Annotated in this window: 22 protein-coding genes and 1 tRNA gene; 15 read left to right on the top strand and 8 right to left on the bottom strand. The window is 68.3% G+C overall.

Annotated elements, in window-relative coordinates:
- Positions 1–492: 492 nt before the first annotated feature.
- The 3 genes from QSJ19_RS24425 to QSJ19_RS24435 all read right to left on the bottom strand — a co-directional run bounded on the left by QSJ19_RS24425 (position 493) and on the right by QSJ19_RS24435 (position 2,129).
- Positions 493–566 (bottom strand) — tRNA-Leu (locus QSJ19_RS24425).
- 199 nt (positions 567–765) lie between these two features.
- Entirely contained in the window at positions 766–1,458 is a 693-nt protein-coding gene (locus QSJ19_RS24430; protein WP_286323643.1) for an MspA family porin, read from the bottom strand.
- An 11-nt stretch (positions 1,459–1,469) separates the two neighbouring features.
- Positions 1,470–2,129: an MspA family porin gene (locus QSJ19_RS24435; RefSeq protein ID WP_286323644.1), complete on the bottom strand. Its 660-nt coding sequence runs from the start codon at positions 2,127–2,129 to the stop codon at positions 1,470–1,472.
- Positions 2,130–2,526: 397 nt separating this feature from the next.
- Between QSJ19_RS24435 and QSJ19_RS24440 the strand changes: the two genes are divergently transcribed.
- On the top strand, positions 2,527–3,273 hold the full coding sequence (locus tag QSJ19_RS24440; protein WP_286323645.1) for a hypothetical protein: 747 nt from the start codon (positions 2,527–2,529) through the stop codon (positions 3,271–3,273).
- Between the two features lie 30 nt (positions 3,274–3,303).
- On the opposite strand, the gene QSJ19_RS24445 is transcribed toward QSJ19_RS24440, so the two are convergent.
- On the bottom strand, positions 3,304–5,298 hold the full coding sequence (locus QSJ19_RS24445; RefSeq protein ID WP_286323646.1) for a sigma factor-like helix-turn-helix DNA-binding protein: 1,995 nt from the start codon (positions 5,296–5,298) through the stop codon (positions 3,304–3,306).
- 80 nt (positions 5,299–5,378) lie between these two features.
- Positions 5,379–6,494 (bottom strand): isochorismate synthase, encoded by a 1,116-nt coding sequence (locus tag QSJ19_RS24450; RefSeq protein ID WP_286323647.1) that lies wholly within the window; start codon positions 6,492–6,494, stop codon positions 5,379–5,381.
- 100 nt (positions 6,495–6,594) lie between these two features.
- Here QSJ19_RS24450 and panD point away from each other — a divergent pair, with 100 nt between their 5' ends.
- The 10 genes from panD to QSJ19_RS24500 all read left to right on the top strand — a co-directional run bounded on the left by panD (position 6,595) and on the right by QSJ19_RS24500 (position 33,264).
- Entirely contained in the window at positions 6,595–7,002 is a 408-nt protein-coding gene (gene panD / locus QSJ19_RS24455) for an aspartate 1-decarboxylase (RefSeq protein ID WP_187584569.1), read from the top strand.
- A 23-nt stretch (positions 7,003–7,025) separates the two neighbouring features.
- The gene (locus QSJ19_RS24460; protein WP_286323648.1) at positions 7,026–17,015 is read left to right on the top strand and encodes a non-ribosomal peptide synthetase; all 9,990 of its coding nucleotides are present in this window, start codon (positions 7,026–7,028) and stop codon (positions 17,013–17,015) included.
- An 86-nt stretch (positions 17,016–17,101) separates the two neighbouring features.
- A complete protein-coding gene (locus tag QSJ19_RS24465) occupies positions 17,102–18,124 on the top strand; it encodes an ABC transporter substrate-binding protein (protein ID WP_286323649.1) in 1,023 nt (340 codons plus the stop codon).
- A gap of 88 nt (positions 18,125–18,212) precedes the next feature.
- Positions 18,213–19,916, top strand: a complete 1,704-nt coding sequence (locus QSJ19_RS24470; RefSeq protein ID WP_286323650.1) for an ABC transporter ATP-binding protein — start codon at positions 18,213–18,215, stop codon at positions 19,914–19,916.
- A gap of 131 nt (positions 19,917–20,047) precedes the next feature.
- Positions 20,048–21,751, top strand: a complete 1,704-nt coding sequence (locus QSJ19_RS24475) for an ABC transporter ATP-binding protein (protein WP_286323651.1) — start codon at positions 20,048–20,050, stop codon at positions 21,749–21,751.
- Positions 21,748–22,596: a siderophore-interacting protein gene (locus QSJ19_RS24480; protein ID WP_286323652.1), complete on the top strand. Its 849-nt coding sequence runs from the start codon at positions 21,748–21,750 to the stop codon at positions 22,594–22,596. Before QSJ19_RS24475 ends, QSJ19_RS24480 begins: the two co-directional genes overlap by 4 nt.
- A 3-nt stretch (positions 22,597–22,599) precedes the next feature.
- Positions 22,600–23,691 (top strand): FecCD family ABC transporter permease, encoded by a 1,092-nt coding sequence (locus tag QSJ19_RS24485; RefSeq protein WP_286323653.1) that lies wholly within the window; start codon positions 22,600–22,602, stop codon positions 23,689–23,691.
- Complete coding sequence (locus tag QSJ19_RS24490; protein WP_286323654.1) at positions 23,688–24,767, top strand: FecCD family ABC transporter permease; 1,080 nt, start codon at positions 23,688–23,690, stop codon at positions 24,765–24,767. Before QSJ19_RS24485 ends, QSJ19_RS24490 begins: the two co-directional genes overlap by 4 nt.
- Complete coding sequence (locus tag QSJ19_RS24495; protein ID WP_286323655.1) at positions 24,764–25,582, top strand: ABC transporter ATP-binding protein; 819 nt, start codon at positions 24,764–24,766, stop codon at positions 25,580–25,582. The genes QSJ19_RS24490 and QSJ19_RS24495 overlap by 4 nt, the downstream gene beginning before the upstream one ends.
- Positions 25,582–33,264, top strand: a complete 7,683-nt coding sequence (locus tag QSJ19_RS24500; RefSeq protein ID WP_286323656.1) for a non-ribosomal peptide synthetase — start codon at positions 25,582–25,584, stop codon at positions 33,262–33,264. The genes QSJ19_RS24495 and QSJ19_RS24500 overlap by 1 nt, the downstream gene beginning before the upstream one ends.
- Before the next feature lie 31 nt (positions 33,265–33,295).
- Here QSJ19_RS24500 and QSJ19_RS24505 read toward each other — a convergent pair whose 3' ends face one another.
- Genes QSJ19_RS24505 through QSJ19_RS24515 form a run of 3 tightly spaced genes read right to left on the bottom strand, consistent with a single transcriptional unit; the run spans position 33,296 to position 37,099 of the window.
- The gene (locus QSJ19_RS24505) at positions 33,296–34,837 is read right to left on the bottom strand and encodes a phospholipase C (protein WP_286323657.1); all 1,542 of its coding nucleotides are present in this window, start codon (positions 34,835–34,837) and stop codon (positions 33,296–33,298) included.
- A 19-nt stretch (positions 34,838–34,856) separates the two neighbouring features.
- Positions 34,857–35,981 carry an Rv3169 family protein gene (locus QSJ19_RS24510; protein WP_286323658.1) on the bottom strand — a complete coding sequence of 375 codons (1,125 nt, stop codon included), beginning with the start codon at positions 35,979–35,981 and terminating at the stop codon, positions 34,857–34,859.
- Positions 35,981–37,099 carry a phosphotransferase family protein gene (locus QSJ19_RS24515; protein ID WP_286323659.1) on the bottom strand — a complete coding sequence of 373 codons (1,119 nt, stop codon included), beginning with the start codon at positions 37,097–37,099 and terminating at the stop codon, positions 35,981–35,983. Before QSJ19_RS24515 ends, QSJ19_RS24510 begins: the two co-directional genes overlap by 1 nt.
- 186 nt (positions 37,100–37,285) lie before the next feature.
- On the opposite strand from QSJ19_RS24515, the gene QSJ19_RS24520 reads away from it, so the two are divergent.
- The 4 genes from QSJ19_RS24520 to QSJ19_RS24535 all read left to right on the top strand — a co-directional run bounded on the left by QSJ19_RS24520 (position 37,286) and on the right by QSJ19_RS24535 (position 42,473).
- Complete coding sequence (locus tag QSJ19_RS24520; protein ID WP_286323660.1) at positions 37,286–38,476, top strand: oxygenase MpaB family protein; 1,191 nt, start codon at positions 37,286–37,288, stop codon at positions 38,474–38,476.
- A gap of 43 nt (positions 38,477–38,519) precedes the next feature.
- On the top strand, positions 38,520–40,826 hold the full coding sequence (locus QSJ19_RS24525) for an MMPL family transporter (protein WP_286323661.1): 2,307 nt from the start codon (positions 38,520–38,522) through the stop codon (positions 40,824–40,826).
- Positions 40,792–41,466: a TetR/AcrR family transcriptional regulator gene (locus QSJ19_RS24530; RefSeq protein WP_286323662.1), complete on the top strand. Its 675-nt coding sequence runs from the start codon at positions 40,792–40,794 to the stop codon at positions 41,464–41,466. Before QSJ19_RS24525 ends, QSJ19_RS24530 begins: the two co-directional genes overlap by 35 nt.
- Positions 41,467–41,600: 134 nt before the next feature.
- Entirely contained in the window at positions 41,601–42,473 is an 873-nt protein-coding gene (locus QSJ19_RS24535; RefSeq protein WP_286323663.1) for a Bax inhibitor-1/YccA family protein, read from the top strand.
- Positions 42,474–42,478: the final 5 nt, after the last annotated feature.

Here is a 42,478-nt window from a genome sequence, read left to right on the forward strand (position 1 = left end):
CTCACCGACCTCGACACCACGCCGCAGTCCGGGCACCGCGACGCCGCAGAGTCGGCGGTCACCACCTCCACCACCCGAGTCCAGACCTGCCGCCACACCGCAGCGACCTCGAGTCCTTCCAAACCCAACAACAACGACGACGCACCATCCAGATTTCCGGAGACCTGGGGCGTCTCACATCATCGACACGCCGGCCCGCTGACCAGGCATTGCCCGCTCGACCTCGAAGAGCCGGAATATCTCCATGCCTGCTGGCAGATGGTCCATTCGCAGGATCGCCCTGTATCACGGTGGCGCGTTCGTCGGTCGGGTCGGTGTACGTCGAACTGACGAACACCTGATATCGCTTCTCATCCGCCACTCACCAAGTGGTGTCAGCTGGGTCTGACGAACCGGGGTGTTGCTGTGCCGATTGGGTAGCACGGGGTGGCATCTCAGCCGTTCGGACGACGTGCTGGCAGAGGAAACGCCTGCTGAACAGGCATTTCACGGTGCCCCCAGTCGGACTCGAACCGACACTGGGCGGATTTTAAGTCCGCTGCCTCTGCCAATTGGGCTATAGGGGCGCGGTCAACAGCATGCCATGCGCACCGCAGGCGGCCGACGGGCGCCGAGGACCGGCCCGACACGGACACCGGGGCCCTGCGCTGTCCGCGCAGGGCCCCGGGCCTGTGAGAAGGTCAACCACATGGGGGACAGTCGATCCGCATGGGGAACTACCCCCGCGGATGTCAGCCGCCCATGTGCATGCGACAGGAGCGTCGATCAGCCCAGGCTGAACGGCTTTCCGTACAGCCAGACGACCTGTGTGGTGTGTTCGGTCTGGATCTGCACCTTGGCGTAGGACCGCGCCTGGGCGTAGCCCGCGCATCCGTTGATCATCATCGTTTCGTTGGTGTACGCCACGGCGCCCTCGCCGCCACGGAACTTCACCGCCGATTCATGTGCCCGCGAACCGAATGCATCCGCGTACTCGATGTCGTTGATGACGTAGTTGGCGGCCTGGCCCGGGCCCAGGGTGACGGCGGCGCCGGTCTGGGCGGTCCCGGTGATGGCGACCTCCTGGCCGGGGGAGCCGGCTCCGGGCTTCGCTGTCGACGTCGTGGACGATTTGCCGCCCAGGGTCAGCTGGCAGCCGACGACGTATCCCGAGCCGATACCGAACTTGGCCTTCTTGTCCGACGTCGTGACGTCGTACCGGCCGGAGACCCAGGCGTTGCGGTGCAGCGGAGTGCCGCCGAGCGACGGGTTGATCCGCGCGCGCTCGTTGGTGCGCTTGATGGTGATCGTCGACCCGTCGGCGAGCTTCTTGGTCACGGTCTGGTCGGGCAACCGCACGAAGGTGTCGGCGTGGGCGACGCCCTGATCCATCAGCGGGATCGCGGCCAGCACGCCGATCGTCAGCGCGCCGGCACGGCATACGTTACGCGAGAACCGGGTTCGGAGAATGTTGTTCATGTCGACCTCTGTCATCCGATGGAGAAGGGCTTGCCGTACAGGTTCACCTTCTGGTGCAGCTTGCCCGTCGTCTCGACGGTGCTGAAGGCGCGTGCCTGTGCGTAGCCGCCGCAGTTCTGGATGGCCAGCTGTGCGCGGTCGTAGCCGATGTTGTATGTGCCCGGCTTCTCGATGTCCTTGCGCGAGAGCTGCACGAACACAACCTGTCCCGCGGCGAGCGGAACCGAGAGGCTCGCCGTCGCCGACGGTGTCGCCGACAACGTGGCCGACAGGTCACCCGACAGCCCCTTGATGTCGACCTGGCAGCCGACGATGTAGCCCGTGGACAGGGTTGCCGCCGCACCGTTGGTCATGGTGCCGTTGCTCCCCGGCAGCTCGGACTCGCCGGCCGGGCCCGCGCTCGGACCTGCCTTGGCGGGCTTGAGCTTCGGCGCCTTGAGAGTGACGTTGCCGCTCACCCAGGCGGTGCGCGACGCGGGGTTCCCGGCCATCGACGCCGAAACCTGCGCGCTCTCCCCGCTGCGGCTGAGCGTGATGCCCTCCCCGTGGGCGGTACCTCCGGGTAGCCGGACGAAGGCGTCCGCTCCGGCCGAGCCGACTCCCGCAACCGCGGCCCCGATCGCGGCCGCGGTCACGCCCGCAACCCGAAAGGTCCTGTGTCTGTTCGTCATCCACTCCTCCTCGTTTCCGCGGCACCGAGCTTCCCGGGTCCCGACCTTGCCCGGAGCAGGAGTGATCGATGACGAGCCGGGCGCTCTGCCCTCAAGTATGAGTACCGTATGAGTAATAATCAGGAAAGTCTAATGTGGTGGCAATCACGCTTGAACGACTACGTCGGCCTCGTTTGTCACAGGAGGGGCCGCTACGAACGAGCGGTCCGTCGACCAACCGTCCCCCGGTGGGGTTGCGTCGGGATAGTGAGCTTAGGTAAAGATAGCCTTAGTAAACCGAGCGACACCCGCCGCGGTCAGGGGACCGGGGCGAAAATCGACGAGACGGACACCACCACCGCGGTGGTGTGAACGCGACGGGATGACAGTGACGCAGCTGGTAACACCATGCTCCTTGTTGAGCGACGCGCAGGACTGCTACGGATGCAGTCCCGCGGTGGCGATCGACGGTGACGCCGTCGACTTCGAACGGTTCGCCGAATGTGTCGAGTTCCTCGCCTACGACCTGATGGCGTGCGGTGTGACGAGGGGACGGCGGATCGGGCTCGGCATCCGATCGGGTTGGGTGTTCGTGCTGACCTGGCACGCCCTGGTCGCTATCGATACAGTCGTGGTCCCGGTCGACCTCTGCGACAGTTCCTCGATCGGGCGGGCCCGTGAGCTCGACCTCGACTTCCTGCTTGCCCACGAGGACCACAACGACATTCTCGAGGACGCGATCGACGGCCTGATCGACGACGAGACGTCGATCCCAGTCTTCCGGGTCGCCGACGAGTTCGCACTCGTCGACGTCAGTTCGCCGGAACCGGTGTCCTCCGGGGTGGTGGCGCCGGACGCCGACGGCTGCGGAGGCCTGGTGTCCGATCTGGACACGGGTCGCGTCGAGACGACCGAGCACCTGCTGGCCGAGGCGGACCGGCTCGGTCGCCGACTCGATCTGTGGCCTGGTGTGTCGGTGCAGCTCGGTGGTGCGCTCAACACACGCCGGACGATGCTGCTGATCATCGCGTGCGCGGCACGAGGCGCGTGCGCGTGTGTCGACGCGACGCCACCGATGGACCACGGTGCACAGGGACTGGAGATGGTCCCGGTGATCGATCGGCCGGGATGGCAGTTCGATGGCCCGCTGCTGTCGGTCGGCTGAGACCCGGGATTCCGGGTCTGGTTCAGGGGCTCAGGCGACCGCCGCGTCGACGAGATCGGCCAGCTCGGTCTCCTTGCGGCGACGGAGCGTCGCGACGATCTCTGCCGCATCCGCATCGGTGGGCAGCCACAGGGATTCGCGTAAGACGTCGAGCAGTGCACTGCGTGCGAGGCGAGACCGCCGGGGCCGTCCCAGGCGTGCCAGGATCTGCGCGGTCGGTGATCCGGTCGCCCGGACATCGGCGGGACGCACATCGAACGTCGTGTCGGTGAAGTCGAGGAAAACCGGATCCCCTTCGGCCAGATCGAGTTCGGTGAGGAACCGTTTGATGGTCCCCGACCGTGCCTGCACCGACACCCACATGAACGACTGCGGCCCGTGGCGCGTGGTCAGCTGGACGGGGGTACCGGGCGCGATGCCGACGATGCCGGCCAGCGCGGAGGGCACGTTGAACGCCGAACCCTTGAGGTGGGCCGCGGTCACCGTCGTGGACCAGTGGACGGTCTCGCCGTCCCGGTAGAGCCCGCGGGTGCGGGTGGGCGACTTCCGCGGCGTGAAGGGGCGGGTGCGCCGTGTCACGACGTCGTCGGTGGTGACGAAATCGCCTGCGCTGGCGTAGGCGCGGACGCTCGCCTCGGTGACGTCGTACGCGCTGGTGATCTCCTCGATGATGTCGGGGAGCCGCGCGCAACCACCGGCTTCGGTAAGGATGCGATCGATCTGGACGTGCACGGGTACGTAGGCGGCCAGACCCCAGCGGCGCAGCCCGTAGCTGCTGCGGTCCGTCTTGACGATCCTGTCGTCGGAGACCAGCGCGTTGCGCACCGACGACGGAGCACGCGGAAAATCGGTGAGGCCACCGATGATCTCGTCGAAGGTGCACGGGGTACCCGTCATCGACAGGAAGCCGGCGACCAGATCACCCGTCGACGCGGTCGAAGAGATCACGTGGTCGCCGAGAAACGAGTACCCGCTGCGCCGCAGCCATTGTCGTGCGGCTCCGACGGGCAGTCCCAGTCCGTCGGCCACCGAGGGGAGTGCGGCGACGTCCTCCGGACTCGCCACCGAGTCGACGGCGGCCTGGGTGATGGCGGCCGCATCCTTGAGCGAGCTCCGCACGATCCACTCGTCGACGGTGATCAGGTCCGGTGTGCCGATCGTCAGCAGATGCCAGATCGGAGTACCGAGTGAGGAGACCACCACTGCGAGAACAGGGAATTCCGCGGTGAGCGAATCGATGTCGACAACGGGATCGGCACGCCGCAGGACCTCGGCCTCGACGTCGCGCAGGCCGGGTGTGGAGTCGACCAACTCGCGCAGGCCACGCCGGAGATTCCGGTCGATCTGAGTGACCCGTTCGCGTGAGGTGCCCAGCATTCCGGCGAGTTCGGACTGCGTACGAGGGCGGGTCGCCAGGACGCGGTCGAACAGCACGAGCCGGTCGCGTTCGGTCAGTCCGGCGACGAACGAGCGTATGTCGTCCTCGTCGAACGGTTCTGGGCGTACCGTCTCGTCCGGGGTGTGCTCGCGGACGACCCCGGATCTCGCGACGAGCCGTGCGATCAGGTTGACGACGGTCACCGGACCGACCCCGGGGAAATGCAGCAGGTCCGCGACGGACAGTGTCATCAGTTCGGCGATGGTGACGACGCGTTCGGTCGCGAGCGCGTCGCGCGTCGAGCGTGGCAACGGAAGCGGCTCGGATCCTGCTTGCACGGCGGGGAAATCGTCGGTGAGCCGTCGTGCGGAGCGGTCCGCGACGTAACGTTCGGCGATGCGGTGGCAGAAGCGTTCCTGGTTGACGTCGGTCAGCGTCTCCGCCGGAGAGCTGCGTATCCATGCATTGACGACGATCTCGTCGTCGGCGAGGATTCCCGGACCGCGTCGATACTCGGACAGCCACGGCAGCAACTCGATCCAGGGCTGTTCGGACAGGTGCTGCCCGCGAAGCCGTTCGGCGAGCTCGCGGTCGTCGGGGACCATGGCGTCGTCGGAGGTCAGAACCTCGGACGAGGACGATGACATCGGTGGTGGCTTCCCTGACTGTTGAACACGACGATTCCAGAATAGCCTATCGCTGAACGCCCGCAGTTGCGATGAGTCGCTTATCCGGCGATGTCCAGTGCGGACAGAACGGTGCGGAACTTGGCCGAGGTTTCGGCGAGTTCGGCGGCGGGGTCGGACTCGGCAACGATTCCGCCGCCGGCCCAGGTGACGAGTTCGCGGCCGTCGGGCGCGAGGTCGGCGCATCGGATGCTCACCATCCACTCGCCGTCGCCGTTCGTGTCGCACCAGCCCACGGCGCCGGCATAGAACCCGCGGCCCCCCTCCACCGCCAGGATGTGATCGCGCGCCGCCGGGGTCGGCGTCCCGCAGATGGCGGGCGTCGGATGCGCCGCGGCCGCGAGGTCGAGGACGGTGGTCGCCGGATCCGCGACGTGCCCGCTGATCGCGGTGCCGAGATGCCACATCGTCGGCGTCGAGGTGAGTGACGGTTCGGCGGGGACCTCGAGATCCGCGCACAGGGGAGCCAGTGCCGCCGCCAGCGCATCGACCACGTAACCGTGTTCGCGACGGTCCTTGGCCGACGATGCGAGACGCCGCCCGTTCTCGGCGTCGGTGAGCGGATCGAGATCGCGCGGCAGGGAACCGGCGAGGGGATGGCAACTCACCACATCGCCCTGTTTGCGGACCAGGACCTCGGGACTCGAGCCGATGAGGTGGCGACCCTCGAACGATGGTCCGGCCGGCGAGAGGTCGGTGGCGAACGCGTTGCCGTCGTGGTCTCGGGCGCTGAGTCGTGCGGCAAAGTCCCATGGCGACAATGGTTCCGCCGATCGCACGTCCAGTCGGCGGGCCAACACGATCTTGGCGACGCCGTTGGCCGGATCGGCGATCGCGCGGACCGCGTCCTCGACGCGGCGGACATGTTGATCGGGTTCGGGGTGGAACGCGGTGACCTGCGCGCCGACCGTGACGTCGGGTGCGTCGTGGCGCCATCGTCCGGGGCGTCGGGTCAGTTCGACCGGGGCCGTGAGTGCGCACGGCTCGCGCGGGTCGAAGGGCAGCGCACCGACGATTCCCGGGATCCCGCCGGAACCGAGGTACTCGCGTGCGTCGTCGAGGCGATCGAATCGACTGCGGATTCCGGTGGCGATCACGTGTTCCTCCGGCCGGGACAGGAGGAACACCGGGTCGTGACGCGTCGCATGCTCACTCATGCCTTGAAATCTACCAAGTGTGGTTGTTCTACGATAGGCTTTGTTGCTTGTGAGTGGCGGCACCCCGAACCGCCCGAATCGACCGATACAGGGAGCTGAGATGCTGCGCACCGTTGTCAACGGAAAGATCCACCGAGCCACCGTGACCCAGGCCGACCTGCATTACGTCGGATCCATCACGATCGACGAGAACCTGATGCGAGCCGCCGATCTGGTGGAGGGCGAGCAGGTCCAGGTCGTCGACATCACCAACGGCGCCCGACTCGAGACCTATGTCATCACCGGTCCCGCCGACAGCGGCGTGATCTGCATCAACGGTGCGGCCGCGCACCTGGTCAACCCCGACGACCTGGTCATCATCATGTCGTTCCTGCAGCTCGACGAGACCGAACTCATCGCGCATCAGCCCAAGGTCGTGCACGTGAACGGCGACAACGCCATCGTCGCCCTGGGCAACGATCCGGCTCAGCCCGTGCCGGGAGCCACCGACCAGATGGCGTCGCGCTGAGCACATCGGCCACATCCACGGTGATGACATCCACGACACTCTCGACCGCTCGCCGCATCCGCGCCACCGACGCGCAGGCCGCGATGTGGTTCGGTCACCAGATGGTCGGCGACTCGGCCACATTCGTCGTCGCGCAGTCATGGGAACTGCGCGGAGCAATCGACGTCGACCTCCTGCGGGAGTCGTTGTCGGTGGCGCTGACCGAGGCCGAGGGCCTCTCGGTGACGTTCGGCGTGGACGCCGATGCCGTCACCCAGGAGTTGTCGGCCCGTGATGTCGGTGACGTCGGGTGTATATGGGTCATCGATGTCGCCGACCGGGCCGCCGCCACCGAGTGGATGGAGTGTGAGCGTCGTCGCCCGATCGACCCTGCGACCGGGCCTTGCTGCGCTGCAGCCATTCTGGACGTCGATCCCGATCACACCATCGTGTTCCTGCGTGCCCACCACATCGTCGCCGACGCCTACGGTCTGACCCTGCTGGGCAGACGCGCGGCGCAGGTGTACACGGCGCGGGTGGCGGGCGAGTCCGAGCCGGATCGCTGGTTCGGGTCCCTCGCCGGCGTCGTCGACGAGGACGAGACCTACCGGGCCTCACCGCGGTATCAGGCCGATGTCGAGTTCTGGGGGGCCCGCGCGCACGCGCCCGCCGACGTCGCATCGCTGAGCCCACACCCCGGCGCCGGAGCGGTCGCACGAACGGTGCGCTCGCACGCGGTGACCGTGGGCCCGGAGATCTCCGCCGCGGTGGCAGCCCGCGCGGCCGACAGTGGAACGACGTGGAGCGATGTGCTCACCGCCCTGATCGGGTCGTGGGTGGCATCGCGACGTTCGTCATCGGCGCAGACCCCGGTCACCGTCGGCTTCCCGATCATGAACCGATTCGGTTCTGCCGCACTGACCGTGCCCATGACCGCGGTCAACGTCGTGCCGATCCGACTGGGCCTCGGCGCAAGCACCACACCGCTGGCCGCCCTCGATGTGGTCCGTGACGCCATCGGAGAGGTCCGCAGCCACACGACCCTGCGTGGCGAGGACATCGCGCGGCTCGGTGAGAGTCTACGGCCGGCGGTGTGGATCAACATCAAGCCATTCGGTGACGAACTGCGCTTCGCTGACGTCACGGCAACCATCGGATCGTTGGCACGCGGGCCGGTGCAGGAGCTGACCGTCACCGGACGCCGTGTCACCGCCGACGGCGCCATCGAGCTGCAGTTCGATGCGGACGCCGACCGTTACGACGACGCGGAGCTCACGAGCCTGGTCGACAGCCTTGCTCATTTCATCTCCGTCGCAACGGAACCCGATCGCTGGCAGCGACCGATCGCCGCTCTGCCCGCCGCTCTGCCCGACGACGGAATCCATCGTGGAGGCCGCCACGACGACGCCGGGCCGCAGATCGACAACGGGCACCGAACGCTCGACGACCTGATCCTCACCGGGCGACGCCCGACCCTGCTCACTGCGAACCGCGCGATCCCCGCCGCCGAACTCGACGCCCGGGTGGCGCGACTGGCCCGGCTTCTCATCGATCGAGGCATCGGACCTGACGATCATGTGGTGGTCCTCCCGCCCCGGACCGACGATCTCGCCGTCGCCGTCCTCGCCGTGCTGGCGGCCGGAGGCGTGTGTGCACCCGTCGATCCGACCGCGCCCGACGCGCGACTGCGGACGATGCTCGAGGTCGCCGCTCCTCGGCTCGTCCTGACCTCGGCCGCGATCGCGGCCCGATCGATCGTCGCCGACGCCGTCCCGGTCGTCGCGTTCGACGACGACGACATCGCCGCGGAACTCACCGGTTTGCCCTCCGGCCGGGTGACCGACAGCGACCGGCGTGCCCGGCTGCGGTCGGGCCACGCCGCAGTCGCCATCTTCACCTCGGGCTCCACCGGGTACCCCAAGCTGGTCGCTGTGCCCCACTCGGCACTCACGAACCGACTGGTGTGGGCCGACCGGGAGTGGGACACAACGCTGTCCAGCGATGCCGAATGCGACGTCGCACCGCCCGACACCCGGATCGCCAAGTCCTCCATCGGATTCATCGACGGCATCACCGAACTCCTCGGCGCACTGCTCGCCGGTGCGCGCATCGTGATCGCCACCGATGACGAGATCGGCGACCCGTCACGACTGGCGGATCTCGCCGACGCATACGCCGCCACCGCACTCACAGCGGTCCCGTCCGTGGCCGCCGAGATGCTCGACGACCTGACCGGTCCCGGTCCCGATTCCGCTGCCGGCAGTACCGATCCGGAGGCCGGGGCCACCCCGCGCCTGCACACGATCCGGCGCTGGACCCTCAGCGGTGAGGACCTGCCCGCGCGTGTCGTCGAACGGGTGCGCGCGCTCGGGCCGTCGGCCATCATCAACTCGTACGGCTCCACCGAGGTCACCGGTGACGCCACCTACGCCGACCTCTCCGATCCCGCCTCGACGGTGAGCATCGGCACTCCGGTGGCCAACAGTGCGATTCGCGTGCTCGATCCGTGGATGCGGCCCGTCGACGACGGCGAGCCGGGCGAACTCCACATCGCGGGCGCGCAACTGGCTCGCGGGTATGTCGGCCGTGCCGATGAGACCGCGGCACGTTTTGTCGCCGACCCCTGGGCACAGCAGCCCGGCGACCGGCTCTACCGCACCGGTGACCGCGTGGTGCGCCGCGACGGCCGACTCGTCTACCTCGGCCGCACCGATCATCAGATCTCGTTGCGCGGCTTGCGGATCGACCCGGGCGAGATCGAGAGCGTGCTCGCAGGACTGGCCGGGGTCGCCGCCGTCGCCGTCGCCGCACGTGAACTCCTCGACGGCGAACCGATTCTGGTGGCGTACGTGACCCCCGCCGACACCGAACGGCCGCCGAGTCCCGGCGATCTGCGCGCGCACGCCGCCGAGCTCCTGCCGCGGCATCTCGTCCCGGCCGTCGTCGTTCTGCTCGACCGGCTGCCGGCGACACACAACGGCAAGCTTGACCGGACGGCATTGCCCGCGCCGGACGCCACGGACCACCTTTCCGATGACCAGGTCGACGACGACGTCCGACGTCTCTGTGACGCCTACGCCGACATCCTCGGCATTCCCGCCGTCGGACCGCACGACAGCTTCTTCGCCCTCGGCGGACATTCGCTGTCCGCGAACCGTCTCGTCGCCCGACTGGCCGCCCTCGGGATCCCGGCGACCATCCGGCAGATCTTCGACCATCCCGAGCCGATCGTCCTCGCCCGGGTCCTGGACGCGCCCTCGGCCACCGATCCGGCTCCGACCGCGATGGGCGACCTGGCCGACATCGAGGTGGGAGCCTGCGAGCCGGCGTCCTATGGGCAGCAGGCGCTCTGGCTGACCGAACAGATGGCCGACGACCGTTCCGCCTACCGCGTCGGCGCCGTCTTCGATGTCGACGGCACGATCGACGAGACGGCCCTGCGGCAGGCCGTGCGTGACCTGCTCGACCGGCACCCGGTGCTGCGCACCGTCTACCGATGGGACGGTACACAACTACAGCAACAGATCCTCGACGCCGCCGACGTCGACCACACGGACGTGTTCCGCGTGCAGACACCCCTCGGCGCTCCCGGACCGGACGGCGGCGTGGCCCGGTCCGTCCGCGAGTTCCTCACCGCACCGATGGATCTGTCCACCGACACGTCGCTGCGAGTGTTGCTCGTACGCAGCGGGTCCGGCGACATGCTCGTCGTCTCCGGACATCACATCGCGACCGATGAGGGCTCCTTCCCACTGGTCGTCGACGGGCTCGTCGACGCCTACCGTGCGCGTGCGGTAGGACGGGCCCCGGCATGGGCCGCGGGTGCGGTCACCTACACCCAGTTCGCACGTCGCCAGCGGGAGCTACTCGGTGAGCGGTCCGATCCGACCTCGCTGATCTCGCGCGATCTCGAGTTCTGGCGCAACCGCTTTGCCAATCGGCCGTCGGTGATCGAGCTGCCGCATACGACACCTCCCACGCCGGGCCGGACCTACTCGGTGGCCAGCCGACGCGTGCGGATACCGTCATCGATCGCCGGTGGACTCCGCGCATGGGGCAACGAACACACGGCGAGCCCGCTGATGGTGACCGAGCTGCTCGTCGCCATCGCACTGAAGGCGTACGGCGCCGGCGACGTCGTACCGCTCGGAAGCCCGGCGACACTCCGCGACGACGAGCGCCTCGCGCAGGTCGTCGGATTCTTCGTCAACACACTCGTCTTCACGGTCGATCTGTCGGATGCCATCGACGCCACCGACGCCTTGACGCGTGTCCGCGACGACAACCTCGAGGCGCTGACACATCGGGCCACCCCGTTCGAAACGGTCGTCGACACAGTGAGCGGCCCCGACGACATCGCGCGGAGAAGCGGGCGAAGCCCCCTGTTCCAGGTGATGGTGGCCTACCGTGACGCCGGTTCGCGCCGGGAGTTCGACGCCTGCCCGGTCATCCTGCGCCGTGTCGACCGGGCGGACCTCCTGGAGCGCGTCGGGATGATCCCGGATTCGGACACCGCGAAGTTCGAGCTGGTCTTCGGCGTCGAGGAGACCGCGGACGGGGAGTGGCTCCTCGGCGTCGACTACGCACGCGAACTGTTCGACTCCGCCACGATGGACGGACTCATGGAGACCGCGGCCGCGATCGGGGCGGCCATCGCGGTGGACCCGTCGACCACGGTCGCCGATCTCGCGGCGCTGTCGACGCGCGCGCTGACCGATACCGCCGAGCCGGTCGACGTCATCGCCGAGGCCGACCGCGAGGCCGGTGCGGATCTCGGCGCACAGATCGGCGAGATCCGGCTGCCCATCGACGAACCCGTACCCGTGTGGGCGATGCGCCGGGCATACCTGGCCTGTGCGCCCATCATCTTCGCCGCCGCGGACGCCGGCATGGCCGACACGCCCGCCCGGCGACAGGACCCGTTGGCGCCCGCACATGCCGAGCATGCCATGGCCGTCGCCGGCGGCTTCACCATCGCCGACGGCGACAGATCTGGTGACAGTCTGTGGCGCAAGGACATCGGGGTCGATTGCGTCGTCGACGCGAGCGGAATGGTCAGTGCCGGACGACTGTCGATGCGCTACGGCGACCCCGTCATGGTCGACACCACCGCACAGGTGCTCATGACGATCGCGACCGACCTGCAGATTGGCCAGGAAAGCACCCCGCCGCATCCGGCGCTGCCCGAGCCCTGCGAAGTGGCGCGCCCGTGGACCGAGATCGCCGACGACGATGCGCTCCTCGACGAGGACTTCTGGGTCGAGTTCATCGAGGACACCGCGGACGCGGACACCTTCCGTCTGCCCGGTGCGGATCCTTCCGGCGACACGACGGTCACGCGCACGGCCGAGGTGAGATGCCCCGTCCGCGAACGCTCGTCGGTGGACACGCTGCTGACGGCGCTCGCTGCGATGCTCGGAGATCAGGCGGGATTCGACGGGACGGACACGATCGTCATCGATCTCGAGACCTCGGCACGTGACACCGGCGTCGCCTGTGCGCCGGGCCGCCTGGTGCACAGATGCCCGATCGCGATCCCGACCGACCTCGACATCGGCGACCCGGATTCCGCGCACCGAGCGATCAGTGAACTCCGCGTATCTCCCGAACAGGCTCGGCAGTATCAGGTGCTGCGACACGAGATCGTGCACACCCGCGACATGTTCGACGAGACCGACGACGCCGAGATACTACTGCAGGTGTTCGACACCGACGTCGAGTGCGCCTCGGGCAGCACCGAACTCGGCCGGTACCGACTGGTCGTGACCGCGCACATCGGTGCGGACGACGACGGCGTGCGGCCGGTACGACTCTCGGCCACCTGCCCCGAGGGGATCGCGACGGCCTCGGTGGACCTCTCGGTCATGACCGAGACCCTGGCCCGGCTCGGCGTGGACACCGACGCCCGATTCCGCGCGCTGGTGCGCCAGGGTGCGGCGAACGCGATGACGTCGGCTCATCCCGCCCCGCTCGTCGAACTGCCCCCTGCCCACGCACACCGGATGATCGATCTGTTCGGGCAACCCGACGACGTGCTGCCGGTGACGCCGCTACAGGAAGGGCTGCTGTTCCACCTGCGGATGTCGGCGGAACAGGGTGTGCCGGATCTGTATGCCTCTCAGGCGAAGCTGCACCTGCGCGGTCCGGTCGACGTGGAGCGCATGAGGTCTGCCGTCGGGGAGTTGCTGCGCCGCCGCCCCAACCTGCGTGCCGGATTCCTGACCCACGCCGATGCCAGCGTCGCGGTGATCCCGCGGACAGCGGAGGTGCCGCTGCGGGTCGAGAACGCGACGGGCGACGATGTCGTGGCGATCCTGCGCGAGGAGCGGGCCCGCCCCTTCTCGGCGGAACGTCCACCGCTGATCCGGTTCCTGCTGGTCGAGGAGGACCGCGACTCCTGGGTCCTCGCGATCACCTTCGAGCACATCCTGATCGACGGCTGGTCCTACCAGTTGGTCCTGGGCGAGTTGCTGGCCCTCTACGACGACCCGACCGGCGCGGCCCTGGCGGCCCCGACCCCGTATCGCGACTACTGCACCTGGCTGTCGGCGCAAGACGTGCCGGCGGCGACGGCCGCCTGGGGGCGGTATCTGTCCGGGCTCACCGAACCGACGCTGTTGCGGCCGGACGCCGTCGACCGCGAGGCCGACCCGTCGGAGGCACGTGATCACCATCGCGATCTCTCCCGCGAGACGACCGACCGCGTGCGCGCCCTGGCACGCACGACCGGCACGACCGTGAGTACCGTGCTGCACGCGGCGTGGGGAATCACCCTGGCCCGCCTCACCGGATCGTCTGATGTGGTCTTCGGGACGACCGTCAGCGGGCGGCCTCCGGAGCTGCCGGGGTCGGAGGGGATCGTCGGACTCCTGTTCAACACGGTGCCCGTCCGGGTCGAGATGAACCCGTGGGAGAGCGTCACCGACCTGCTGGCCCGACAGCAGCACGCCCAGATCGACGTCGTCGACGCGCCCTTCCTCAGTCTGGTCGACATCACCCGCGAAACCGGGCTGCACCAGCTGTTCGACACGCTGTTCATCACCCAGAACCATCCCGCGACGGACACCGATCGCGGCTACGGACCCGATCCCGTCCAGGTGACCGACACCGTCCTCGACGACTCCACCCACTATCCCGTTTCCTTCGCGGCACATCCCGGCGAGACGATCCACCTGCGCTGCGCCTATCGCGCGGATCTGCTCGACGAGACCGAGATCGTCACCCTCACTGATCGGTTCGTGTCGGTTCTGCGGGAGATGGCGGCCGAACCGACGGCGAGTGTCGGTTCTCTCGACGTCATCACCGCGGCCGAGCGTGGTCAGGTCCTCACCACCTGGAACGACACCGCCCGAGAGGTCGCCGACGTCACCGTCGCCCACCTGTTCGACCAGCAGGTGGCCCGCACCCCCGAGGCGGTGGCGGTGGTGGCAGGCGAACGCCGCATGTCCTTCGCCGATCTCGGATCCGAGGTCAATGCCATGGCGCGGCTGCTGATCTCGAGAGGGGTGGGCGTGGAGAGCCGGGTGGCACTTCTGCTCCCGCGGGACGAGCGCATGGTCGTGTCGATGTTCGCGGTGTTCGCCGCCGGCGCTGCCTACGTGCCGGTCGATCCGGATCATCCGGTCGACCGGATCGCGTACATGCTCGATGTCGCCGAACCGGCTGTCGTGCTGACCACGTCGTCGCTGCGGCCGCTGCTCGACGAGACCGTGGTCGACGTGATCGAACTGGACGGCGACACCGAACGCGCCGCCCTGACCGCGATCTCCGACGGACCGCTGACTGCCGGCGAACGCGGCACGGTCCGTGCCGACAACCTGGCGTACGTCATCTTCACCTCGGGTTCCACCGGCCGTCCGAAGGGCGTGGCCGTCGGCTACCGCGGATTGACGAACATGTATGTCAACCATCAGGAGAAGATCTTCGATCGCGTCGTCGCCCACCAGGACGGTCGACGGCTCGCGATCGCGCACACGACGTCGTTCTCGTTCGACGCCTCCTGGGAACAGCTGTTCTGGCTGCTCACCGGGCATCACACGCACATCATCGACGAGGAGATGCGCAAGGAACCGCTCGATCTGCTCACCCACTACGACACGACCTCGATGGATGGATTCGATGCGACTCCGTCCTACATCGACGTACTCGTGGAGAACGGACTCCTGGATCGCGAGCGCCCGGCCGGATTGTCCACGGCCACCGACGGTACCGGCGTCGTGTTCGTGTCCCTGGGTGGCGAGGCCGTACCGGAAGCGTTGTGGCAGAAGCTGCGCGATGCACCCGGAGTCGAGTCCTACAACCTCTACGGGCCCACCGAGTACACCATCAACGCGCTCGGTGCCGACCTGGCCGACAGCCCGTTCCCGACTCTCGGCCAGCCGATCGCGAACACCCGGGCATACGTGCTCGATCGCGGGTTGCGGCCGGTGCCGCCGGGGGTGGTCGGCGAACTGTACCTCGCCGGTGCGGGCATCGCCCGTGGTTACCTCGGCCAATCGGCCAAGACCGCAGAGCGTTTCGTCGCCTGCCCGTGGGGACGGGAAGAACAGGACGGCGCCGGAGAGCGGATGTATCGCACCGGTGACCTGGTCCGCTGGAACGATCAGGGCGCCCTGGACTACCTTGGACGCAGCGACGATCAGGTCAAGATCCACGGGTACCGGATCGAACCCGGTGAGATCGCCGACGCGCTGGCGACACATCCGGGTGTCGCCCGTGCAGCGGTCGTCGCACGCACTGGGAGCACCGGGCAGGCACAGCTGCACGCATATGTCGTCCCGTCCGATCCGGCGTCGGGCACCGAAGCGGAGGACCTACGTTCTCACCTCCGGGACCGGTTGCCCGACTACATGATCCCGGCGGGGCTGGGTGAGGTGGTGTCCATCCCGCTCACGGTGAACGGGAAGGTCGACACCCGAGCACTCCCACCTCTCGATCTCGCCGACGAGCACCACGACCCGCCGGCCACCGACACCGAGCGGCAGATCGCCGACCTGGTCGCGGGTCTGGTGGGTCTCGAATCCGTGTCGGTCAGCTCCTCGGTGCGCGACGCCGGCGGCAATTCGTTGGTCGTGATGCGGCTCGTGTCGCGGCTGGCCGAGATCGACGGCGGAGAACGGATAACGGTCCGGGACCTGTTGTCCGGGGCCACCCTGCGGCAGATCGCCGAACGTATCGACGGCGGCGCACACAGGACGGCCGTGGATTCGTCGTCGGCCGACGGCCATCCGCTCGTCGTCGAGTTCGCCCCGTCGCGCAACGGTCGGGTACTGGTCTGTCCGCCAGAGGGATTCGGACTGGTGATCCCGTACGCATCGCTGTTGCCGCATCTTCCGGACGGATGGGGTCTGATCGCCCTGCGTGATCCGGCCCAGGCGGATACACCTGTTCCGTACCGCGACATCGCGGAGATGGCGTCGCAGTACGCCGACGCGCTCGAGGCCATCGGGGTCACCGGTCCGTCCGGCCCAGACCTGCTCGGCTGGTCCTACGGCGGCCACCTCGCCTTCGCGCTCGCGAAGGAACTCGCCGAGCGGGATCGCGCGGTGTCGTCGCTGACGATCGTCGACGCATATCCGGCGACTCCGCGTGCCGACGGTCCGATGACACCGGACGAGGCGGTCACCGAGACACTGCGCGGGATGCGCTCTGCGACCGGCGCATCCACCGACATCGGAGGCGCCGAACTGGTTCGGCGCATGCTGGGTCTGTCCGGGGGTCCGGCAGACGGCCGTGCCCTGGTGGGTGGGAATGACCCGGACGGTGACGAACACAATGAGATGTTCGACGCATACGCCCGATGTGAGCAGATGCTGTCGCACGGTACGGTCGGCGTGGTCGGGGTACCGGCGGTTCTCATCGCATCGACGACCTCCCGTACGACGGATCTGCCGTCGATCTCGCAGGCGTGGAGGGGCCACCTGCGTGACATTCGGAGCGTCGGCGAGTATCCGATCCCGCACGCCAGACTGCTCGACGGAGCGTCGGTGCGCGATTGGGTGTCGATCGTCGACGAGGTGTGGCGCCGCCCATGAGGACGCCCCCCGTGGCCAGGCGCCACGAGACGTTGCCCGACCGGAACACCGTCGGGCACCTGAAAAAGAGATGGAGAATCCAGAACATGCGACGAAATCTACGAGTGGTGGTGGCCGCCGGTGTCGCGGTCGCGGCGCTGGTCGCCTCCGGATGTTCGTCCGGCGGATCGGACGATGCGGGCAGTTCGGCCGACCAGGGCGCGACCCGGACATTCACCGCTGCCAACGGGACCTTCGAGATCCCGGCGAAACCCACGCGCATCGTCGCCCTGTCCCGGGTGATCCCGTCACTGTTCACCGCGGACGCCGCCGTCGTCGGCGCCACATCGGGCTACGACACGAGCACCATCGTCGACGACGACGCGATTTCCCGGTACAAGGAGGTGGCCACACTGTCGACCGGCTCGGCGAAGACGAATGCCGGTGGCGGTACGCAACTCTCCTACGAGCAGATCGCCGCGCTGAAACCCGATCTCATCATCTCGGGATTCCCCCAGAAGGCGTACAAAGCGTCGATCAGCGACGAACAACTGCAGGCGATCGCCCCGACGTTGAGCCTGGGGCCCGCCACGCCGACCGAATGGCGCGAAGTGGGGGAGAAGGCCGCCGACGCCGCCGGCAAGACCGACGAGTTCGACCAGCAGAAGGCCGAGTACACCAAGCTCGCCGACGAACTGAAGTCGAAGTACGCCGGAACCGTCGCGGGGAAGAAGTTCGCCGCGTTCTCCGTCTTCAACTCGACGCAGGCCGACTCGTATCAGCGTGAGTTCGACGACTCGTTCACCACCAACGTCGCCAACGACATCGGGATCGCCTTCCCCGGCGGCACGCCGACGAAGACCTCCGAGATCGTGTCGATCGAGCGGTTGTCGGACATGGCCGACGCCGATGTGATCGTCTACCAGGTGAATCCGGACGGCTCTCTGAAGTATCCGCGGATGCAGGAAGTGCTCGACTCCGAGGCGTGGAAGAACCTGCCCGCGGTGAAGGCCGGGCGTGTGGTACCCGTGGCGTATGCGTCATCGGAGACCTACGCAGGTGCCATCAAGAGTCTGCAATCGCTGTCGGCAGGCCTCGACAAGCTGCCTGCGGCCACCACGGGGAGCTGACACCTGATTGTCTGACCACACACGTCCCTCGATCCCGGAGAAGCCCGCGAGGAACGAGCGGGCGCCACGAAGGGCGCCCGCCGGGCTGATGCGCATCATCCGCCCGGTTCGGGTGCAGGTGGTGACGTCGATCCTGCTGCAGATGGTCTGCGCGGTCATGGTCGTCGGGGCGTATGTCGCGATCGTCGCCGCAGTGCGGCGGCCGGTGGACACGGGCGAGACCTCGTGGACGCCGGCCGTCGTCGCAGCGCTGCTGTTGCTGGGCGTCCCGCTGGTCCATGCCTGCTCGTACGCGGCGAGCTTCGGGGCGAGCCGCCGGATCGAACAGCGTCTGCGTACCGAGGTGACCGATCATGTGTCGCGGATTCCGCTGGGCTGGTTCAGCACTGGATCAGCGGTCACGAGGCTGCGCAAGACCGTCACTTCGGACATCAGTGCGGTGACCGGGATGATCGGGGAGGCCCTGCCCAACACGGCGCGATACAGCACCGTCACCGTCGTCGCGTTCGGCTACCTGTTCACGGTCTCGTGGATTCTCGCCGCCGCCGTCGCCGTGCCCGTGGTCATCGCGTCGGCCGTCGAATGGCGGCGCATGGGAATGACATCCGACGCCGATCGCCGCCACGAGGAGACGACCGCGGCTCTGTCCGCGCGCACGACCGAACTGACCCAGGGCATCGGCGTCGCGAAGATCTACGGGATGGCCGACCGCGAGAACAACCGATTCCGCACGGCGGCTGACGCCTACGCCGACAGCTACCTCCGTCGGGAGATCGACCAACAGCGCCGGGGACGCGTGACGTCGGCGCTGGCGTCGTGGATGTCGATCCTGTCGATCGTCGTCGTCGGTGGCACCGCGCTCGTGGCGGCCGATCTCATCGACCCAGTGGACGTGGTCGCGTTCCTGATGCTGTCGTGGATCGTCTCGCGTGGGGTGTGGGCACTGCCGATGGCGATGATGACGTGGCGCAGGGCCAGGTCCGTGCTGGTCGGTGTCGATGCGATCCTCGGCATCCCACCACTGCCCACTCCCGCTGAAGTGTCCCCGATTCCGGCGGCGCCCATCGCGGTGACCTTCGAGCAGGTCGAATTCGGCTACACACCAGACGATCCGGTGCTGCAGGACATCTCGATTCGCCTGGCACCAGGGACGACGACGGCACTCGTCGGCGCCTCCGGGTCGGGCAAGTCGACACTGGCGCGCCTCATCCCGCGATTCTGGGATGTCGATGCCGGAACGATCCGGGTCAACGGAACGGATGTCCGCGACCTCGAACCCACGAGCCTCTACCGGTTGGTCTCCTTCGTCTTCCAGGACGTCACCCTCATGCGATCCTCGGTCGCCGACAACATCCGGCTCGCCCGCCCCGACGCCGACGACGCCATCGTCGAGGCGGCGGCGCGGGCCGCCCGGATCCATGACCGGATCCAGCACCTCCCCCGGGGATACGACTCCGTGGTCGGGGTCGACGCGCACTTCTCCGGCGGTGAGGCCCAACGCATCTCGATCGCCCGGGCACTCGTCGCCGACACGCCTGTCGTCGTCCTCGACGAGGCTACCTCTGCGGCCGACCCGGAGTCCGAGGCCGCCGTCGGGCATGCACTGAGCCGTTTGATGGAGGGACGGACGGTCCTCACGATCGCTCATCGGCTCGCCACCATCGCCGCCGCACACCAGATCGTGGTGCTCGAACGCGGGCGCATCGCCGAGATCGGCACTCACGACGAGCTGACCCTCGCCAACGGTCACTATGCCCGGATGTGGCGGGCGGATCGGATGGCGTTGCGATGACGGATCGTTCACGGGCGACCCTTCGTGACGCTCGCACGCTCGCTCCTCAGGGTCCGGGGGACGCTCGCACGCTCGCCGGCGGTCTGTTCCCTGAGGAGCGAGGCGATAGCCGAGCATCACGAAGGGGCGGCATGCTCGCCGGTCTGCGACGGGTGGCCGGACAGGATGCCACCCGGCGATTGACACGAGCGCTCGGCGTCGTGGCCGCGGCCGCCGTGCTCGAGGCAGCCTGCCTCGCGTTGCTGGTGCCGCTGATGGCCGACCTGTTCACCGACCGCTTTCCGCGTGCCTGGTGGTGGGCCGGTCTGTTCGTCGTCGTCGGCGGCATCGCACTCGTGCTGGAGCGCTGGGCGATCCGCGCACAGCGCTCGGTGACGACCGTGGTGGTCGCGACCCTGCACCACCGCGTCGGTGACCACGTGATGACGCTGCCGCTGGGATGGTTCACACCGGCACAGCAGGATTCGTTGAACCGATTGCTCAACGACGCAACACAGTCGTTGGCGGTCATGCTCAACGCCATCGTCACGCTGAACATCCGAGCGGTTGCGACTGCGGGCACGCTCTGGGTGGTGATCGCGGTGGTCGATCTCCCGACGGCGCTGGTGGTGGCACTCGCCTTGGGCGTGCTGGCCGTCGTCTACCGTCTGGCGACGCGACTGAACCGCCAGGGCAACATCACACGCGTGGCCGCCACGCAGGAGATCGGTGCACAGGTCCTCGAATTCGCCCAGAAGCAGGCTGTTCTCCGGGCACACGGCCGTCTCGGCGAAGCCGGGACCGACCTGCGGGCCGCGCTGGACCAGGTCCGTCGCGCCGCGTCGTCGTACTTCCGCGGTGCGATCGTCGGCGTCACCGCATTTTCGGTCGGGACGGCTCTGCTCATCGCGGCCGTCCTGTGCAGTGCATGGTGGCGCCTGCAGGACGGCGTCATCTCGCCGGCGGTGGCGATCTCACTGGTCGTCCTGGCCACGCTCATCGTCGACGCCGTCGCCGCGCTCGGCCGGACGGGAAGCGTCATCTGGGCAGCGGAACAGACGGTGCGGGAGATCGGCGAGATCCTCGGCACGCCGTCACTGACGGAACCGGATCACTCGGCCCGGATCGCCGACGCGGGCATCGAGTTCCGTGACGTGCGATTCGGCTACGAAGCGGACGCGCCCATCGTCGACGGTGTCTCGTTCCGGATTCCGTCCGGCGGCGTGTGCGCCGTCGTCGGCCCGTCGGGGACGGGCAAGACGACCCTCGTCCGGCTGGCCGCCCGGTTCTGGGATGTCGACGCGGGAAGAATCCTGCTGGGCGGTGCAGATGTCCGCGATCTACGCACCGCCGACCTGATGCGGCAGGTGGCGGTCGTCTTCCAGGACTCGTACCTGTTCGATGGCACGATCCGCGACAACGTCACCATGGGGCGGCCCGATGCCGGACCCGACGAGCTCGATCGCGCCGCCGCACTCGCACGCCTGGACGAGATCGTGGAGCGGCTGCCCGCCGGATGGCATACCCAGGTCGGGGACCGTGGTACCGCACTGTCCGGCGGTGAACGCCAACGGGTCTCGATCGCGCGGGCCCTGCTGAAGGATGCGCCGGTCGTGCTGCTCGACGAGGCCACCTCCGCGCTGGATCCCGAGAACGAGGCCGCGGTCCGCCAAGCGCTCGGACATCTCGGCGAGGGACGCACCCGACTGATCATCGCGCACCGGCTGCAGACCGTGCGGGCGGCGGATCAGGTCGTGTTCCTCGACGGCTCCGGTGGACCGGTGACCGTGGGGACACACGACGAACTGATGGACGGCAACACCCGATACGCCCACTTCTGGAAGGAGATGAGATGAGCACAGCCCGGCTCGCCCCTCACCACACCGACGTCAACCTGGTGATGTACGACCTCACGCCACGATTCCTGGAGGTGATCCGGTCGGACTCGTTGACGCCGCAGATGCAGCGCCTGACGTTCCGGTGCACCGATCCGGACGGGTTCCACTTCGTGCCGATGGCTCCCGACGAACACGTCAAACTGTTCTTCCCACAGCCCGAGACCGAGGAGATCGTGATGCCCGGAATCGGTCCGAACGGGATCGTGCCGCCGGCAGACGGAGCGCGTCCGGTGTACCGCGACTACACCGTTCGTGCCTTCGACGCCGAACGGGCCGAGCTCGTCATCGATTTCGTCCTGCACACCCACGGGGTGGGTGGATCGTGGGCGGCGGCGGCCGACGTGGGGGAGCGCCTCGGCATGCTCGGCCCGCGCGGTTCCCACATCTATCCGACCGGCTACGACTGGTATCTGCTCGCGGCGGACGAGACCGCGCTCCCCGCGATCGGCCGCTGGTTCGAGGAACTTCCCGGCGACAAGGAGATCGTGGCGTTCATCGAGGTGTCGGGACCGGAGAACGAGGTCCGTCTCCCGGCCCGTCCGGGAGCCCGGGTCACCTGGCTGCACCGCGGAGACACCGAACCCGGCAACAGCCCACTGCTGCAGGAGGCCATCCGCGATGTCGACTTCCCGGCGGGCGACTACTTCGCCTGGATCGCGGGCGAGGCGAACACGCTGAAACCGATACGCCGGTACCTCCGGCGTGACCTCGGTGTCCCCAAGCATCGCGTCAAGGTCGACGGGTACTGGCGCAACGGGACCGTCAATCTCGATCACCACGATCCCGGCGACGACGAAGACTGACCTATGCCACAGGACAATCGGCTCGAGCCGCAGACGGACGAAGAACGCATCGCGACGTCACTGCCGCCGGCTCGAGCGGCGCAGTACACGGTGAGCGCGTCGAACTCACGTCGCGTCATCGGTGCGGTCGCCGGCGTCGTCCTGCTCGTGGTCGTCTGCGCACTCAGCGTCGCGATCGGTGCCAAGACGATCCCACTCGGTACCGTCGTCGACGCCGTTTTCTCCAACGCCCACACCGACGACGCGATCATCATCCGTGAACTGCGCATTCCCCGAACGATTCTCGGCTTGATCGTCGGAATGGCACTGGGTGTGGGCGGTGCGCTCATCCAGGGGATGACCCGGAACCCGTTGGCCGACCCCGGACTGCTCGGTGTCAACGCCGGCTCGGCGTTCTTCGTGGCGGTGGCCGTCGGACTGCTCGGGCTGACCGGGATCTGGTCGTATGTCTGGTTCGCATTCGCCGGCGCCGCGGTCGTGTCCGTGGCGGTGTACCTGCTCGGGTCGATGGGCCGCGCCGCGCCGTCGCCGATCCGGCTGACGCTGGCCGGGGTCGCGGTGAGTGCTCTGCTGACCGGTGTCACCACCGGCCTGACGCTCCTCGATCCCGAGGCCTTCGACCAGATGCGTTACTGGCGAGCCGGATCCATCGCCGGTCGCGACATGTCCGTCACGGCGGCGGTCGCGCCGTTCATCGTCGTCGGTCTCGCGTTGGCGGTGGCCGCCGCCAGATCGCTCAACGCGCTCGCCCTCGGCGACGACACCGCGCGGTCGTTGGGCGCGAACGTCGGCCGCACGCGGGTCGTGGGCACTGTGGCGGTCACGTTGCTGTGTGGCGCAGCCACCGCGGCAGCCGGGCCCATCTCCTTCGTGGGATTGATGATCCCGCACATCGCACGCTGGATAGTCGGGCCCGATCAGCGGTGGATCGTCGCCTACAGCGTGCTCGGCGGGGCGATCCTCGTGTTGCTCGCCGACGTCGTCGGCCGCGTGATCATCCGGCCGGGAGAAATGCAGGTGGGCGTGGTCACCGCGTTCATCGGTGCCCCTGTCCTGATCCTGTTGGTGCGCCGCGCGAAGGCGAGTGGCCTATGACCCGCACACTCACCCGGGAGACCACGGCGATCGACTTCGGCCGTTCGGTCGTCGTCCTGCGCGGACCGCACGGATCGCCGTCGCTGCGGATCGGCGTCCGATCCGTCACCGTCATCGTGGCGCTCACGGTCGCCGCCCTGATCGTCGCCGTCGTCGCACTCGGCACCGGGGACTATCCGATCGCCCCGATCCGGGTGCTCGAGACGCTGGTCGGCGGCGGAACACGATTCGAGACCCTGGTGATCACCGAATGGCGGTTGCCGCGGGTGGCCTGTGCTCTCGTGCTGGGCGCCGTGCTCGGGGTCAGCGGGGCGATCTTCCAGTCGCTCACCCACAATGCACTGGGCAGCCCCGACATCATCGGGTTCAACACCGGCGCCTACTCCGGTGCGCTGGTGACGATCCTGATCATCGGCACCGATCACCAGTACGGGACGGCGCTGGGAGCGTTGCTCGGGGGGATCGCGACCGCGCTCGCCGTCTACGTGTTCGCGTTCAAACGAGGCGTCCAGGGGTTCCGGCTGATCATCGTCGGCATCGCGCTGAGCGCCATGCTCGCCTCGCTCAACACGTGGCTCATCCTCAAGGCCGACCTCGATGACGCGCTGTCGGCGGCCACCTGGGGCGCGGGCACTCTCAACGGCATCACCTGGGCGGATGCCACACCCGCGCTGGTGGTCTCGGCGATTCTGGTGCCGTTCATCATGATCGCCGCCTACATCGGGCCGGTGATGGAGATGGGCGACGACACGGCTCGGGCGTTCGGAGTGCGGGTGGAACCCACGAGGCTGTTCGTGATCGTGCTCGGCGTCGCGCTGACGGCGATCGCGACCTCGGTCGCCGGCCCCATCGCCTTTGTGTCCCTGGCCGCACCGCAGCTCGCCCGGCGCCTCACCCGGAGCGCGGGTGTGGCGCTCGCGCCCGCCGCGGCGATGGGTGCGCTGCTCCTCGTCGGCAGCGACTACGTCGCCCAGCACGCCTTCGCGCCCACCCAACTGCCCGTCGGTGTCGTCACGGCATCGGTCGGCGGCGTCTATCTGGTCTGGCTCTTGGCACAGGAGGCTCGACGACAATGACCACGAACCATGTTCCGGTGCCTGCCGACGAGAGCCGGCTGCGGGCCCAGGACATCACCATCGGCTACGACGAGCGCGTCATCAGTGAGTCGCTGTCCATCGACATCCCGGACGGGGCGTTCACCGTCATCGTCGGGCCGAACGCCTGCGGCAAATCGACACTGCTGCGCGCGCTCTCGCGACTGCTCAGGCCGACATCGGGATCGGTGATCCTCGACGGCAGATCGATCAGCGCATACCCCGCCAAGGAGGTCGCCCGCCGTCTGGGGCTGCTCCCGCAGACGTCGGTGGCACCCGAGGGCATCCGCGTCGCCGAACTCGTCGCGCGAGGACGATTCCCCCGGCAGTCGATGTTCCGACAGTGGACCGCCGACGACGAGTCCGCAGTCCAGGAGGCGATGGCCGCCACCGGGATCACCGACCTCTCGGCACGGTTGGTGGACGAACTGAGCGGCGGCCAGCGCCAACGGGTCTGGGTGGCGATGGTCCTCGCCCAGGAGACCCCGCTCGTCCTGCTCGACGAACCCACCACGTTTCTCGACATCGCCTATCAGATCGAACTGCTGGATCTGTGCCACGAACTCAATCGAGAACGCGGCCGCACCATGGTCGCCGTCCTGCATGACCTCAATCACGCCTTCCGGTACGCCGATCACCTCGTCGCGATGAAGGAAGGGCGAATCGTCGCCCAAGGGCGGCCGGCCGACATCGTCGACGCCAACCTCATCGACGAGGTCTTCGGCCTGCGCTGCCGGATCATCGACGACCCGGAATCCCACACACCGCTGGTGATTCCGCGACTGAGAGGAACCTGATGACCGAACAGACCGTCACCGCGATCGGCGTCACCGGCGCACAGGCGGGAGTCTGGTACGGCCAGCAGCTGATCGGGCCGTCGTCGACATTCGTCGTCGGGCAGACCTGGGAACCCCACGAACCGGTCCACCTGCGTTCGCTCGTCGACGCGATCTCCGCCACGATCGGCGAGGCGCCAGGGCTGTCGTGCGCGTTCGGCACCGAGGACGGTGAGGTCGTCGCCCGGCCGCACGCACACCGGGTGGACGATGTCGCCGTGGTCGATCTCTCCGGAGACGACGATCCAGCTGCGGCCGCCACCCGATGGATGCGGGAGCGTGCGCGCACACAGCTCGACCCCGCCACCGACCCCTGCTTCGAGGCGACCGTGCTCCGGCTGGACAGGGAGTCCGTGCAGTCGCCGGGCCACGCCAGCGTCATCGTGTGTGTGCGTGCGCATCACATCGTCGCGGACGTGTTCGCCCTCGGCCTGCTCGGACGGCGCGCCGGCGAACTGTATGCCGCAGCGCGAACAGGCTTCCCGGCGCGTGACGCGTGGTTCGATCCACTGACCGCTGTGCTCGATGCCGAATGTCAGTACCGCGCATCGGGGGATCGTGGTCGCGACGAGGAATTCTGGCGCGACGAGTTGACCACCGTCGGCGACGTCACCGGCCTGCGGCCGGCCGTCGGGGGCGACCGTCGGGCGAGCGGGGTCCTCTCGGATCAGGTCATGATCGACGGTGCCACCGCCGATCTGCTTGCCGAGCTCGGCGCACGGCACGGGGGTTCGTGGGGAGACGCGGTCACCGGAATCCTCGCCGCACATATCGCCGGACGTGCGGGATCGGCAGGTGCCGTGCTGGGCTACCCGATGATGAATCGGCTCGGCACACCGGCATTCGCGGTCCCGACGATGGTCGTCAATGTCGTGCCCCTCGCTCTCTCGGTCGACGGGTGGTCGACGGTCGATGAGGTGACGTCGGCGGCAATGACCGGGATCCGGCGCATCCGTCCGCACGCCTGGTTTCGTGGCGAGGAGATCGCGCGTCTCGGAGACGGCGGGCTGCCGCCGATCTGGCTGAACGTCAAGGCCATCGACGATCATCTGAGCTTCGGCGGCGTGGACGTGACTGTGCACTCGCTGGCCCGCGGGCCCGTGGAGGAACTGACGATCACCGTACGACGGTCCGTCACGGGTGACATAGAACTGCAGCTCGACGCCGACGACTCGCGATACGACAGACGACGACTCGCCGAGCTTGCCGAGGATCTCGCCGATATCCTCTGTCGCGCAGCGCAACCCGATGCATGGGTGCGACCGGTCGGGCGAACCGCGCTCGGTGCGTCCTCCGACCGTCACGTCCAGACCGATCCCGGGTCATCGACCTCGACGTTCGCGGATCTGCTGGCGGAGGGCATCGGTGAGCGTGCGAGCTCGGACCAGGACGGGATCGCCGTCGTCGCCGGTGGGGTGGAGGTCAGCCGGGCAGACCTGGATCGACGTGTCCGGCAGCTCGCCGGGAGGCTCGTCGCCGACGGTGTGATGCCCGACGACCGGGTGGCCGTACTCCTGCCGCGCGATGAGTCCGCCGTCGTCGCGCTCGCCGCAGTCGCCGTAGCCGGCGGCGTGGTCGTCCCGATCGATCCCGACTACCCCGCGGATCGTCTGCGCCACATCCTCACCGACAGCCGGCCGACGGTGATCCTTACCCGCCGCGACGTGGCACTGCCGGAGACTTCGGCGACCATCGTGCACCTCGATGACGGTGCGACGTGGACGGCTGCGGGGTCACGCGGGTCCGAACCGCCGCACATGGGCGCATGTCGGACTCCGACGCGGCCGGATCACCTGTCCTGCATCGCCTACACCTCGGGCTCGACCGGTGTGCCAAAGGGTGTGATGGTCACCCAGGCCGGTTTGGTGAATCGGCTGGCCTGGGCGGCACGCGATTGGCTGCACGACGACGTGACGCGCGGACCGTCCGATCGGATCACCCTGTGGAAGAGCCCGGCCGGCTTCATCGACGGGATCACCGAGGTGTTCGGGGCGCTCGTCCGCGGCGACCGGATCGTCGTCGCCGGCGGCGATGCCGCGAGGGACCCGAGAGCTCTGGTCCGCCTGCTCGATCGCCACCGCGTCTCGCATCTCACGGCTGTCCCGTCGCTCCTCCGCGAGCTGGTGGGTGATTCGGTGGCGCCGATCTCGACAGTCGCCCTGTGGGTCTCGAGCGGTGAACCGTTGCCGGCAGCCGTCGTCCGTCAGGTGCGGCGGTTCGATCCGACTGCGCGGCTGATCAATTCGTACGGTTCCACGGAGGTCACCGGCGACGCGACCTATGGCGACGTCCACGCCGACGACGATGTGACCATCGGGTCCGCGGTCCCCGGATGCAGGGTGACGATCCTGGACTCGTGGCTGCGTCCGGTGCCTGTCGGCGACGTCGGCGAACTCTACGTCGGGGGTATCCAACTCGCGCGCGGCTATCATGGGCGGCCCGAGTGGACCGCCGACCGCTTCGTCGCGGATCCGGCCGCAGATGGTGCCCGGATGTATCGCACGGGCGATCGTGCGGTCCGGGATGGCGACGGTCGTATCCGGGTCATCGGACGTGCCGACGACCAAGTCAAGATCCGTGGAGTCCGGGTCGAACCGGCCGAGGTGGAACGTGCTGTCGCGCAGGCGCCCGGGGTGGACGAGGCCGTCGTGGTGGTCGCCCGCGACGCGCACGATGATCCGTCACTGATCGCGTACGTGACCGCGGACTCACCGATCGACATCGCCATGGTGCGTGCTCACGTCGCGGGCACCCTGCCCTCGCAGATGGTACCGGCAGACATCGTGGAGGTCGCCGCCATCCCGCGATCGGCGCACGGGAAGATCGATCGGCGAGCACTGCCCACGATCCACAGTCGGCCCGACGACGACGCGACGCCGCCCGCGACACCGACCGAAGAGGCGGTGGCCGAGGCATTCTCGACAGTCCTGCGCCGGGGTGGCCGATCGCGGACCGATGACTTCTTCGCTCTCGGTGGACATTCACTGCTCGTGACGCGGTTGCTCAACAGGCTCGGCGAGCAGTTCGGTGTGAACCTCGAGATGCGCGACGTCTTCGACCGCCCGACCGTCGCCGAGATCGCCGACATGGTCGACCGGCGCCGAGACGATGGCACGCACGCCGCGAGCGTCCTCCCCCGGATCGACGACGTCGGGCCGCGCCCCACGGTCACGGGACTGTCGGCGGCGCAGGAGCGGCTGTGGTTCCTGTTCCGCCTCGAAGGTCGCACCGCGGCGTACAACATCCCGATCGTGCTACGGATACCAGAGGAACCCGATCTCGCGGCGCTCGACGCCGCCCTGTACGACGTGATCGAACGTCACGAGACCTTGCGGACCGTGATCGCCGAGGACGACGGCGGCGTCGCCTGGCAGCACGTCCTGCCGATGGACGAGGTGCGCTGGACCGCAACGGTGATGGATGTCGATGCCGAGGGCACGGACGACGCGGTCCGCTCGGTCGCGGCGCACCGCTTCGATCTCGCCACGGAGATACCGTTCCGCGCCGTCGTCATCCGCGGGCGTGCCGGTGCCGGCCGGGGTACGGAAGCGACCGGATCCGCCTGCTCGATCGTGCTTCTCGTCCACCACATCGCCGGCGACGAATGGTCGTCGCCGATCCTGGTCGATGACCTGTCGCGCGCGTACCTCGCGCGCATCGCCGGTGCCCGGGTGTCTCCGTTCACCGCCGCACCGTTGCCGGTGTCCTATCGCGATCACACCCACTGGCAGCATGTGGTGCGCGATCACCCGCGGCGCCGGGACGGCATCGAGCGGTGGCGCCGTCGACTGCACGGTGCGCCCGAGGAACTCGCGTTGCCCTACGACCGTCCGCGGCCGTCGATCACCAGCTACCGGGGTGACCGGGTCGCCTTTCGGCTCGACCCGGTGATCGCGGACCGGCTGCGCAGGACCGCTCGCGATCGTCGGGTGTCGATGTTCATGCTCATCCATGCGGCCGTCGCCCTGATGCTGTCGGAGGACGGTGCGGGCGACGACATCGTCGTCGGCACACCGGTCGCCGGTCGTGACGACGCCGCCGCTCATGGGCTGGTGGGGTTCTTCGTCAACATGGTCGTGTTGCGTACCGACCTCGGTGGTGATCCCACGGTCGGCGAACTCATCGACCGGATCAGAGCCGACGATCTGGATGCGATGTCGCTGTCGGATGTGCCGTTCGAGGCGGTCGTCGACGCCGTGTCCCCGGAGCGGGCCATGGGCCGGCATCCGTTGTTCGGCGTCATGGTGCAGTTCCGCGCGGACTGGGCGATTCCCGATTTCGCCGGACTGCCCACCGAGGTCACCCCGATCGACCCCGGTACCGCCAAGTTCGACCTGACCGTCGATGTGACCGAGCATTCCGGCTCCGGCGCCATCGACGTCCGATTCGACTATGCGACCGACCTGTTCGACAGGACGACGGGCGAGATGCTGGCGCGGCACCTCGATCGGGCGCTGGAGCTCCTGGGGTCCGCGCCGGACCTGCGTCTCTCGCAGGCCGGGCTTCTCGATGACGACGAGCGCGCCGCGGTGCTGCATGAGTGGGCGCTGCCGTCGTCGGTGCCGGCGCACTGGGGCGGCACGGAGCGGTCGCCGCGGCGGGTCACCGTCGACGATCGGCTCCGAACGGCCGCCACCCGGTACGCGAGACTGCACGCGATCCGCTTCGGGGACACCGTGATCGATCACGCGGGCCTGGACCGGGCAGCTTCCTCGGTGGCGAGCACACTGCGGCAAGCGGGTGTCGTCGGCGGTGACCGGGTCGCGGTGCTCGTGTCACGTAGCGAGCTGCTCCCGATCGCGATCGCCGGAGTGCTGCGTTCCGGCGCCACGTGCGTGCCGGTCGACGCGACGCACCCGGACGACCGCATCGAGTACATCCTGCGTGACTCCGGTGCCGTGGTGGTGCTGACGGATGGACCGACCCGCATCCCGGTCCCTGAGGAGCGAGCTCGCGAGCGTCACGAAGGGCCCCGCACGATCCACCTCGACCGCGACATCCTCAAACCGTCCGGCCCCGAGACCCCCGACCCCGAGAACCCGCCGCCGCCCATCGATCCCGCGTCGTCCGCGATGCTGCTCTACACGTCTGGTTCGACGGGGGAACCGAAGGGTGTGGTGTTGCCGCACGCGGCGCTCGCGCATCGAATCGGGCTCGCGGAGAGCGACTTCGGGATCGGACCGAACTCGGTCGGGATCTCCAAGTCCGCCATCGGCTTCGTCGACGCGTCGACGGAACTGTTCGGTGTGCTGTGCGCCGGTGGGTCGGTCGTGGTCGCCGACGACACGACGGCCCGTGATCCGTCCGCTCTCGCCGCAATGATCCGCGCGCAGCAGGTCACCGAACTCGTCACCGTCCCGACGATGGCACGGGTCATCGCCGACGCGGGCACGCTCCCTTCGCTACGCCGATGGGTCTGCTCGGGTGAGGCGTTGACCGCTGACACCGCACGTCGGATGGCCGCCTGCGCACCCGACGCGACGATCGTGAACCTGTACGGCAGCACCGAGATCACCGGTGATGTGACTGTGCACGAGGTCGATGGGCCCCGCGATGTCGACGCCGGGGTGCCGATCGGACGTCCTCTGCCCGGATCGTCGGTCTACGTGCTCGATCACCGGCTGCGCCCGGCCGCGCCGGGGGTCAGGGGCGAACTCTACGTCGGCGGAGCACATCTCGCCGACGGCTATCACGGCCGGAGCCGGGAGACCGCCACGCGGTTCGTCGCGCACCCCTTCGCCGCCACACCGGGCGAGCGGCTCTACCGCACAGGTGATCTGGCGAGATGGGACCGCACGGGAGCGCTGCATGTGCTGGGCCGCTCCGACGATCAGGTCACCATCCGTGGCGTGCGCATCGAGCCGGGCGAGGTCGTCGGGACGCTCGAGTCCCTGCCGGACGTCGACGGTGCCCTTGTGATCTCCACGAGCTCGGCGCTCACCGGCGCGTCAATGCTGGTCGCCTATGTTGTTCTGCGCCAGACGAATCCGGGATCGAATCGAGTCGACGGGCAGGCACTGCGGGCGCAGCTGATCGACCGGCTCCCGGAGAGCATGATCCCGGCCGCGGTGATGATCGTCGACCGGTTCCCGATGACCCCCAACGGGAAGATCGATCGCCGCGCCCTGCCTGCTCCGGAGGTCGACACGGCGACGCGGCACCGCGAACCGAGCACCGACCGAGAGGGGATTCTGCGCGAGATCGTCGCCCGCGAACTCGGTCTCGGGCCGGACCGCATCGGCGACGTGGGGATCGACGACGACTTCTTCGCCCTCGGTGGCGACAGTATCGCGTCGTTGCGGGTGGTCGCGGCGGCGGTGCGGGCGGGGATCGCGGTGACCTCACGGCAGATGCTGGAACTGCGAACGGTGGCTGCGCTCGCCGCGGCGGCCGGCGAGGTCGTCGACAGCGGAGAGGGGAGCGCGGTCGTGGACGACGGATCGCCGTCCACGACCGCCAATGATTCCCCGATCCCTGTGCCGCCGAACGCCGTAGTACAACGTCTGCGTGCTTTGGGCCGCGCCGTGGATGACTGTGTGGTGACCGCCGCCGTCAACATCGACACACCACCCGATGGTGGTGCGGTGGCTCAGGCGGTCGATGCCGCGATCCGACGCCACGATGCCTTGCGGCTGCGGGTCACCCCGAAGAACAAATTGGTCTGGGTCACCGAGGTGATGCCGGTGGATTCCGTTGTCGTCGAACACCCGTCGGGCCCACCGCCGGAGTCGGTCGCCGAGGCGGCCGGACGCGCCGTCGGGCGGGTACGCATCACCGAGGGCGCACCCCTCGCCGTCGAGACGGTGGCAGGCGAGCGGCCCGCGCTCGTCGCGGCGGCCCATCAGGTGGCTGCCGACCGCGACTCCCTGCACGTCGTTTTGACCGAGATCGTCGACGTCCTCGAGGGCAGGATTCCCACGGCACCCGCCGCATCGATCGTCGATATCACCACCGCTCTCGACGATCTGACCCGCGGAGATGAGGCGGGGCGTCGTGTCGAGCGGATCGTCGCCGGCGCCCCGGCGATCCTCGCGGCCCGACCGGCACGCCCACGTGCCACCGACGACACCCGAACCGCGACCGCGTCCGCAGTCCTCGCGACCACGGATGCCGACGCGATCCGCGATGCCTTCGTCGTCGCGCTGCTTGCCGAGACGGGGGATGGCTCGCTGGATGTCGCCGTCGACCTCGGCACACTGCTGTCCTCTCCGCTGCTGTCGGATACCTGTGGGCCGGATCCCGTGCTGCCCGATCCCGGTGCGCCCGCCGTTGCGTCGTGGTCGGCAGTGCATCCGTGGTCGGTCACCGACGGCACCCCGCTCGACCTCGGAACCGACGACGATCCGAGTCATGCCGGGGCGTGGTTCGCGGTGCTCCGGCACGGACATCGCGGGGTCCGCAAGGCCGTCAAGCGTGTGGCGGACGGACCTGCACTGCTGACCGGGAGCCGTGGTGTCTCCGCTCGTCCTTCGCTCCGCGAGGGGGACGAGGCCGATCACGGCATCGTCGGCCGGTTCCGCGTCGCCGACGATACGGGCATCGACGTCCCGGCCACGACGGAGATCACCGTTCTCGCACCCGACGCGGACCTGGCCGAGCGCCTCGCGGCGGCCTGGGTCTCGGCGATCGCCGAGCGGGGGTGAGGGACGCGACGAGCGGAGCCGGATCGACCGGTCAGACGATCCCGCTCGGTGCCCGCCGGGAGCCGGGCTGCTGGCGCGGCATGCGATTGGGCGGCACCGGATAGGGTCGGCCCCTGCCGAGGGTTCCCGCCGCGACGTTGGGTCCGCACTGCACCAACGCATTCTGAGCGCCCGGCACCGGGTCGCCGAAATGCGGTCGCGCCGGATTCGGTCTGCGGGCGAAGTCGAAGGCAGAGGTCATGTCACCGACGACACGACGCCGCCACGGGGTCAGGTTCGGGACGTCGACGCCGAATCGTTTCTCGATGAGACGTAGTTGCGATGTGTGGTCGAAGGTCTCCGACGAGACGAGACCGCCCCGGCTGTACGGCGAGATCACGAAACACGGAACACGGTAGCCGAGTCCGATCGGACCGCGGATGCCCTTCGACGATGCGACAGCGCCGATGTCGGGGACGCTGACGTATTCACCGGGGGTGCCCGGCGGCGGGGTCGGCGGGCTCACGTGGTCGAAGAACCCGCCGTTCTCGTCGTAACTGATGATCAGGGCCGTCCTCTCCCAGACCTGGCGGTTCGAGGTGAGGATGTTGAGCAGTTCGACGATCCCGACGGCACCCAGGGCGGCGGGCAACGCCGGATGCTCGCAGTTGAGGGCCGACGGGATGACCCAGGAGACCTTGGGCAGACGATCGTCGGCGACATCGGCCGCGAAGTCGGTGGGGTAGGTGGGGGCGATCCCGCGCCGTGCCAGTTCGGATGCCGGATTCTGAGCCTGTGTGAAGCAGCCCATCATTCCGTCGAGGACGACACTGGACACCGGCCCGAGATCCTTGTTGTTGTAGATCTTCCAGCTCACCCCCGCATCGCGGAGGTTTTCCGGCATCGTGCGCCAGGTATAGGCGAATTTCGGTATCAGAGTGGGTGTCTCGAGCAGCGGGCCACCGTGGGTGCCGGCGGGATCGAGGGTCGCGCTCATCCAGTAGAGCCGGTTCGGGTCGGTGGGCCCGAGGACCGAGCAGTGGTAATTGTCGCAGAGAGTGAAGGCCTCGGCGAGCGACCGGTGCACCGGGATGTCCTCACGCTCGTAGTAGCCCATCAGCGCAGGGGCGTTCGCCGGTCCGACCGACCCGATCGATATCGGGAGCCAGCCGTCGTTGCGGCCACCGTTCCACGAACGATGCATCCCCGCCCACGAATGGTCCGGATCGTTGATGCACTCGCCGTCGAGATTGGCGTCGTTGCGGGTGTCGAGTCGGAACGGGAGCGTGTATCCGCTCGTCGTCGGGCCGACGCCGGGGGCCCAGCCGTACTGTTTCCAGACCGTCGATGCCTCGCCGAATCCGCGTACCCCCGAATAGGTTCCGAAGTAGTGGTCGAACGACCGGTTCTCCTGCATGAACAGGACGATGTGCTCGATGTCGTCGAGCGAACCGGTCCCGGCCGGGTCCGCCGACGCGTACGCGCGGTCGATGATCGGGGACGCCCAGGAGGTCAGGAGGGCGCCACCGCCGACGGCGCCCACGCGGGCCAGGAACTCGCGACGGGACAGACCCGCGAACGGCGTATCCGACATGACTCTCCCATCAAGGGTTTCACGGAGCCGTGTCAGTGTAGCCGGTGAATCCGTATTGTTCGTTGGGGCCGATGGCCGCGAATTCGAACAGCCCACAACCGTTTTCCTCGTTGTCACCGTCGAATCGGACGAATCGGGTGTAGTGGTCGGTCACGCAGAACAGCTTCATCGTCGGATCGAGTTCGGAGATCTTGAGGTGGAGATCGGAGACCTTGAGATCGCCCTGCCACATCCCGTGCCGCCAGTCGGCCTCCAGTCCGTATCCCGTGCCGAACGCGAGAAAGTTCGCGAGTTCGGGATGGCAGGTGACGGTGGTGACCGCGCCGGAGGGTCTCGTGAAACGCAATGTCGCCTCGGCGGTCTCCCTCGTCCCGGGCACGAAGGTGATCTCGTGGGTCACGTGACCCAGCCACTCGGGCTCGCGGTCCGGGTCGTGCCAGACCCGCCGCGCATCGTCCATCACACGCTCGCCGGTCTCGGTCTCCTGCACGACGACCACGATGGCGTGATCGGAGAACTCCATCACGGAGTAGATCCAGAAGAACGTGCCGGAGATCGAGGCGTCGGCCCGACGGCCCGGCGGTTCCGGTTCACCGACGGGTCGGACACCCCACGATCGGTCGCGGTTGCCGCGCCACGGTCCGGGCTCGACGTCGAACCGGGCGCCGTCCACGGTCAGCCTGCCCGACCACAGGCCGGTCTGCACGAACCGCTGGGTGTCGAAGGTGACCCGTTCCATCTGACGTTGGAAGTGCCGGGGTTCGAGCGCCGCGGGCCCGTTCGCGACGAACTCGAGATCGAACGAGAGGTCACCGTGCCCGCCTTCGAGTGCCACGCGGATGCGCCGCAGCCCGTCGAGGATCTCGACGGTGAACGGCCCCACAGTCAGGTCGGTGCGGTCGGCGCCGAGTGCCTTCGACGCCCGCACCACGATGTGCTCGTCGTCGTGGCGCACCACGGCGAAACAGTCGGTGACCCCGAGGTTCGGGTAGACGCCGAGGCCGATGATGAGCCACGGCGAATCGGCATCCGGGCCATGACAATTGAAGTAGTAGCGATCGTAGAAGTTGCGGTCGGAGGTCTCGACATGCCGGACGACCTGGGCGACCTGGTGGATCGGATAGTCGTCCATCGGTGACAGCATCAGCGCACTCCCGCCCAGTAGGCACCGGCCAGCATCGCTTCGAGCGTCGCGCGATGAAGGATCATGTCGTCGGTGTCGACCGGCTCCTCGGCCTGGCCGAAGTGGATTGCGCGCGACTGGATGCGGTACATCACGACGGCGTGGATGAGCGCCGCGTAGGTGATGTAGAAGTCGAGATCACGCGGCTCGTGTCCGCTCGACCGTGCATAGGCGTCGGCGACGTCGTCGCGCCGCAGGAACTCGGGCAGGCCCGGCAGCCCCGCCATCTCCGCGAGGTCCTGGAAGAAGCGATGCAGGAAGATCAGCCACGCGACGTCGAGTTCGCGCGGCCCGTGGGCGGCCATCTCCCAGTCGAGGATGGCCACGGGCGAGAGGTCCTGGTAGATGATGTTGCCGATGCGGGCGTCGCCCCACGTCAGCACCGGATCGGATTCGACCGGGAGATGCTCGTCCACCCAGGAGAACCCGCGCTCGATCAACGGTGATCCCGCCCGTCCCTGCGAGGCCCAGGCATAGAACTCCCGCAATCGACGGACGTGCGCGCGCAGTGGGGTCTCGCCCGGCCCGGGCAGGTCGAGCAACTCCTCGGGCACCGGCGCCGAGTGGATCATCGCCAGGGTCTCGATTGTCGTACCGGCCACTGTCCGCCGATCATCGTCGGAGACCTCGGTGAGCCAGGAGCCAAAGGTGTAGGGCATGACATCCGGTGGGATCACGCCGTCGACACGGCCCATGAGGAAGAACGGGGCGCCGAGCGGTCGCGGGTCGGGCTCGGACCAGTACAGCGTCGGCAGCGGCACATCCGTTGTCGACGCAACGTGTTCGATGAGTCGGAACTGCCGGTCGAGATCGTAGGTCGGGAACACCGGATCGCTGTCGGGCGTGGGGGCGACCCGGACCACCAGACGGTGATCGGTGTCCTCCCATGCCGCGTCGAGCACGATCGTCTCGCTCGACATGCCGTTCGCCGAGGGGATCTCCAGTCGGGTGATCGTGGCCGGCGAGCCGGTGACGGTGGGCAACCAGTCGTCGAGCCGCGCGCGCAGCCACTCAGGGTCGCGGCGCGACGACGACGGGCGTGCGACCTCGGTCGGGTCGATCGAATCGTTGTCCGGCATAAGCACATCCATCGGGCGAGTCGGAGTGTGGGGCGGTGAGAATTAGAACACGTTCCACCTCGGCCGCGGGGCCAGTCGGATGGATCCGACTGGGACGACCGACTGCACCGAGCGTCTGAGCGGACACGTCGTCGCCCGCGTGTCCACATGCTTGACCTGCGGACACCCGGTGATCACCATGGACGTGTGGACGCCGCGTCGATCACCGGAGCGCGCAACTGGGAAGCGGTCCGAGAGCGCCACCCCGAGGCCGTCGCCCGCCTCGAGGACGGACTCGTGCGCTCCGATGACCTCGCCGACGCCGTGATCGCGCAGATGCACGATCGCGGTGTGGCCTGGCCGCGTCTGCTGGAGATGGTGACGGCCGGCGCGGAGGACGCCGACGCGCTGCCGGCGCTGGCAGACCTGTTGCGGTCGGCGAGCGAGTGTCCGGCATGGTTCGATCCGGCGCTCGCCGAGGCGGGCGCCCGCGCCTGGTGGCGATTCGGCACCCTGCAGTCGTCGACGCTGTACCAGTCGCTGATCTACGGATACAAGGCGCAGGGTTTCGTCCGTCCCCTGGCGGCGACCGGCCGGCTGGGGGAGGGAACCCTCGAGCGGGTGCAGAACACCGCGCGCTGGGTGGCCGAGGCGACCGCTCCGGGATCGATGCGGCCCGGTGCGGCAGGGTGGGTCGCCACGATCAGGATTCGGTTGCTGCACGCGCTGATCCGTGATCATCTGCTGTCCGACCGCTCGGGATCGGGTGTCGCGTGGGATGTCGACGCGTGGGGTGTGCCGATCAACCAGACGTACTCGGCCCTGACCATCGGCGGGGGCTTCCTGGTGCTGCCGTTGATGATCGGACGCGACCTGGGCATCCGGTACAGCAGTGCCGAACGCGAGGCCATCACCCACCTCTGGCGCCGAATCGGTGCCGTCATCGGTGTCGACGACGATCGGTTGCCCGGCGACTTCGCGGCCGCGCGGTCGTTATTCACCATCGCCGCCGAGTTCGAGCTCGAGCCGGACGAGGTGTCTCGACGCTTGACGCGCGCGCTCCTGCGCGACGGTTACGACCTGCAGAACGCGATCCCCCTCCCCGGACCGGTGGTGTCGGCGATGGGGTTGGTGATCAAACCCGTGTTGTCGACGTCGTTCTCGTCGATCAGCACACGGTGGGTGGAGGAGTCGGCCGTCGGCGGTCTCGGTCTGCGGCGGACTCCGCTGCATCACCTCGTGGACGTCGCGCGTCCGGCCGTTCGGCTGCGCGAGGTGCTCCGCGCCACCGGGCTGCTGGGTTCGGAGAGGGCCGTCGTCCGCCGCGAACTGCGCACGGTACGACGCGGACTCGGTCTGCCGCCCGCCGACGCCGAGGCATTGACCCAGCCGAGTTAATGCTGATAACTTAACGCCGATAATCCACTGGTGGGGGTGTGCGATGTTGGCGAGATCGACCGACCTGATCCTTCGCGCGCCACGCGTCGTCCTGGGGATCGCCGTCCTCGTGCTCGCGCTCGCGGGCATCTATGGAGCTACCGCGGCCCAGCACCTGCTCGCCGGCGGTTACAGCGACCCGCAGTCCGGCTCCTCCCGTGCCGATCGCGTGCTCGAGGACACGTTCGACCGCGGCGGGCTGCAGGTGGTGATCAAGCTCGACGGCCCGACCGGCATGCAGATGGCCACCGATCCGACCGCCCGCGCCGTCGGGACCGGGATCGTCGGGGAACTCGAGACCATCGACCACGTCCAGCGGCCGATCCTCTCGGTCTGGCAGAACCCCGGCCTGGCGCCTGCACTCGTCAGCGAGAACGGGACCTCGGCACTCGTGGTCGCCACGCTCTCGGGTGGCGAGGAGGACGGCCCTGCGCACGCGCAGGAGATCGAGGAGCGATTCACCGGGGACCGCGACGGCATCTCCATCCGTGTCGGCGGGCAGGGGCTGGTGTTCAGCCAGGTCAACGAACAGACGACGAAGGACCTCGCGGTCGCCGAGGCGATCGCGATCCCGATCAGCTTCCTGGTGCTGATCGTCGTGTTCGGGGGTCTCGTCGCCGCCGCATTGCCCATCGTGATCGGCATCGTGGCGATCGTCGGCACCTTCGCCCTGCTGCGCCTGATCGCGGAGTTCGCCGACGTCTCGATCTTCGCGCTGAACCTCACGACCGCGATGGGTCTCGCGCTGGCCATCGATTACACGTTGCTGATCGTGACGCGCTACCGCGAGGAGGTCGACGGCGGGGCGCAGCGGCCAGCTGCCATCCGGACCACGATGGCCACGGCCGGCCGGACGGTGGCGTTCTCGGCGGTGACGGTCGCCTTGTCGCTCGCGGCCCTGGCGATCTTCCCGATGTACTTCTTGCGGTCGTTTGCCTACGCCGGCATCGGGGTGGTGCTGGTTGCAGCGCTGGCGGCCCTCATCCTCACCCCTGCTCTGTTGATGGTGCTCGGTGCGCGAGTGGACGCCCTCGACGTCCGGCGACCGATCCGCCGATGGATGCGTCGGCCGCCGCCGGCACCGCGGCCGATCGAGGAGACGCGCTGGTATCGGCTGGTGCAGTTCGTGCTTCGCCACGCCCTGCCGGTTGCGCTGGTGGTCACCGCGATCCTGCTCGTGCTCGGGGCGCCTTTCCTGGGAATCCGCTTCGGATTCCCCGACGATCGCGTCCTGCCGTCGTCGGCGTCGTCCCACGCGATCCAGCAGGAGATCCGCGACGACTTCGCGCAGAACCTGTCATCGTCGGTCACCGTGGTCGCCTCCGGCGTCCCCGATCAGAGCGCCCTCGCCGACTACACGGCGGCGCTGTCGCGGGTCGACCGGGTGGACTCGGTGTCGTCGTCGGCGGGCACGTTCGTCGACGGTCGTCGGGTCGGCGCCGGATCTCCCGGCGACACCCGCGGCGACGTGTCGATCGTCTCGGTCGCCACCCACCTCGAGCCGATGCGGGACGAGGGCTCGGCGCAACTCGACGAGCTGCGCGCGGTCGCGCCGCCAGCGGGCACGGAGGTCCTCGTCACCGGGCTCGCGGCCACCAACCAGGACACCGTCGACGCGATCTACGCACATCTGCCATGGGTGATGGGAACGATCGCCGTCGCGACCTTCCTCCTGCTGTTCCTGTTCACCGGCAGCGTCGTGCTGCCGCTGAAGGCGCTGGTCCTCAACATCCTGTCGTTGTCGGCGACCTTCGGGGCGATGGTCTGGTTCTTCCAGGACGGACACCTGGGCGGGCTGGGCACGACGGCAACCGGCTACCTCGTCGCGACCATCCCGGTCCTGATGTTCTGCATCGCGTTCGGATTGTCGATGGACTACGAGGTCTTCCTGCTCGGACGCATCCGGGAGGAATGGCTCGCCTCCGACGGGAGCCGCACCGGCAGCGACCACGCCGTCGCGGTCGGGTTGGCCCGCACCGGACGGGTCGTCACGGCCGCCGCACTGCTGATGAGCATCGTCTTCGCCGGGATCGCCGCCTCCGAGGTCTCCTTCATGCGTATGTTCGGGGTGGGTCTGACCCTCGCCGTGTTGATGGATGCCACGCTCATCCGGATGCTGCTGGTGCCGGCATTCATGCGCCTGGCCGGCCGGGCGAACTGGTGGGCGCCGGGCCCGCTGCGGCGTCTGCACGATCGGATCGGGCTCTCCGAATCGCCCCAGCCCCCACGCCCCGCGACCCAGGAGAGCAGTGACCAGCGCGACGAATCACAGCACGATGAAGCGGACCCGGTCCCCCCGCGGCTCGGGTGAACTCCTGGCCGACGAGATCATCGAGGCGGCGACCGCGCTCCTGCTCGAACACGGCGATGCGGCCGCGGTGTCGATCCGTGCCGTCGCCACGAGCGTGGGCGTCACGCCGCCGTCGATCTATCTGCATTTCATCGACAAGGACGCACTCCTCGACGCGGTGTGCGCCCGCTACTTCGAACGTCTCGACGGCGCGCTTGCCGAGGCGTCCGTCGGCATCGACGATCCGCTCGAACGCGCCCTGCAGCAGGGGCTCGCGTACGTGCGGTTCGCGGTGTCGACGCCGGTGCTCTATCGGATCGCCTTCCGTCAATCCGCGCCGAGGGGACCGTCCAAGGTCGACGAGGTGCTCGCCGCGTCGGCCTTCACCCGCGTCGCCGGGACGGTGGGCGAACTCGCCGCCGAGGGTTTCTTCCCGGAGGAGGACGTGGCCGAGGTGATGCTGGAGTTCTGGGCGGCAGCACACGGGGTGGCCTCGCTCATGCTGGCCAAACCGGGATTGCCCTGGGGAGACGACCTCGCGCTGGCCGAGTCGCTGATGCGGTCGGTGTGTCTGGGCCGGGCGTCACGGGGCGTCTTGGGCGCCGCGGGTCGGCCGAGTGATGTGCGCGCCTGGCTCGACCGGCAGAGGTCCGAGAACTGACACGATCACCGACAGCGGGTTCTCGCGCGACATGAAAGTCAAGAAAAGGTAAAGTCGGAACTCGACGGTGTCCATATCCGTTGACATCACACGATCAACTGTCACCGCAGACACGACGACAAAGGAGCACATTCGTGCGAGAGAGCAGCAATCCGGTTATGCGCGGTGTCGTCCGCGATAACCAGACCGGCTACGCCGGTTTCGGCGCCGGAGCGGCCGCCGCCGGTCAGGGTGCCATGTGGGGTCAGCAGGGGCAGCAGACCGATCCGTACACCCAGGCGCCAGCGGTCAGCCGTCAGCTGACCATCGACGACGTCGTCACCAAGACCGCCATCACGCTCGGTGTGCTGACGATCTCGGCGATTGCCACGTACTTCGCCATCAGCAGCCGCGCCACGGAATCCGCCCAGGCGAGCCTGGCGATGCCCCTCATGCTCGTCGGCGCGCTCGGTGGCCTCGCCCTCGTGCTGGTCGCCTCGTTCGGGCGCAAGCAGGACAACCCGGCCATCGTGCTGGCCTACGCATTGTTCGAAGGCCTCTTCGTCGGTTCCATCTCGTTCGTCTTCGCGAACATGGTGGTCGCCGGAGACACGTCGGCCGGAGCGCTGATCGGACAGGCCGTGCTGGGCACCTTCGGTGTCTTCTTCGGCATGCTGCTCGTCTACAAGGTCGGCGCCATCCGCGTCACACCGCGTTTCACGCGCATGCTGTTCGCCGGCATGATCGGCGTCATCGTGCTGATGCTCGGCAATCTGGTGATCGGACTGTTCAACGGCGGTGAGGGCTTCGGTCTCCGCAACGGCGGTCCGCTGGCGATCATCTTCTCGCTCGTCTGCATTGCCCTGGCCGCATTCAGCTTCCTGCTCGACTTCGACGCCGCCGACCGACTGATCCGTGCCGGTGCGCCGGAGCGGGCCGCCTGGGGCGTCGCCCTCGGACTGACCGTCACCCTGGTCTGGCTCTACGTCGAGATCCTGCGACTGCTCAGCTACTTCAACTCCGACTAGGAGAC

This window comes from Gordonia sp. ABSL11-1 (assembly GCF_030315685.1).
Classification (GTDB): Bacteria; Actinomycetota; Actinomycetes; order Mycobacteriales; family Mycobacteriaceae; genus Gordonia.

Excerpts from the sequence above, each read along its gene's own strand:
- QSJ19_RS24515 (WP_286323659.1), bottom strand. The coding sequence starts at position 37,099 with ATGCCGGACAACGATTCGATCGACCCGACCGAGGTCGCACGCCCGTCG.
- QSJ19_RS24490 (WP_286323654.1), top strand. The coding sequence starts at position 23,688 with ATGACCCGCACACTCACCCGGGAGACCACGGCGATCGACTTCGGCCGT.
- QSJ19_RS24525 (WP_286323661.1), top strand. The coding sequence starts at position 38,520 with ATGTTGGCGAGATCGACCGACCTGATCCTTCGCGCGCCACGCGTCGTC.
- QSJ19_RS24485 (WP_286323653.1), top strand. The coding sequence starts at position 22,600 with ATGCCACAGGACAATCGGCTCGAGCCGCAGACGGACGAAGAACGCATC.
- panD (WP_187584569.1), top strand. The coding sequence starts at position 6,595 with ATGCTGCGCACCGTTGTCAACGGAAAGATCCACCGAGCCACCGTGACC.
- QSJ19_RS24445 (WP_286323646.1), bottom strand. The coding sequence starts at position 5,298 with ATGTCATCGTCCTCGTCCGAGGTTCTGACCTCCGACGACGCCATGGTC.
- QSJ19_RS24435 (WP_286323644.1), bottom strand. The coding sequence starts at position 2,129 with ATGACGAACAGACACAGGACCTTTCGGGTTGCGGGCGTGACCGCGGCC.
- QSJ19_RS24505 (WP_286323657.1), bottom strand. The coding sequence starts at position 34,837 with ATGTCGGATACGCCGTTCGCGGGTCTGTCCCGTCGCGAGTTCCTGGCC.
- QSJ19_RS24475 (WP_286323651.1), top strand. The coding sequence starts at position 20,048 with ATGCTCGCCGGTCTGCGACGGGTGGCCGGACAGGATGCCACCCGGCGA.
- QSJ19_RS24460 (WP_286323648.1), top strand. The coding sequence starts at position 7,026 with ATGACATCCACGACACTCTCGACCGCTCGCCGCATCCGCGCCACCGAC.
- QSJ19_RS24530 (WP_286323662.1), top strand. The coding sequence starts at position 40,792 with ATGAAGCGGACCCGGTCCCCCCGCGGCTCGGGTGAACTCCTGGCCGAC.
- QSJ19_RS24480 (WP_286323652.1), top strand. The coding sequence starts at position 21,748 with ATGAGCACAGCCCGGCTCGCCCCTCACCACACCGACGTCAACCTGGTG.
- QSJ19_RS24500 (WP_286323656.1), top strand. The coding sequence starts at position 25,582 with ATGACCGAACAGACCGTCACCGCGATCGGCGTCACCGGCGCACAGGCG.
- QSJ19_RS24465 (WP_286323649.1), top strand. The coding sequence starts at position 17,102 with ATGCGACGAAATCTACGAGTGGTGGTGGCCGCCGGTGTCGCGGTCGCG.
- QSJ19_RS24450 (WP_286323647.1), bottom strand. The coding sequence starts at position 6,494 with ATGAGTGAGCATGCGACGCGTCACGACCCGGTGTTCCTCCTGTCCCGG.
- QSJ19_RS24470 (WP_286323650.1), top strand. The coding sequence starts at position 18,213 with ATGCGCATCATCCGCCCGGTTCGGGTGCAGGTGGTGACGTCGATCCTG.
- QSJ19_RS24495 (WP_286323655.1), top strand. The coding sequence starts at position 24,764 with ATGACCACGAACCATGTTCCGGTGCCTGCCGACGAGAGCCGGCTGCGG.
- QSJ19_RS24430 (WP_286323643.1), bottom strand. The coding sequence starts at position 1,458 with ATGAACAACATTCTCCGAACCCGGTTCTCGCGTAACGTATGCCGTGCC.
- QSJ19_RS24510 (WP_286323658.1), bottom strand. The coding sequence starts at position 35,981 with ATGCTGTCACCGATGGACGACTATCCGATCCACCAGGTCGCCCAGGTC.